Below are 57510 nucleotides of genomic sequence, written 5' to 3'. Positions count from 1 at the left end.
GCATGCCCTTGAACATCTTCTGGATGGATTCGAACATGTCGGCGCCGCCGCCGGTGAGCTGCTCGCTGACCATCTTGCCGACTTCGGCCTGGGTCTTGGCGGTGATCTCGGCGATTTCGCGGGCGCAGGCCAGCATCTTCTCGGTGGTGCTCTGGGCGTAGGCGGTACGCAGGTTCATGGCTTCAGCCGGATCCTTGACGGAGGACAGGGCCTTGGCGTTGGCGACGCCCTCTTCGAACAGGGACTTGGCGGTGCCGACCTGCAGTTCCATGATGCGCTGGGAGTTCTCGATGGAGAGCTGGGCCAGGCGCATGGCGGCTTCGAGGTTCTTTTTCTGGATTTCGTTGAGTTGCTGTTCGTGTTTGGTTGCCATATGGATATTCCTCCGCTCTTGGATCTTCGAAATTTGTATGGGGATGAGGTCGATCAGCGTCTCATCGAGATCTCACCCGAAAAAGATAGCATACCGACCCGTTAGATGATTGATCTAAGATCAAAAAAATGAAATTCCCGCTCGCATTGTTGCGCTGCAGCAACACTTGGCCGACCCCGTGCCGGCGGAGCCCGGTCAAGGGGCGTTGTTCTGTTTCTTGAGGCGGTAATTGAGCTGGGGGCGGGTGATGCGCAGCAGCCGCGCCGCGCCCGACAGGTTGCCGCCGGATTCCCGAACGGCATGCTGGATGAGGGCCTCCTCGAGGGCGTCCAGGCCGACCCCGGATTCGATCACCCGGTTGCACAGCTTCCCGAGGGCGACCTCCGCATCGGCGAGGCCACCGGCGGCATCCAGGATGTGCTCCGGCGGGGTGTCTTCTTCGTCGTGGGGTTCGACGAAGAGGTGCTCGACTTCGATCCAGTCGTTCTGGGGGGTGAGGATGATCCCCCGCTCGATGATGTTCTCGAGCTCGCGGATGTTGCCCGGCCAGGAGTACGACTTGAGGGCGCGCATGGCCTTGTCGGTGATGCCGGCGACGCGCTTGTCGTGCAGGGCGCTGAAGCGCTGCAGCATGGCCTCGACCATCGGCGGGATGTCGGTGAGGCGGTCGCGCAGCGGCGGGATGGTGACCGGGTACACGTTGAGCCGGTAGAACAGGTCGCTGCGGAAGCGCCCGGCCTTCACGGCGGCCTGCAGGTCGACGTTGGTGGCGGCGACCAGGCGCACGCTGACCTTGCGGACCCGCTCGTCGCCGAGGCGTTCGATCTCGCCCTCCTGGAGCACGCGCAGCAGCTTGGCCTGGGCGGAGAGGGGGAGTTCGCCGACTTCGTCGAGGAAGAGGGTGCCGCCGTCGGCGCGCTCGAACTTGCCCATCCGCGAGGCGTGGGCGCCCGTGAAGGCACCTTTCTCGACACCGAAGAGTTCCGATTCGATGAGCTCGTCGGGCAGCGCCGCGCAGTTGACGGCGATGAAGGGATTGGCCGCACGCCGGCTCATGTCGTGGAGGGTGCGGGCGAAGCGTTCCTTGCCGACGCCGGTCTCGCCCAGCAGCAGCACGGTGACCTGGGTGCAGGCGGCCTTGGTGATCAGCGAGTAGGCGCGGCGGAAACCCGTCGACGAGCCGATCAGGTTCTGGGGCTGCTGGTTGCCTTCGAGGGAGGCGCGCAGGGCGTCAACCTGTCCGCGCAGTTCGAGCATGTGATTCAGGATGGAGTCCGCTTCATAGTAGGAGGCCAGTTCGTTGGCGTCGGGCCATTCTTCGACGGGCTTGCCGACGATGCGGCACTGATCGCAGCCCGTGGCGGCGCAGTCGACCTCCTTGAACAGGATGAAGCGTCCCATGAAGGCCGAGGTGTAACCCGATGCGTAGCCGATCTGCATCCAGCACACCGGGTCGCGGGTCTGGCCGTATTCCCGGACGTGGACCTCCGCCTCGTAGGAGTTGTCCCACAGGAACTCGCCCTCGAAGTGTCCGGTTTCAAGGTCCATCTCGACCCGGACCGGCGTGACGATCACGCTGCCCTCAAGCATGTGCAGCTGGGGGCCGGCGAAGAAGGTTTCCTTCTCGCTGCGGCCGCAGCGGATCTTCTTGGCGAGCTCCGCGTCCCGGGCGCCCGAGGCGTAACCCATCCGGGTGAGAATCCGGCGGGCCTGGTCGATGCCCACGGAGTCGATGAGTTCCTTGCGCAGGGCCGACAGCGCCGCGGTGTGCATCAGCAGCATCCGGTTCTCGTCGAGCCAGATCTGCCCCTTGTCGGCACAAAATCGAACCAGGCGGCGCAGATCGCTATCCGGCGGGTAACGGGTCGTGCTCAAGTTTTCTCTCCTCCGGTCTTCTCCGCTGCTCGATGGACGTTGTTTGTACCGGCTGGGACGGCCGGGGCAGCGGTAGATTGACCTTATACCACGCACGCCGAACTGCTTCGAGGGCTTGGTGCATAGCTCTGGTTTATAGGTAAATAAGTTTGCATTATTGATTAATTTACGATAATAATACAAAATCTCGAGAAAACAGTGAAGATCTATCCTTGTCGCACTTTCATCCCCATGAAACGCGGCAGGCCGAGGGGGAGAAAATGGCTGAAAAATTTCTGGTTCATATCGAAAACAGCGCTGAAGAATATCTGTGCGCGGCCGATCAGGACTTGCTGCGCGGCATGGAGGCCCTCGGCCGGCGGGGCATTCCGGTCGGTTGCCGTGGCGGCGGCTGTGGCGTCTGCAAGGTGCAGATCACGGCGGGCGAGTACGAGGCGCGCAAGATGAGCCGCTCCTACGTGAGCGCCGAGGAGATCGCAGACGGCATCGTGCTGGCCTGCCGGGTTTACCCCCGCAGCGACATTCGCCTGGAAGTCCAGGGCAAGATGATCAAGGCCTTCGGCGGCAGCGCCGCGCCGGGCCCGGAGAAGACACCCAAACCCTGAGCCGTTTCCCAAGCGCTTGGGTCAACCTGTTGTTTGCGACCAGGAGCATCAAATCCGGTAGATCCCTCCCTCCTGCCGGGCTCCCTGGTTTTTTCAGGCCGTCACCTTCGTGACGGCCTTTTTTTTGTGCTTCGTCCGGCGGTGCTCCGCCGCCGGGGCGCCCCTCCCTCATGCGTCGTGGACCGGGGCATCGGGTAGACACCCGCGTGATCGTGTGCATCCGGCGGCCGGGGGAGCGGCACCCGCGCCGCTGGCTTGCCGGGGCGGTCTGTCATTTCTGGGTATGAAAAATGCTTGAAAAGGTCTGGGCAGACTGCGCCCGCTGGCGGCGATTCCGGCGGCTGGGTCGGCGGTGCCCGCGGCAGGCCTTGTCGGCACGCGCTTCCGGCGGAAAAGGGGTCGATTTTTAGAACAAAATTCTGTTTATGGGGGTATTAATCAGAACATCAAGTTGCGGTGCAGCAATTCATCAATTGGTTGAGATGGGCTCAGGGTTTTTGCTCGAGGGGATTTTTTGTTTGTTTGAATAATGATTCAAATCAATTGTTTAAAAAATCTGGCACGTGACTTGATATGGGATTGGTGCTGTTCCCATACCAAACAGAGGAAGTAATGAGCGAGCCGACAGAGCAACCGGTAGACATGAATCGCAAGTATGTCCGACTCGTCGAGAGACGGCCGGACGGGTTGGTGGAGTTCGAGTTCTCCATTTCCGATCCGCAGATCTTCGTCGAGATGCTGCTGCCTGAAGCGGCCTACGAAGACTTCTGCCGGATGAACCGGGTGATCCTCCTCGAGGGTTCCCGCCCGGACGATGGGGATGGTGGCGATTTCAACTGGACTCTGCACGAAGCGACCCACCAGCGCTTCCGCTGACAACACCGGCGAAAGCCCGGATCCGAGACTAAAAAGAGAGGAGAAGTACATGCAAATCGACCTGCAGACGATTGCCATCAAGCCGCTGCGACACACCTTCGACAACGTCGCCCGCCGCATCGGCGCCGACAAGCCCGCCACGCGCTACCAGGAAGGCACCCTGGACATGCAGCAGGAGGCGAACTACCACTACCGCCCGACCTGGGATCCGGATCACCTGATCTACGACCGCGACCGCACCATCATCAAGATGGCCGACTGGTACGCCTTCAAGGATCCGCGCCAGTTCTACTACGGCGCCTACACCATGGCCCGCGCCAAGCAGCAGGACACCGCAGAAGCCAACTTCGATTTCGTCGAGAGCCGCGGCCTGGCCGACAACCTGCCTGACGAGGTCCGTGAAACCGTCCTGAAGCTGCTGGTGCCGCTGCGTCACGTGGCCTGGGGCTCCAACATGAACAACGCCGCCGTCTGCGCCTACGGCTACGGCACGGGTTTCTCCCAGCCGCACATCTACCAGGCCATGGACCAGCTGGGCATCGCCCAGTACATCACCCGCGTGGGCCTGCTGCTGGGCAGCGTCGATGTGCTCGACGAAGCCAAGAAGTCCTGGATGGAAGACGACACCTGGCAAGGCCTGCGCCGCTTCGTCGAGGACAGCATGGTCCTCAAGGATCCGTTCGAGCTGTTCGTCGTCCAGAACGTCGTGCTCGACGGTCTGCTCTACCCGCTGGTGTACGAAACCATCGTCGATGACGTGCTCTCCGCGAAGGGCGGCACGCCCGTGGCGATGCTGACCCAGTTCATGACCGACTGGTTCGCCGAAACCAGGAAGTGGGCCGACGCGACCGTCAAGATCGCGGCCGCCGAGTCTGCCGAGAACAAGGAGATCCTCACCAAGTGGCTCGGCGCCTGGCGCGACCGTGCTGCCGCCGCGCTGCTGCCGGTGGCCCGCATCGCCCTGGGTGATCGTAGCGACGAGCTGGTCGGCGAAGTCGTCCAGCAATTCAACGCCCGCATGGCCAAGGCCGGCGTGCCCCTCTGAGGAATCATTGATGTCCACCGTATTCATCGCCCTGCAGACCAACGAAGACACCCGTCAGGTCATCGAAGCCATCCTCCAGGACAACCCCAGCGCCGTCGTCGACGAGCAGCCGGCCATGGTGAAGATCAACGCGGAAGACCGCCTGGTCGTGCGTCGTGAAACGATCGAGGAGCTGATCGGTCGACCCTACGACCTGCAGGAAATGCAGGTTCACATGATCACCATGTCGGGCAACCTCGATCAGACCGACGACGAGATGACCCTTTTCTGGAACGCCTGAGAGCCCCCAAGGAGACTGAAAAATGGATATGCAAGTAGCCAAGAAAAAGCTCGGCCTTAAAGAGCGCTACGCGGTGATGACCCGCGGCCTCGACTGGACCCCGTCCTACCAGAAGATGGAAGACATCTACCCGTACATCGCCTACGAGGGGATCAAGATCCATGACTGGGACAAGTGGGAAGACCCGTTCCGCCTGACCATGGACGCCTACTGGAAGTACCAGGCCGAGAAGGAGCGCAAGCTGTACTCCGTGCTCGACGCCTACATCCAGAGCAACGGCCACCTCAACGTCACCGACGCCCGCTACCTGAACACCGTCAAGCTGTTCATCAGCGGCATCAGCCCGCTCGAGTACGTGGCGCACCGCGGCTTCGCCCACGCCGGCCGCCAGTTCCCCGGCCCCGGCCCGCGCGTGGCCTGCCTGATGCAGTCCCTCGACGAGATCCGTCACGCCCAGACCCAGGTGCACGCCGTCTCGAACTACAACAAGTACTACAACGGCATGCATGACTTCCATCATGCCCATGACCGCGTGTGGTTCCTGTCGGTGCCGAAGAGCTTCTTCGACGACGCCATCACCGCCGGCCCGTTCGAGTTCATGGTCTCGATCGGCTTCTCGTTCGAGTACGTGCTGACCAACCTGCTGTTCGTGCCCTTCGTCTCGGGCGCGGCCTACAACGGCGACATGGGCACCATGACCTTCGGCTTCTCGGCCCAGTCCGACGAAGCCCGTCACATGACCCTGGGCCTCGAAGTCATCAAGTTCATCCTGCAGCAGGATCCGGCCAACGTGCCCATCGTGCAGCGCTGGATCGACAAGTGGACCTGGCGCGGCTACCGCGTGCTGACCCTCGTCGCCATGATGATGGACTACATGCTGCCCAAGCGCACCATGAGCTGGAAGGAAGCCTGGGAGGTTTACTTCGAGCAGAACGGCGGTGCGCTGTTCAAGGATCTGGCCCGCTACGGCATCAAGATGCCCGACTGCGCCGCCCAGATCGCCCTCGAGAAGGATCACCTGTCCCACCAGGCGTGGAGCACCTTCTACAACTACGCCGCGGCCACCAACTTCCACACCTGGATGCCGGACGAGGACGAAATGGCCTGGCTGTCGGCGAAGTACCCGAACAGCTTCGACAAGCACTACCGTCCGCGTTACGAGTTCTGGCGCGAGCAGGCCGCCAAGGGCAACCGCTTCTACAACAAGACGCTGCCCATGCTGTGCCAGACCTGCCAGATCCCGCTGGTGTTCACCGAGCCGGGCGACCCGACCAAGATCTGCTACCGCGAAGTCGACTACAAGGCCGAGAAGTACCACTTCTGCTCTGATCACTGCAAGAAGATCTTCGAAGACGAGCCCGAGAAGTACATCCAGGCCTGGCTGCCGGTGCACCAGATCTACCAGGGCAACTGCTTCCCCGAAGGCACCGACCCGACCGTCGAGGGCTTCGACCCGCTGGCCGCCGTGCTGAAGTACTACAACCTCGAGCACGGTCGCGACAACCTCGACTTCGACGTCTCGGAAGACAAGAAGAACTTCGAAGCCTGGCGCGGTCAGGCCACCAAGAACGTGTAATGCATCAGGCGTCGCGGGCCGTCCGGCGGTCCGCGGCGCCCTACACAAGACAGGAGACACACTATGGCTGTAGCTGCCGTCAAGGAATATCAATTCGCCCCCGCTGATTCCATGGACAAGTTCCATGGCAACCAGCTGCTCTACATCGGCTGGGAAGACCACCTGCTGTTCTGCGCGCCGTTTGCGTTCCCGTTCCCGCCGGGCATGCGTTTCGGCGACATCATCGCCGGCGTGCTGCCGGGCGTCTTCGGCTATCACCCGGACTTCGCCCAGATCGACTGGTCGAAGGCCGAGTGGTTCAAGTCCAGCCAGCCCTGGCAGCCGGACTTCGACAAGTCCCTCGCCGAGAACGGCCTGAAGCACAAGGACGTGATCCGCTTCCGCACGCCGGGCCTGACCGGCATCAAGGGTTCCTGCAGCTGAACCCGATGCAATCGGGCGGCCCGCTGCGGCGGGTTGCCCGGTGTCGAGCCAGTAGTTCGCCAGATCGAGAACGGATAACAAAGCATGACTTACGAACTGACCATTGAACCGATCGGCCAGACGATCGAAGTCGAGGACGACCAGACGATTCTCGACGCCGCCCTGCGGGCCGGCATCTGGCTGCCCCACGCCTGCTGCCACGGCCTGTGCGCCACCTGCAAGGTCATCGTGACCGACGGTGAAGTGGATCACGGCGAGGCCTCCAGCTTCGCGCTGATGGACTTCGAGCGCGACGAGGGCAAGACTCTGGCCTGCTGCGCCCGTCTGCAGAGCGACGTGACCATCGAGGCCGAGATCGACGAGGATCCGGACGCCGAGTCCATTCCCGTGCGGGATTTCCCGGGCACCGTGTCGCGCATCGAGACGCTCACCCCGACCATCAAGGGCATCTTCGTCGAACTCGACGAGCCCATTCATTTCCAGGCGGGCCAGTATGTGAACGTGGACATCCCGTCCCTGGGCATCAGCCGCGCCTTCTCCCTCGCCAACGTGCCGTCCACCGGCCGTGAGATCGAGCTCAACATCCGTATCGTCCCGGGCGGGGTAGGGACCACCTATCTCCACGAGAAGCTGGCGGTGGGCGATCGCATCAAGATCTCGGGCCCCTATGGCCGCTTCTTTGTGCGCAAGTCGGCAAACACCCCGTCGATCTTCATGGCGGGCGGCTCGGGCCTGTCGAGCCCGCGTTCGATGATCCTCGACCTGCTCGAGGAAGGCAGCACCCTGCCGATCACCCTGGTCTATGGCCAGCGCAGCCGTGAAGAGCTCTACTACCACGACGAGTTCCTCGCCCTGGCCGAGAAGTACCCGAACTTCACCTACGTCCCGGCGCTGTCGGACGAACCGGCGGATTCCGACTGGACGGGCTTCCGCGGCTACGTGCATGACGCGGCCAAGGCCCACTTCGACAACGATTTCCGCGATCACAAGGCCTATCTGTGCGGCCCCCCGATGATGATCGACGCCTGCATCACCACGCTGATGCAGGGCCGCCTGTTCGAGAACGACATCTACACCGAGAAGTTCTTCTCGGCTGCAGACGCCCAGCAGGTTCGCAGCCCCCTGTTCAAGCGGGTTTGACGGCCACGCCCGCCCTCACCGGGCGGGCGCCGTCATAAGCTTGATCATTGTCAAAAAATATCGAGATTTCAAAGTTTTTTCGGGAATAAATCGATATTCTTTTCGACGCGGTTTTAGTTCCACGATCACAACCCTGCCTCGAGCCGGACAAACCGGACGGGCAAACTTGGAGGAGATTCTCATGGCAATGACTGGTGTTCTGCGTCCCGGCCACATTTCGCTGCGCGTCCTGGATCTGGAAGAAGGTATCAATTTCTACAAGAACACCCTGGGTCTGGTCGAAACCGGCCGTGACAACCAGGGCCGCGTCTATTTCAAGTCCTGGGACGAGCGCGACCACAACAGCGTCCTGATCCGTGAAGCCGACCAGGCGGGTGTCGATTTCTTCGCCTTCAAGGTTGCCGACAAGGCCACCCTGGAGAAGCTGGACGGCGACCTGAAGGCCTTCGGCCTCACCACCGAGCGCATTCCGGCGGGCGAGATGCTCGAAACCGGCGAGCGCGTCCGCTTCCAGATTCCGTCCGGCCACTTCATCGAGCTGTACGCCGAGAAGACCGACGTCGGCAACGGCCAGTCCTACCAGAACCCGGATCCGTGGATCCCGGCCGCCGAGCACGGCATCGCCCCGAGCCGCATGGATCACTGCCTGCTCTACGGCCCGGACATCGAGAAGGTCCAGGAGATCTTCGAGAAGGTGCTCGGCTTCTTCCTCGTCGAGCACGTGCTGATGGAAGACGGCAAGACCGACCTGGCGATCTGGCTGTCCTGCTCCACCAAGGCCCACGACATCGCCTTCGTGCGCCACGGTGAGCCGGGCAAGCTGCACCACGTCGCGTTCAAGCTCGACAGCTGGGAGCGTGTGCTGCGCGCCGCCGACATCATGTCGATGAACAAGATCTCCATCGACATCGGCCCCACCCGCCACGGCATCACCCGCGGCACCACGATCTACGCCTTCGATCCGTCGGGCAACCGCTTCGAGACCTTCTGCGGCGGTTACGATACCTACCCCGACTACAAGGCCATCACCTGGACCTGGGATCAGGTCGGCCCGGGCATCTTCTACCACGACCGCAAGCTCAACGAGCGCTTCCTGACCGTCGTGTCCTGATGGTTCGCGGGTAGTCCAGAAACAACAACGGAACGGCTTGCCGTTCCGTTGTTGCATCGACGCCGGCAACGTGTCGTGCAGATTGCCGGCGGATGAGGCGGGGAGGGGTCAGGAAAAAGCTTCGGGCGGCAGCTGTCGCACGGCTTCGAGGGTGCGCAGGATGTGCTCGGAGAGGATTCGCGTGGCCTCATGCACGTCGCGGGCCAGCACGGCATCGACAATGGCCTGATGCTCGGCGTGAACGTCGCGGCTGATCGGCTGGCGGAACAGCGACAGGCGCCGGTAGCGCTCCGACTGGAGGTACAGGATGTTCTGGAAGTGCCGGCACCAGCGCGACGGCGATGCGGAGATCAGCACCTCGTGGAAGGCCTGGTTGCGCAGTTCCCACTCTTCCCGGTTGCCTTCGGCGCCTTCCTCGAGCTTGGTCTCGGCGCGGGACAGCATGTGGAACGCCGCGACCACGTTGGCTTCCCAGGCGTCGTCGCCGCACTCGATGGACTGCTGCAGGGCCGCGGTTTCGAGAAGGACGCGGGTTCGGGTGATATCCTCGAAGTCGTCCAGAGAGATCGGCGCGACACGAAAGCCGCGCTGCCCCTGGGCCACGACGAGGGCGTCGGTGACGAGCAGTTGCAGGGCCTCCCGCAGGGTGCCGGCGCCCACGGCGTAGTGGTCCTTGAGGTGTTCGACGCGAAGCTTCTCCCCGGGCGGGTGAATCCCCTCGATGATGTCGCGGCGAAGCCGTCGGTAGGCCGCTTCGGCCAGGGTCTTGGGTTCATCCGGCGAGCTGCCGGCAATGTCGGGAAGAGCTGCTATGTCGTTCATCGTACTGTTTCGGATCGCTACGTCCGCCGATCGGGCGTGTGAGCAGGTCGAAATTCTAGCCGAAGTGTCCTATTGACGTCGCTAAATAAAAATCTCGAGAAAATATATTGACGTCGATAAAAGAACGCAATATTGTTAAGCCAGTCTGAAGTCTTATATAACTCTTGCGGAAACCCAACATGAGCCAGAAGCCTGTTTTGTCCGTTGCTGTCCCCCAGTCCGTCGTGTCGGCCGAGGCCGTCAGCGTGGCCCTCGAGGCGGCCGTTGTGAAGGCCGCCGAGCTCGGCGTCAAGATCAACGTGGCGGTGGCTGACAGCGGCGGCAACCTGTCCGGCTTCCTGCGCATGCCCGGCGCCTTCGTGCAGTCCATCGACATCGCCATCGACAAGGCCTACACCGCCGCGGGCTTCGGTTTCCCGACCAAGGACTGGATGAAGCTGATCGGCCACGATGACGGCATGAAGTTCGGTTTCTCGGCCCGCCCGCGCCTGGTGGTGTTCGGCGGCGGCCTGCCGCTGCGCGTCAATGGCGAGCTGATCGGCGGCATCGGCGTGTCCGGCGCTTCCGAGGAGCAGGATGAAATCTGTGCCCGCGCCGCGCTCGACGCGATCGGCGCCGAGTAAACTGTCGGCTCTCGAATCCACGCAAGTACGTCCATGGATCTTCAACTCGCCGGCAAGCGTGCCCTCGTCACCGGTTCCACCGCCGGCATCGGCTTCGCCATCGCACGCAGCCTCGCCGCCGAAGGGGCCGAAGTCGTCATCAACGGCCGTGGCCGCGCCGGAGTGGCTGCGGCCCTCGAACGCTTCCAGGAGGCCGCCCCGGGCGCAAAGGTGCGCGGCATCGCCGCCGACCTCGGCACCGCCACCGGCTGCGAGCAGCTGGTCGAGGCCTGCCCGGACGTGGACATCCTCGTGAACAACATGGGGATCTTCGATCCGAAGCCCTTCGAGGAGATCCCCGACGAAGAGTGGTTCCACTTCTTCGAGACCAACGTGATGAGCGGCGTCCGCCTGACCCGCCACTACCTCCCGGCCATGAAGCAGCGCAACTGGGGCCGCGTGGTGTTCATCTCCAGCGAGTCGGGCATCTGCCCGCCGGCCGAGATGGTGCACTACGGCATGAGCAAGTCCGCCCAGTTGTCCGTGGCCCGGGGTATCGCCGAAACCTGCGTGGGTTCCGGCGTCACCGTCAATTCCGTATTGCCCGGCCCGACCCGTACCGAAGGTGTCGCGACGTTCTTTGCCCGCCTGGCCGAAGAACAGGGCCTGTCCGTGGAGGAGGCCGAAAGGGCCTTCTTTGCGGATGCCCGGCCGACCTCGATCATCAAGCGCCTCATCGACCCCGCCGAGGTCGCCGCCATGGTCACCTATGTCTGCAGTCCGCTCGCCTCGGCCACCCACGGCGCAGCCCTCCGGGTCGAAGGCGGTGTGGTCCGCAGCATGGTTTAACCCCAGCGATTCATTAGGAAAAACGCATAACATGAGCCAAAAAATCAAGTGTGCCCTGATCGGTCCCGGCAACATCGGCACCGACCTGCTGGCCAAGCTCCAGCGCAGCCCGGTTCTCGAGCCGGTGTGGATGGTCGGTATCGACCCTGAGTCCGACGGCCTCAAGCGCGCCCGCGAGATGGGCCTCAAGACCACCGCCGAAGGCGTCGACGGTCTGCTGCCCCACGTCCTGGCCGACGGCGTCCAGATCGCCTTCGACGCCACCAGCGCCTACGTTCACGCCGAGAACAGCCGCAAGCTCAACGAGCTGGGCGTGCTGATGATCGACCTCACCCCCGCCGCCATCGGCCCGTTCTGCGTGCCGCCGGTCAACCTGCTCGAGCACGTGGGCAAGGGCGAGATGAACGTCAACATGGTCACCTGTGGTGGCCAGGCCACCATCCCGATGGTTGCCGCCGTGTCCCGCGTCCAGAAGGTCAAGTACGGCGAGATCGTGGCGACCGTGTCGTCCAAGTCTGCCGGCCCCGGCACCCGCAAGAACATCGACGAATTCACCCGCACCACCGCCGGCGCGGTCGAGAAGGTCGGCGGCGCCGAAAAGGGCAAGGCCATCATCATCATCAACCCGGCCGAGCCCCCGCTGATCATGCGCGACACCGTGCACTGCCTCGTCGAGGGCGAACCCGACCAGGCCAAGATCACCGAATCCATCCACGCGATGATCAAGGAAGTCCAGAAGTACGTGCCGGGCTACCGCCTGGTCAACGGCCCGGTCTTCGACGGCAACCGTGTTTCCGTCTTCCTGGAAGTCGAAGGCCTGGGCGACTACCTGCCCAAGTACGCCGGCAACCTGGACATCATGACCGCCGCCGGCGCCCGTACCGCCGAGATGTTTGCCGAAGAGATGCTCGCCGGCCGCCTGACCCTGAAACCCACTGCTGCTGCTTAAGGAACCGGACATGGAACTCAAAGGCAAGAAAATCACTGTCCACGACATGACCCTGCGCGACGGGATGCACCCCAAGCGCCACCTCATGTCCCTCGAGCAGATGAAGCAGATCGCCACCGGCCTCGACGATGCCGGCGTGCCGCTGATCGAAGTCACCCACGGCGACGGCCTGGGCGGCAGTTCGGTGAACTACGGCTTCCCGGCCCACACCGACGAGGAATACCTGTCCACCGTCATCCCGCTGATGAAGCAGGCCAAGGTGTCCGCGCTGCTGCTGCCCGGCATCGGCACCGTCGACCACCTCAAGATGGCCCGCGACCTGGGCGTCAACACCATCCGCGTGGCCACCCACTGCACCGAGGCCGATGTGTCCGAACAGCACATCACGATGGCCCGCAAGATGGACATGGACACCGTCGGCTTCCTGATGATGAGCCACATGAACAGCCCCGAAGGGCTGGTCAAGCAGGCCAAGCTGATGGAAGGCTACGGCGCCAACTGCATCTACGTCACCGACTCCGCCGGCCACCTGCTGCCCGACGGCGTCAAGGCCCGCCTGTCGGCCGTGCGTGACGCCCTCAAGCCCGAGACCGAGCTCGGCTTCCACGGCCACCACAACCTGGCCATGGGCGTCGCCAACAGCATCGCCGCGATCGAAGTGGGCGCCACCCGCATCGACGCCGCCGCTGCAGGCCTGGGCGCCGGTGCCGGCAACACCCCGATGGAGGTGCTGATCGCGGTGTGTTCGCTGATGGGCATCGAGACCGGCGTGGATGTGGCCAAGATCACCGACGTGGCCGAAGACCTGGTCGTCCCGATGATGGACTTCCCGATCCGCATCGACCGCGACGCGCTCACCCTCGGTTACGCCGGCGTGTATGGCTCCTTCCTGCTGTTCGCCAAGCGCGCCTCCGCCAAGTACGGCGTGCCGGCCCGTGACATCCTCGTCGAGCTCGGCCGTCGCGGCATGGTCGGCGGCCAGGAAGACATGATCGAAGACACGGCCATCACGATGGCCAAGGCCCGCGGCCTGATGGCCTAAAGCCCCCGGCGGGGCGCCGTGTGGTGCCCCGCCTGTTTTGAACACAAGCTTGACGACAAGGGAGGGCGACATGCCGTTTGCGCAGGTTCACATCACCGAAGGCCACACCGCCGAGCAGAAGCGGGTGCTCATCGAGAAGATCACCCAGGCCGTGCACGATTCCGTCGGCGCGCCGAAGCCGAACATCCGCGTGTGGCTCCGGGAACTGCCGAAGACCGACTACGGCATCGGCGGCACCCAGGTCGAGGCCCTCGACGACGCCAACGCGCCGTTTGCCCAGATGTTCATGATGGAAGGCCGCACCGAAGAGCAGAAGGCCGCCGTCATCGATCTGGTGAGCCAGGCCTTTGTCGACGCCCTCGGCGCCGCCCTCGAGAAGACCCGGGTGTGGATCACCGAAGTGCCCAAGACCAACTGGGGCATCGGCGGCAAGACGGCCAAGAGCATCGGCCGCTGAGTTTTTTGCACGGCTTGCTCCTTGCTGGCGGGCCGTGCCGGTTGTACCGCAGTAGAAGAACACCAATTTCATCTTTTTGTTGGAGGGGACTTTCATGAAGAAATCAGCCATTGCACTGCTCGTCGGCGGCCTGTTCCTGGCCGCGGGCGTCGCCCAGGCCAAGGAAGGCGGCGACCAGTCCGCGCCGGGCGCCGAGAACTGGATGGCGGGCGCGCTGCCGCCGGCCGGCTTCTACTTCAAGAACTACGTGGGCCACTATGGCGGCAAGCTGCAGGACGGCAAGGGCAACGAAGCCAAGCCCGGCGGTGTTGGCGCCCGTGCCGACGTCACCTTCGACGTGCTGCGCTTCATCTACGTCACCAACATCAAGGTCCTTGGCGGCGACTACGCCGTGCAGGCCTTCCTGCCGGTGGTCAACCAGAGCCTGAACATCTCCCCGCTGGGCGGCCGTGCCAACAAGTTCGGCATCGGCGACATGTTCTTCACCCCGGTGGCGATCGGCTGGCACCACAGCCCCGAGCTGCACACCATCGCCGCCCTCGACGTCTTCCTGCCGACCGGCGCCTATGACGCCAAGGACCCGCGCACCAGCATCGGCGCCAACTACGTCTCCTACGAGGCCGTGTATGCCGTCACCTGGCTGCCCAAGGGGAACTGGGAAGTCACCAGCAAGTTCATGTACAACATGAAGCAGAAGAACGGCGACACCAACGTCAAGTCGGGTGACGAGTTCCACATGGACTACCTGGTCGGCAAGAAGTTTGGCGACTGGGGCGTCGGCCTCGCCGGCTACTACCTCAAGCAGATGACCGACGACAAGCTGAACGGCGCCAAGAACCCGACCAGTGGCCGCGGCCAGGTCTTCGCCATCGGCCCGAGCGTCAAGTACTCCACCAAGACCGGCACCACCTTCATGGCCCAGTGGCAGCGCGAGATGGCGGTGGAAAACCGCTTCCAGGGCGACAAGCTGTGGTTCAACATGGTGATGCCCCTGTAATTCTCCTTCGACGGCCCTGCCACGGCGGGGCCTGACGATGTGAGTCAAGCCAGTCAGCCGCGCTGACTGGCTTTTTGCTTTTATCCAGGTTCGACGAAAGAAGCCTCGATGACCCGCCCGCGCTCCCGCCTGCCCGCATCCCTGCGGGCGCTCGCCCACCGCAACTTCCGCTTCTACTTTGCCGGGCAGGCGGTCTCCATCCTCGGCTCGTGGATCCAGCAGGTGTCCCTGTCGTGGCTGGTCTATCGGCTCACCGGCTCGTCGGCGCTGCTGGGGGTGACGGCCTTCTGCGCGCTCATCCCGCAGCTGGTGGTCGGGCCGCTGGCCGGCGCGTGGATCGACCGCCAGGACAAGAAGAAGTGGCTGATCGGCGTGCAGGCGCTCCTCGCGCTCCAGGCCTTTGCACTGGCGGCCCTCACCTGGACGGACCTCATCGGCACCGGACTGATCATCGGCATGTCCCTCGTCCTCGGCGTGCTCAACAGCTTCGACACGCCCTTGCGCCAGTCGCTGATCAACAGCTTCGTCGGCCGCCCCGAGGATCTGCCCAACGCCCTGGCCCTCAACGCGATGCTCTTCAACGCCAGCCGCTTCATCGGACCGCCGCTGGCGGGCCTGCTGCTGGGGCTGACCTCCGAGGCCCTGTGCTTCGCCATCAACGGCTGCTCCTTCCTGGCCCTGGTGATCGGCCTGCTGCGCATCGAGAGCCGCCCGCCCGAGCGGGCCACCGGCTCGATGGGCCAGGTGTTCCGCGAGGGCGTGGCCTATGTGTGGCACACCTGGCCCGTGCGCACCCTGATCCTGACCCTCGCCACGGTCAACCTCACCGCTTCGGCCTACGCGGTGCTGCTGCCGGTGTTCGCGCGGGATGTGTTCGGTGGCGACGCGGGCACCCTCGGGGTGATCTGGGGCGCCGCCGGCTGCGGCGCCTTCCTCGGCACGGTGTTCCTCGCCCACCAGCGCGGCCACGGCTCCCTCGGGCGGGCGGTGTTCATCGGCAGCGCGGTGAGCGCGGTGTCGGTGATGGTGTTCTCGAAGGCGGGCTGGATGCCCCTGGCGCTGGTGGCGATGGCCGGCGTGGGCTTCGGGATCTCGGTGGTGAATGTGGCGATCAACATGCTGCTGCAGAGCATGGCGCCGGAGGCCCTGCGCGGCCGGGTGGTGTCGTTCTTCTCGTCCACCCGCTTCGGTTTCGACGCGCTGGGCGGCCTCGTCGCCGGCCTGGTGGCCGCGCCCCTCGGCGCGGGCACGACCCTGTTGCTGGAGGGTCTGGTGCTGCTGGTCTTCGTGGGTTTTCTGGTGACGCGGCGGCACCGCCTGAAGGCCGAGCTCGCCACCACCACGGCCTGACGCCGTCACGATAGCCTGATATCGAATCACACAGCCTCTTGGTTCGATATTTCCCTATCGTGGACGTCTGTTGCCGCCCCTCGAGACCTTGACGCACCGGCGTGGGACGATATCGGCGCCACTTGGGCTTGGTACGCCCCGCCTTGACGCGTTAACGATAGGTAAACATCGAACTACGCCGCCCCGCGATGTGATGTTTTCCTATCGTGGGCATCCAAAGTGGCGGCGATGAAGATCAACGCGGCGCCGATGGTGATCCACGCGGCTCCGACATCGACCACCGTCGCTCCGATAGCAAGGCCAGCCGCCCCGACAGCGATGCACGAGGCGCCGATATCGATCACCACCGGCCTGGTGAAGCCACTCGCAGCGTCGTGATCGAGGCAAGGGGCGGCGACAGTGTCGCCAGCGGTGGCGACGGCGCGCAATGGCAGCCCGTGAGAGCGTCAGGCGCCCCTGTGGCGGTCGGGCGATGGCGTTTCATTCGGCGTCGCCGATGGTGAGGGTGATCTCGCCGACTCCTTCGATCCGGCCGGTGATCCGGTCGCCCGGGACGACGGCGCCCACACCCTCCGGGGTGCCGGTGAACAGCAGGTCGCCGGGCCGCAGGTGGTAGTAGCGGGAGAGGTCGGCGATCAGCTCGGGGATGCTCCAGATCATCTGGCCGAGGTCGGCGCCCTGGCGGGGGGCGCCATTCACCTGCAGCCCGATGGCGCCTTGCCCCAGCACCCGGCCGTTGGGCACGATGGCCGACAGCACTGCCGCGTTCTCGAAGTTCTTGGCCAGGTCCCACGGCCGGCCCGCTGCGCGGGCGACCAGCTGCAGGTCGCGGCGGGTCATGTCGAGACCGCAGGCGTAGCCGAAGATCATCCCGCCGGCGTCGGCCTCGGTGACCCGGAAACCCCCGGCGCCGAGCGCCACCACCAGCTCCATCTCGTGCTGGAAATCGCGGGTGCCGGGCGGGTAGGGCAGGGTGGCGCCGGATTCCACGGCCGAGGCCGCGTCCTTGATGAAGTAGAAGGGCTGCATGGTGGTCTTGTCCACCGGGGCGCCCATCTCGATGGCGTGGGCGTGGTAGTTGCGGCCGACGCAGAAGATGCGGCCCACCGGAAAGCGGCTCTCGCTGCCCTGGATCGGCAGCGAGAAGGGGGCGGGCGGGTTGAACAGATAGCGGGTCATCGTGGGGTCCTCATGGTCGCGGGTCGGGGCGGGGGAGCGTTCTTCGCAGCATACAACGCAGCCGCGCTGCGGGCTGTCATCAAGGGACGGCAATATTCAGCCGGGCCGCGCTGCCGATCCACACTGTCGTCAAGCGCCCTCAGGCCGTATACTCTGCCCCTTGCGAATTATGGAGCCCCCCATGCGTTACGGAGATTTTGATACCGATTCCCTGATGTACATCACCAACCGCCCGGATCTCGTCTTCGAGCGCGGCGAGGGGGCGTGGCTGTACGACCACCAGGGCAAGCGCTACCTGGATTTCATCCAGGGCTGGGCCGTCAACTGCCTCGGCCACTGCCCGCCGGAGATCCGCGATGCGCTGGTCAAGCAGGCGAGCACGCTGCTCAACCCGAGCCCGGCCTTCTACAACGGCCCGATGGTCGAGCTGGCCGGCCTGCTCACCGCCAACTCGGTGTTCGACCGGGTGTTCTTCGCCAACACCGGCGCCGAGGCCAACGAAGGCGCCATCAAGCTCGCCCGCAAGTGGGGCAAGCTCAACAAGGGCGGCGCCTACGAGATCATCACCTTCGACCACTCCTTCCACGGTCGCACCCTGGCCACCATGTCGGCCTCCGGCAAGCCGGGCTGGGACACGCTCTACGCGCCCCAGGTGCCGGGCTTCCCGAAGGCCCACCTCAACGACATCGCGTCGGTCGAGGCGCTGATCACCGACAAGACCGTCGCCGTGATGCTGGAGCCGGTGCAGGGCGAGGGCGGCGTGATCCCCGCCGATCCGGGTTTCATGCAGGCCCTGCGCAAGCTCACCCGCGAGCGCAACGTGCTCTTGATCGTCGACGAGGTGCAGGCCGGCATGGGCCGTACCGGCACCCTCTTCGCCTACGAGCACTCCGCGGTCGAGCCCGACATCATGACCCTCGGCAAGGGCATTGGCGGCGGCGTGCCGCTGGCGGCGCTGCTGGCCCGCGAGGCGGTCTGCTGCTTCCAGGCCGGTGACCAGGGCGGCACCTACAACGGCAACCCGCTGATGACTGCGGTCGGCGTGGCGGTGATCAAGACCCTCACCGCGCCGGGCTTCCTCGAGGGCGTGCGCGCCCGCGGCGAATACCTCAAGCAACGCCTGCTCGAGCTGAGCGCCCGCCATGGCCTGCGCGGCGAGCGGGGTTCCGGCCTGCTGCGCGCGCTGATCCTCGACGACGAGCGCGGCCCGGCCCTCGTGCAGGCGGCCCTCACCATGGAGCCCCACGGCCTGCTGCTCAACGCGCCGCGGCCCAACCTGCTGCGCTTCATGCCGGCGCTCAACGTGACCGAGGCCGAGATCGACCTGATGATCGAGGCGCTCGATATGCTGCTGAAGAAATAAGCCCGGGGCAAGCCGGGCAGGGGGCGGGGGCTCGCGCTGGCGGGTCGCCCGCCCTTTTTCATGGCGCCCGCGGGGTCCCTGGCTGGCCCGATGGCCACCCGCCGGCGCCTTTCGTCCGCACGGGCGGGCCAAACGGCGCTACCCTTGGCAAGCCAGCCGGCGGGGGGATCCGCGGCGACGGGCGGGGGCTGGGCGATGTGTGCCGCCGCTGGCGGCGGGACGATGCCTTTCCGAGACGCAGCGCGGCGCTGCGGGGTCACGACAAACGGAGTACTGCCACCCATGAACACACTTCCTGCCACCTCCGGCGGGCCCGACGCCTCCGCCCCCCCGGCGCAGCCAGGCCGGCGGCGGCTCTTCCTGCCCATCCTCACCCTCACGCTGCTGGTGCTGGGCCTGCTGTGGGCGGCGGTGCTGCTCAAGGCGCAGGCCGAGGAGGAGGTGGTGATCCAGTCGATCTACACCGAAAACCTCAACCTTGCCCGGGCCTTCGAGGAGCACAGCGTCCGCACCATCAAGAGCGTGGACCAGACCGTCCTGTTCCTCAAGCACCAGTACGAAAAGTATGGCGACAAGGTGGACATCGCCGAGTATGTGCGCGAAGGAATGATCATCAGCGGTCTCTTCAACCAGCTGGGGGTTATCGACGAGAACGGCATCTACATTCTCAGCAACCTGCCCAACCACAAGCGCATGGATCTGTCCGACCGGGAACATTTCCGGGTGCACCGGGAGAAGGACACCGGCCAGCTCTTCGTGAGCAAGCCGGTGCTCGGGCGGGCTTCCGGCAAGTGGTCGATCCAGATGACCCGGCGCATCAACAAGCCCGACGGGAGCTTTGGCGGCGTGGTCGTGATCTCCGTCGATCCCTATTATTTTTCGGATTTCTACCGGGGCGTCGATCTCGGCCACGGCGGGGTGGTGTCGCTGATCGGCTCCGACGGGATCGTGCGGGCGCGCCGCTCCGGTGACGATGTCTCGGTGGGCCAGGACCTCTCCTCGAGCCCGCTGATGAGGCAGATGGTCAAGGCGCCCAGCGGGAGCTACCGGGCGGTGAGCGTGGCCGACGGCGTCACCCGTTTCTACAGCTACCGGACCCTCAAGGAGTATCCCCTCACGGTGGCCGTCGGGGTCGACGAGCGGGAGGCGCTGGCGTCCTTCGACGCCCGGCGTCGGGGCTACCTGATCTACGTGCTGGGGGTCAGCCTGGTGGTGGTGTTCTTCGGCGCCTACACGATCCACCTGCTGCAGCGCCAGTACCGCATCTCCCAGGCGCTGCGCGAGAGCCAGTGGCGGGCGGAGTCGGCCAACCGCATGAAGTCGGACTTCCTGGCCTCCATGTCCCACGAGCTGCGCACGCCCCTCAACGGCATCATGGGCTACGCCGAGCTGCTGCGGGAGAGCAGCGAGGGGGAAAACCGCGAGTTTGCCGAGGTCATCCACGAGAGCAGCCTGCACCTGCTGGAGCTGGTCAACTCGATCCTCGACCTGGCGCGCATCGAGTCCGGCACGATGGAGCTGAAGCCGGCCCGCGAGGCCCTCCGCCCGCTGTTCGAGCGCATCGTCCGCACCTACTACCCGCCGGCGGCCAGCAAGGGGGTGAGCCTCGCGCTGAGCTTCGGCGACGGCCTGCCCGAGACCCTGGTCTGCGATGCGACCCGGGTCGCCCAAGTCTTCAACAACCTGCTGAGCAATGCCATCAAATTCACCGACGCCGGGGAGATCGAGCTCCGCGTCACCCGCCGGGGCGGGCAGCTGGAGCTCGCCGTGCGCGACACCGGCTGTGGCATTCCGGCCGACATGCTGCCGGTGGTCTTCGAGCGTTTCCGCCAGGTGGACAGCTTCCTGACCCGCCGTCACCAGGGCACCGGCCTGGGGCTGGCGCTGGTCAAGGAGCTGGCGGAGCTGATGGGCGGCAGCGTGAGGGCGAGTTCGGAGGTGGGCAAGGGCAGCGAGTTCGTCGTGACCCTGCCGATCGACGGCCCGCAGGGCTGAGGCCTGGCGCCGGACGGCCTGGGAGGCCATGCCGGGCGCCGGCGGGCGGGTTTCAGGCGCCGCGCTGCTGGCGCATGAACTCGCCCATCCGGTCTGCCGGCAGCGGGCGTGAGAAGTGGTAGCCCTGGCCGATGTGGCAGCCGAGTTCCTGCAGGATCACGTCCTGCACCTCCGACTCGACCCCCTCGGCCACCGTCTGCAGCGACAGGTCGCGGGCGATGCTGAGGATGGCGCGGATCAGCTTGATGTCCGCCTCGTTGCGGTGGAGCTCCATCACGAAGGAGCGGTCGATCTTGAGCACGTTGAAGCGGAAGTTGCGCAGGTAGGAGAGGCTCGCGTAACCCGTGCCGAAGTCGTCCAGCGACAGCTTGACGCCCAGCGCGACGAGGCCCTCGAGGGTCGTGCTGATGCGTTCGTCCTTGTCGAGGAGCACGCTCTCGGTGACCTCTATCTCCAGCCGGCTGGGGGCGATGCCGGTCTGCTCCAGGGTGTGCCGCACCTTGTCCACGAAGCCCGGCTGGCGCAGCTGCGGCACGGCCACATTCACCGCCATGTGGATCGGCGGGATGCCCTCGGCGTCCCAGCGGGCGAGCTGGCCGCAGGCCTGCTCCAGCACCCACTGGCCGATCGGCACGATCAGGCCGGTCTCCTCGGCTATCGGGATGAAGCGGTCGGGCATCACCATCGGCTCCTCCGCCGGCTGCCAGCGCAGCAGCGCCTCGCAGCCCACGATGTGCCGGGTGCTCAGGTCGATCTGGGGCTGGAAGTGCAGCTGCAGCTCGTCGCGGGCAAGGGCGTGGCGCAGGCCGTTCTCGATGTGCAGCCGCTCGGTGGCCCACAGGTTGAACTCGGGGGCGAAGAACTGGAAGGTGTTCCGGCCCTGGTGCTTGGCGTGGTACATCGCCGCCTCGGCGTGCTTCAGCAGGGTCTCCGGGTCGCCCGCGTTGTCCGGGTACAGGGCGATGCCGATGCTGGGGGTGATCAGCATCTCGTGCTCGCCGATCTCGAAGGGCGCGGCCAGCGCATCCAGGATCTTGCGGGCGACGGGCAGGGCCTGGGCGGTGTGTTCCAGCCCGGTGAGCACCACCACGAACTCGTCGCCCCCCAGGCGGCTCACCGTGTCGCTCTGGCGCACCAGCTTGAGCAGGCGGGCGGCGACGCCCTGCAGCAGCTGGTCGCCCACCGTATGACCGAGGGAGTCGTTGATGTTCTTGAAGCGGTCGAGGTCGAGCACCAGGGTGGCGACGAGGCGGTTCTCCCGCTCGGCCCGGGCCATCACCTGGGCCAGCCGGTCGCTCAGCAGGCTGCGGTTGGGCAGTCCGGTGAGGGGATCGAACTCGGCGAGCTGGCGGATGCGGTCTTCGGCCTCCTTGCGCTCGGTGAGGTCGAGGAAGGTGCCCACGTAGTGCAGCACCTCGCCGCCGGGCGAGTAGACCGTGGTGATCTGCAGCAGCTCGGGGAAGATGCTGCCGTCGCGCCGCCGGTTCCAGATCTCGCCGCTCCAGCTGCCGTTCTCGTGGATGGTCTCCCACATGCTGCGGTAGAACTCGGCGTCGTGCCGGCCGGAGGAGAGCATCTCGGGGCAGCGGCCGATCACCTCGTCGGCCCGGTAGCCGCTGATCTCGGTGAACGCCGGGTTGACCGCCAGGATGCGCCGCTCGGCGTCGGTGATGAGGATGCCTTCCTTGCTGCTCTGGAAGACGTGGCCGGCCAGGTGAAGTTCGCCGGTGGTCTGTTCGAGGGCCTGGGCGTGGGCTTCCAGGCTCCGCTTGTAGCCTTGCAGCAAGCCGCTCATCCAGCGCGAGAAGAGGGCCGAGGCCAGGATCGCCACAGCGATTGCCAGCGCCGCCACCAGCCCCGCATAGGGCAGCCGGGACGACAGGGACGACCAGGCGGTGGTCCGCTCGATGTCGATGGCTGCCTGGATCTCGCGGTTGGACAGGCTCGCGACGAGCACGATGTTCCACGGCGCGAAGCGTCGGATCATCGCGCTGCGGGTGTCCACCCCCTCGCTGCCCGGGCGGCGCAGGGTATATTCCATGAGGCCGCCGCCCTGGCCGGCGAGCTCGATCATGCGGCGGCGGATGGCCTGCTCTTCGGCCGAGCCGACCTGGCGGTAGTCACGCCCTTCGTTGTGGGGGGCGAGGGGCTCCAGCAGGATCCGGCCGTCGAGGCTCATCACCGAGAAGTGGCCGGTGTCGCCGGACTTCCAGGCGCGCAGCCGCTCGAGGCCCTCCCGCAGCCGGGCGGCGTGCCACTGCTCCAGATAGTCGCCCGTCCCGATCATCCACCCGTAGGGCTTGAAGATCTGCACGAAGGCGAGCTTCTCGGACATCTCCCGGGGGTTGTCCGGCGAATACCAGCGGTACCGCGAGAAGCCACCATCTGCGCTGCCCAGCGCCGCTTCGAGCAGCCCGCGGGTGATGTAGTGGCCCGTGTCGTCCCGGTTGTCCCACAGGGAGGTGTTCTCCAGCGCGGGGTTGATCGGCAGCAGGATGCTCACCCCCTGCTGGTCCTGGGCGAAGAAATAGCCGCGGCCATCGAAGAAGCGCTGCGGCCGCAGGGTGTCGAGGATCAGGCGCTTGACCGCCGCCTCCGGGTGCAGCTTGCTCTCGTGCGTGTGGATGGCCCGGGCGGTCTGCATGGCCATCGCGATCTTCTCGCGCAGGGCCTGGCGCAGCACGCTCTCGGTGCGAACCTCCAGGAAGTCCAGGTAGCCGACGGCCGCATCCATCTCGGTTTCGAGGCGGTCGTGGAGGTGGTCCCGCTGATTCTGCTCGAAGCGCCGGGTGATCTCGCGATGTTCGGTGATGCCGATCCACAGGAAGCTCGCCGCCAGCGTCAGGGCCAGCGTGACCACGACAACCAGCGTGCCCAGCAGGTGATAGCGCTTCAGGTTGTCGTTGGTGAGCTTGAGTTTCATCGGGATCGGGGGTTTCGGAGAACGGCCGGCCCCTCCGCAGCGGATGCCGGTTTTCTCTGTCAGGACGGCCTTTTAACGGCAGCGAGGGCCGGGAATGAAGCCTGAAATCCCTCGAGATGGGGAAAAGTGTGGGGTAATTCACGGGTATGACGCCTTCTCCGCCGAGGGGCGGGGCGCCGGTGATGACGGGTGGGACGGCGGGCGCCGCTCCGGTTGCCGCCCGGCCCGCAGGAGGGGCCGGGCGTTCGCGGCGCGGCGCTCAGCTCCCGCGCAGGCCGTTGGCCTGGGGGCCGGCGGGGGCGGGCTTGCCCTTGCGGGCGCGCTTGCCGAGCCACTGTTCCCAGTCGCGGGGGGCAATCGAGGTTTCGACGGGCTTGCCGCCGCGGGTGTTGCAGAGCAGGGTCAGGCTGGTGTGGGCCACGCAGACGGCGGCGAGGGTCTCGCCCTCGTCAAGGCCCATCAGCACATTGCCGCGACCGCCGCCGGAGAGCTCCTTCATCTGGTCGAGGGTGAAGATCAGCAGCTTGCCACCCGACGACAGCGTTGCCACGTGCAGCCCCTCGGCGCCGTCGAAGAGCAGCGGCGGGAGCAGCCGCGCGCCCTCATCCACGCTCATGAACTGCTTGCCGGCCCGCTTGGTGGCGGTCATGTCGCCCAGGCGGCAGAGGAAGCCGTAGCCGTCGCTGGTGGCGAGCAGCACCCGGCGCTCGGCCTTGCCGGCGAGCACCTGCACGATCTTCGCGCCGCTCGGCAGCTCGACCAGCGAGGCCAGCGGCGAGCCGTTGCCGCGGCCGTCGGGCAGCGTGGACACCGCCACCGTGAGGGCGCGGCCGCCGTCGGTGAGGGCCACCAGCGCATCCACGCTGCGGCACTCGAAGGCCGCGGCAAGGCGGTCGCCGTCCTTGAAGGCCAGGTTGGCGAGGTCGACGCCGTGGCCGCTGCGGCAGCGCACCCAGCCCTTCTCGGAGACGATCACGGTGACGGGCTCGTCGAGCACGGTCTGGGTGACGCCGGCGCGGGCGGCCTCTTCCACCAGGGTGCGGCGTTCGTCGCCGTACCTGGCGGCGTCGGCGCGGATCTCCTTGATGACCAGCTTCTTGAGCTTGCCCTCGTCGCCCAGCAGGGCCTCGAGCTCGGACTTCTCGGTGCGCAGCTCGGCGAGCTCCCGCTCGATCTTGATGCCTTCGAGGCGCGCCAGCTGGCGCAGGCGGATCTCGAGGATGTCCTCGGCCTGGCGGTCGGAGAGGTCGAAGCGGGCGATCAGCGCCGCCTTGGGATCGTCCGACTCGCGGATGATGCGGATCACCTCGTCGATGTTGAGGAAGACGATGTGCCGGCCTTCGAGGATGTGGATGCGGTCGTTCACCTGGCCCAGCCGGTGCACGCTGCGCCGCCGCACGGTGCCGATGCGGAAGCGGCCCCATTCGTGGAGGATGTCGGCGAGGTTCTTCTGGCCCGGGCGGCCGTCGAGGCCGATCATCACCAGGTTGATCGACGCGGAGGTCTCGAGGCTGGTGTGGGACAGCAGCAGGTTGGCGAACTCGGCGATGTCCTGGTTGCGGCTCTTGGGCTCGAACACCAGGCGCACCGGCGCGTCCTTGCCCGACTCGTCGCGCACCCGGTCGAGGGCGGCCAGCATCAGGGCCTTGAGCTGGGCCTGGTCGGCGTCGATGGATTTCTTGCCGGTCTTGGGCTGTGGGTTGGTGAGGGTCTCGATCTCGAAAAGCACCTTCTGGGCCGAGACGCCCGGCGGCAGCTCGGTGACCACCAGCTGCCACTGGCCGCGGGCGAGATCCTCGATCACCCAGCGGGCGCGCAGCTTGAGGCTGCCGCGGCCGGTTTCATAGGCCTGGCGGATGTCGGCGGCGGGTGAGATGAGCTGGCCGCCGCCCGGGTAGTCGGGGCCGGCGATGTGCTGCATCAGGTCGGCGACGCCGGCAGCCGGGTGCTCGATGGCGTGGATCGCGGCGGTGGCGACTTCGCGCAGGTTGTGGGACGGGACCTCGGTGGCCATGCCCACCGCGATGCCCGAGGCGCCGTTGAGCAGCACGAAGGGCAGGCGCGCCGGCAGCAGCTGGGGCTCTTCAAAGGCGCCGTCGTAGTTGGGGCGGAAATCCACGGTGCCCCGGTCGATCTCGGACAGCAGCAGCTCGGCGATGGGGGTGAGGCGGCACTCGGTGTAGCGCATCGCGGCGGCCGAGTCGCCGTCCCGGGAGCCGAAGTTGCCCTGGCCGTCCACCAGCGGGTAGCGCAGCGAGAAGTCCTGGGCCACCCGCACCATCGCGTCGTAGACGCTGCTGTCGCCGTGGGGGTGGTACTTGCCGATCACGTCGCCGACCACCCGGGCCGACTTGACGTGCTTGGAGCCCGGGGACAGGCGCATCTCGTTCATCGCGAAGAGGATGCGGCGCTGCACGGGTTTCATGCCGTCCTCGACCTGGGGCAGGGCGCGGGACTTGACCACGCTCATCGCGTAGGCGAGGTAGGCCCGCTCGGCATACTGGTCGAGGGGCAGGGCGTCGTCGCTGGCGACGAGGGGGGCCGCTGGCGGGGCGGGCGGCGTGGCGCCGCCGGCGGCCTCCGGCGGGAGGGATTCGAAGAGATCCGGGGTTTCGTTCATGGCTGCGGGCGGCGCGGGGCCGCCGGGGTTGCGGGCACGCTCTGGGGCGCGCCGGGGGTGTGCGAAAAAACAGGGCGCAAAAATACCACAAGCGGGGCGTCGCGCGGGGTGGCGGGGCCGCCCGGGCAGGGTTGGGGCCGCGCCGGGAGGTGGAATGCGGGCGGTGAGCGGCCAGTCAGCCCGAGAAGAGGCCCTTCCCGCCGCCCGGGGGCGTGGCGCAGGCCCGGCCGGCGGGCCGGGAGGCGTCAGGCCGTGCGGGAGAAGCGGGCCTCGTCGCGGTGGAAGCGCTCCACCAGCCAGTCGCCGACGACCCGCACGCGGGGCACGTCACGCAGCTCGCGGGGCAGCACCAGCCAGATCTCGCGGGTCAGCACGGCCTCGCTGCCGGACAGGCAGCGCAGCCCCGGGTGGCGGCTGCCCACCAGGCACGGCAGGATGCCGAGCCCGAGCCCGTCGGCCACCGCGTTGGCCAGCGCGTCGATGTTGTTGCAGCGGAAGCTCACGTTCTGCTGGCCGACGTGCTCGGAGAGCCAGCACATCTCCGGCACCCGGTCGAGGGCGCGCTCGTACCCCACCCATGGGGCGCTCTGCCAGGAGGTGTGCAGCAGCGGTTTTTCCGGGCCATACACGCCGTAGGCGAGCCGGCCCAGGCTGCGCATCACGAGGTCGCCGTCGGCCGGGCGGGCCAGCCGCACGGCGATGTCGGCTTCCCGCCGGCCCAAGTCGAGGGACCGGCTGCTGGCGATGATCTCGATGGCCAGCTCGGGATAGCGGCTGCGCAGGTCGGCCAGCTGGCGGGCGAGGTAATGGGATGCGAGGGTGTCCACCGCGGTGATCCGGACCACGCCCTTCACCTGGGTCTGGCGGTCGCTCACCAGATGGCACAGGGCGGCGATCTCGGCCTCCATGCGCTGGCCGCGGGTCAGCAACTCCTCCCCCATCGGGGTCGGCGTCAGCTGGCCCTTGAGGCGCTCGAACAGCGGCGTGCCCAGGCAGGCTTCGAGGGCGCGCAGGCGGCGGGCCACCGTGGTCTGGTCGACGCCGAGCTGGCGCGCCGCGCCGGCCACCGAGCCGCAGCGGGCGATCACGACGGCGTAGCGCACGTCGTCCCAGCCGGGTGAGGCTGCAGAATTGCAGGAGGGTGATGCAGGGATATCCATATCGCAGGAGCAAGGCCAGCGTCTATGCTGGAGGCGCGTTCAATGCTTCCTCCAACCTCACAGGCGCCTGAATCATGCCCAATCCGATCACCCTTCGCAATCTCGGCGGCCGCTCCGCCGCTCCCGCCGCCCTCACGGCGTCCACGCTCGTCCTGATCGACTGCCAGAACACCTACCGGGAGGGCGTGATGGCCCTCAGCGGCGTCGAGGCGGCCCTCGACGAGATCGCCGCGCTGCTCGCCCGCGCCCGCCGGCTGGGCGTTCCGGTCATCCACATCCAGCACGACGCCGGTCCGGGCTCGCCCTACGATGTGAGCGCTCCGATCGGCGCCATCGCCGACAAGGTCGCCCCGGCGGCCGGCGAGCCGGTGGTCCTCAAGCACTTTCCCAACTCCTTCATCGGCACCGACCTGGAGGCGCGCCTCAAGGCCACCGGGCGGCAGAACGTGGTGTTCGTCGGTTTCATGACCCACATGTGCGTCAATTCGACCACCCGCGGGGCCTTCAACCTCGGCTTTGCGCCGACCGTCGTGGCCAGCGCGACGGCCACCCGCGACCTGCCCGACCCCCACGGCAACGTCGTTCCGGCGGCCACCCTGCAGGCCGCCAGCCTGGCGGCCCTGGGCGACCTGTTTGCGGTCGTCGTTCCCGACGTGGCGGCGCTGCCCGACGCCTGACGGCGCCGGCCCCCGGGGGCCGGGCGTCAGCGGCAGGCCAGCCGGAAGCCGGCGCGGATGGCGTCTTCGTCCAGCCGCCGGCCGATGATCACGATGGTGGTCTCGCGGGCCTCGCCATCGGCCCAGTCGCGGCCGTAGTCGAAGCCGGTGATGCGGTGCACCCCCTGGAAGACCAGCCGCCGGGCCTCCCCGCGCACGGCGAGGATGCCCTTGTAGCGCAGCATGTCGTTGCCGTTCTTCAGCAGCAGCTCCTCGACGAAGCTGCCCATCAGGCCCACGTCCACTTCGCCCGGGTGGTGCAGCACCAGCGAGGTGATGTCGTCGTCGTGGCGGACGAAGCTGCGGAACTCCCCGCCGCCCCGGGAGAGGCCGCTGGGGCTTGGCTGTGTCAGGAAGCCCGGGCTCTGCTCGATCACGTCGGACAGCACGAAGGCGTCGAGGGCGAACAGGGCGGCCAGCCCGGCCGGGTCGCTCGGCACCGGGGCGATCGGTACGCGCAGGTTGATGCGGGCGAGGCGGGCCTCCAGCGCGGCCAGGGCCTCGGGGGCGACGCCGTCGGTCTTGGTCAGCAGCACCCGGTCGGCAAAGCCGATCTGCGCCGCGGCGACGCGGTTTTCGTTGAGCTGGCGGTCGGCGTGGAGGGCGTCCACGACGGCCAGGATGCCGTCCAGCTCGTAGCGCTCGCGCACGCCTTCATCCACGAAGAAGGCCTGGGCCACCGGCGCCGGGTCGGCGAGGCCGGTGGTCTCGACGACCAGCTGGTCGAAGTCCAGCTCGCCCCGGTCACGCCGGTCGGCGAGGTCGGCGAGGGCGTTGGAGAGTTCGCCGCGCACGCTGCAGCAGATGCAGCCGTTGGCGAGCTCGACCACCTCGACGGCGGGCGAGCCGGCGATCAGGCCGCCGTCGATGCCGACGGCACCGAACTCGTTTTCGAGCACCGCGACGCGCCGGGCCGGCCGGGTGGCCAGGTAGCGGTTGAGGAGGGTCGTCTTGCCGGCGCCCAGGAAGCCGGTGAGGAGCGTGGCCCGGATGGGCGGGCGGGGCAGGGCGAGGGGGTTGGCGAGGGGCTGGGTCATGGCAGGTGTTGAATGAAAAACCGGCCGGGAGTCTGCCACAGGGGCGGCCTCCCGGCCGGTGGGTGTTGCGGGGGCCTCAGCAGCAGCGCCCGGGGCGACCGTCGCCGCCGCCGTAGCGGGCCTCCTGGCGCTCCCGGAAGAAGGCTTCGTAGCTCATCACCTCCTTGTCCGGGTGGTTGAGGCGCATGTGCTGCACGTAGGCGTCGTAGTCGGGCATGCCCACCATCAGGCGGGCCGCCTGGCCGAGATATTTGCCCACGCGGGCGAGGTCGGAGAACACCTGGCGGGCCTCAGCGGCTGGCCGGCATCGGCTCGAAGGGGGTCTCGAGCGTGGTCGGCTTGTTGTTGGACAGCGCGCGCCGGCAGGCCGGGATGGCGTAGGCCAGGATGCTCAGCACCAGCAGCATGAACAGCGCCGCGAGGGCCGCGTCCACATAGTTGTTGGTGATGATCTGGTGCATCTGGTCCAGCGACTTGGCCGGGGCCAGCAGCTCGCCCTTGTCGAGGGCGGTCTGGTACTTGTTGGCGTTGGCGAGGAAGCCGATCTTCGGGTTGTCGTGGAAGACCTTCTGCCAGCCGGCGGTGAGGGTGCACAGCAGCAGCCAGGCGGTGGGCACCACCGTGACCCAGGCGAAGCGCTCGCGCTTCATCTTGAACAGCACCACGGTGGCGAGGGTCAGCGCGACGCCGGCCAGCATCTGGTTGGCGATGCCGAACAGCGGCCACAGGGTGTTGATGCCGCCCAGCGGGTCGACCACGCCCTGGTACAGGAAGTAGCCCCAGGCCGCCACGCACAGGCCGGTGGCCACCAGGCTGGCGAAGATGGAGTCCATCTTGCGCATCGAGGGCACGAAGGTGCCGAGCAGGTCCTGCAGCATGAAGCGCCCGGCGCGGGTGCCGGCATCGACGGCGGTGAGGATGAAGAGGGCCTCGAAGAGGATCGCGAAGTGGTACCAGAAGGCCATCATCGCCTTGCCGCCGAGGGCGCTGGAGAGGATGTGGGCCATCCCGACGGCCAGGGTCGGGGCGCCGCCGGCGCGGGAGATGATGCTCTTCTCGCCCACGTCCTGGGCGGTCTGCAGCAGCATCTCGGGCGTCACCACGAAGCCCCACTGGGAGATCGCCAGGGCGGCGCTCTCGGCGGTCTTGCCGATCACTGCGGCCGGGCTGTTCATCGCGAAGTAGACGCCCGGCTCGATCACCGAGGCGGCCACCAGGGCCATCATCGCCACGAAGGACTCCATCAGCATGCCGCCGTAGCCGATCAGGCGGGCGTTCTTCTCGTTGTCGAGGAGCTTCGGCGTGGTGCCGGAGGAGATCAGCGCATGGAAGCCGGAGACGGCGCCGCAGGCGATGGTGATGAACAGGAAGGGGAACAGGCTGCCGGACCACACCGGGCCGGTGCCGTCGACGAACTTGGTGAGGGCGGGCATCTGCAGGGTCGGGGCGACGATGGCGATGCCGATGGCCAGGCCGACGATGGTGCCGATCTTGAGGAAGGTGGACAGGTAGTCCCGCGGCGCCAGCAGCAGCCACACCGGCAGCACCGAAGCGATGAAGCCGTAGCCGATCAGGAGCCAGGTGAGCTGCTTGCCGTCGAAGGTGAACAGCGGGCCCCAGGTCTCGCTGGCGGCGATGTCGCCGCCGTAGATGATGGAGGCCATCAGCAGCACGAAGCCGATGATCGACATCTCGCCGATGCGGCCCGGGCGGATGTAGCGGCTATACACACCCATCAGCAGCGCGATGGGGATGGTGGCCGCCACGGTGAACATGCCCCACGGCGATTCGGCCAGGGCCTTCACGACGATCAGCGCCAGCACCGCGAGGATGATGACCATGATCATGAAGGTGCCGAACAGCGCGATCACCCCGGGGATGGGGCCGAGCTCCGATTTGATGAGGTCGCCCAGGGAGCGACCGTCGCGCCGGGTCGAGATGAACAGCACGATGAAATCCTGCACCGCGCCGGCAAACACCACCCCGGCGAGGATCCACAGCATCCCCGGCAGGTAGCCCATCTGGGCTGCGAGCACCGGGCCCACCAGCGGGCCGGCGCCGGCGATGGCGGCGAAGTGGTGGCCGAACAGCACGTATTTGTTGGTGGGGACGTAGTCGAGCCCGTCGTTGTGGCGATGGGCCGGGGTCATCCGGGTGGGGTCGAGCTCCATCACCTTGTCGGCGATGAAGAGGCTGTAGTAGCGGTAGGCGATGAGGTAGACGCAGACGGCCGCGACGACCAGCCACAGGGCGTTGATGCTTTCACCACGGTTGAGGGCGACGACGCCGAGGGCGCCGGCCCCCAGGATGGCGACCGCCGCCCAGCCCAGATGGCGCTGGATGGAGTTCATGATTTCCTCGCTTCTTGTTGGGGATGTGCAGGAGGCAGTCCGGCCTGCGAGAGGGATGCGGCAGCGGTTCGGGGCGAGGGGAATCGCTTCGGCTGCTGTCCGCGATCGGCCGCAGGGTCGGACGTCGACCTGCTCGCAGCCCGGGACCGATGGAGAGACGGCTTACCGGGCCGCATGCCCATTCTTGCGCAAGGGCGGTGGAGATCAATCAGGGTTTTACACAGGTATCGCGTGGGTTTGCGCTGGATCAAACGTCGGCTTCGACGGAATCTCCCTTTTCTTCCATCCACGCCCGGCGGCCGGAGGCTTCGCCCTTGCCCATCAGCAGCGTGAACATCCGGAGGGTGTCCTCGAAGGCGTCGGCGCGCACGTGCACCGGCAGCACGCGGCGGGTGGCCGGGTCCATGGTGGTCTCGCGCAGCTGCTCGGGGTTCATCTCGCCGAGGCCCTTGAAGCGGCCGACCTCGATCTGCTCCGCCTTGACGCCCTCGTGGACCAGGCGGTCGCGCAAGGACGCCAGTTCCTGGTCGTCCAGCGCGTACAGGCGCCGTGGCGGGCGCTTCTTGCCGGAGGCGGGCACGTCGAGCCGGTACAGCGGCGGCTGGGCGACGTAGATGTGGCCATTTTCGATGAGCTTGGGGAAGTGGCGGAAGAACAGGGTGAGCAGCAGGGTCTGGATGTGGGAGCCGTCCACGTCGGCGTCCGACATGATGATGACCTTGCCGTAGCGCAGCTGGGAGAGGTCGGCATCACTGCCGGCCGGGTGCGGGTCGACGCCCAGCGCCACCGCGATGTCGTGGATCTCGGCGTTGGCGAAGAGGCGCTCGCGGTCGACTTCCCAGGCGTTCTGCACCTTGCCGCGCAGGGGCAGGATGGCCTGGGTGTCCTTGTCGCGGGCCATCTTGGCGCTGCCGCCGGCGGAGTCGCCCTCGACCAGGAAGAGTTCGTTCTCGGCGATGTCCTCCGACTCGCAGTCGGAGAGCTTGCCCGGCAGCACCGCCACCCCCGATGACTTGCGCTTCTCGACCTTCTGGGCGGCACGGGCGCGGGCCTGGGCGGCCTTGATGGCCAGCTCGGCGAGCTTCTTGCCGTAGTCCACGTGCTCGTTGAGCCACAGCTCGAAGGGGTCGCGCACCATCCGCGACACCAGCTGCACCGCGTCGCGGCTGTTGAGGCGCTCCTTGGTCTGGCCCTGGAAGCTGGGGTCGAGCACCCGCGCCGAAAGCAGGAAGGAGGCGCGCCCGAAGGCGTCGTCGGCGGTGAGCTTGACGCCCTTGGGCAGCAGCGCGTGGTGGTCGATGAAGTTCTTGATGGCGGTGAACACCCCGTCCCGCAGGCCGGCCTCGTGGGTGCCGCCAGCGGGGGTGGGGATGAGGTTTACATACGACTCGCGCACCGGCGCGCCTTCCAGCGTCCACGCCACCGCCCACGAGGCGCCCTCGCCGGCGGCGAAGTTGTCGTCGCCCTTGGCGGCGTATTTCTCGCCGGAGAACAGCGGGATCAGCGGCTCGTCGGGCAGGGCCTCGGAGAGGTAGCCGCGCATGCCGTGCTCGAAGTGCCACACGCGGGTGTCGCCGCCCTCGATGGCGAGGCTCACCTCGAGGCCGGGCATCAGCACGGCCTTGGAGCGCAGCAGGCGCTCGAGCTCGGCCCGCGGCAGTTCGGCGGCGTCGAAGTATCTGGCGTCGGGCCAGGCGCGCACGGTGGTACCGCTGGCCTTCTTGGGGGCGTCGCCGGTGCGGGCGAGGGGCTCGATCACCTCGCCGCCCGAGAACACCAGCCGGTGCCGCCCACCATCACGCACCACCTCGACCTCCAGGCGGTGCGACAGCGCGTTGGTCACCGACACGCCGACGCCGTGCAGGCCGCCGGAGAAGCGGTAGGCCGAGTCCTCGTCGGTCTTGTTGAACTTGCCGCCGGCGTGCAGGCGGGTGAACACCACCTCGACGGTGGACACGCCCTCGACCGGGTGGATCTCGACCGGGATGCCTCGGCCGTCGTCGGCCACGCTCACCGAGCCGTCGGCGTGCAGGGTGACGGCGATCTTGCGGCAGAAGCCGGCCATCGCCTCGTCGGCGGCGTTGTCGATGACTTCCTGGATGACGTGCAGCGGGTTCTCGGTGCGGGTGTACATGCCCGGCCGCTGCTTGACGGGCTCGAGGCCCTTCAGGACGGTGATGGAATCGGCGGTATAACTCTTCTGCATCTTTTTGCGCGGGGGCGAGCAGGAAGCTACTGCGCGGCCCGATCTCGCGATTCCGGTGCTCGCTGTACTCGCGTACAGCTCCGCTCCTCGTCGCGACCTCGGGCCGCTCGCCACGCTTCCTGCACGCCCCGAAAGTTGGGTGGGTGCTTGAGTGGGGGAATTTGGGGGCGGACTATACAGGCTGCGGGTGGCGGCGGGGAGGGCGGTGCTGGCTTTTCGGGGGGGCTCAGGACCAGGTGACGGTGGCGGCGAGGAGGTAGCCGGCGCCGTAGACGGTCTTGATGAGGCGGGCGTGCTGGGGGTTTTCCTCTAGGCGGCGGCGCAGGCGGGAGATGCGCAGGTCGATGCTGCGGTCGAGGGCGGCCACGTCGCGGCCGCCGAGCAGCTGTTCGCGGGTCAGAATGTGGTTGGGGTGGGCCAGCAGCACCGACAGCAGCTGGGCTTCGGCGGTGCTGAGGGTTTCTTCCTGGCCGGCCGGGCTGGTGAGGGTGTTGCTGCCGGGGGCGAAGCGCCAGCCGGCGAATTCGGCGACGCGCTTGGCCGGGTCGGCGGGCAGCTCCGGCTGGCCCGGATAGCGGCGCAGGATGCTGCGCACCCGGGCGATCAGCTCCCGCGGCTCGAAGGGCTTCACCACGTAGTCGTCGGCCCCCAGCTCCAGCCCCATCACCCGGTCGTGGGTGTCGCTGCGTCCGGTGACGATCAGGAGCCCGCAGCTGTGCTGGCCGCGCAGTTGCTGGAGCACGCTCATGCCGTCCATGTCGGGCAGGCCGAGGTCGAGGATCACCAGGTCGGGCGCCCGGTGGCGCAGGCCGTGGAAGAAGGCTTCGGCGCTGCGGAAGGCTTCGTTGCGGTAGCCGAATTTCTCGAGGGTGTCGCAGATCAGCCGGGCGATGGCCGGCTCGTCTTCGACGACGTAGATGAGTTCGGGGGCGCGGGTGGGCGGCATGGCGTGGGCGTGGGAGTCAGGCGCGCAGGGCGCTCAGGGCAGCCAGCAGCTTATCCCGCGAGAACGGCTTGGCCAACAGGGGCAGTTCATTCCCCGGCGCCGGCCCGCTGCCCGGATGGAAGCCGGACTCGGCGAAGCCGCTCATCAGCACCATCGGCAGCTCGGGGCGGAAGCGCCGCACGAAGCGGGCCAGGGCGCGCCCGTCCATCGCGCCGGGCATCACCACGTCGGAGATCACCAGCGCGATCGCCGGGATGTTCTCGACCATGTCGGCGGCCTCGGCACCGTTCTCGGCCTCGACCACCGCGCAGCCCAGCTCGGCGAGCTGCATCCGCACCACGCTGCGCACATCGGCGTCGTCCTCGGCGAGCAGCACCAGCTTGCCGGCCAGGTCGTGGGCGGCGATGTCCCGTCCGGCGGGCAGCGGCGTGGCGGTCTGTTCCTCGTCGATGCGCGGCAGCAGCAGCGCGACCGTGGTGCCCCGGGCCTGGCGGCTGCGGATGCGCACGCCGCCGCCCGACTGCTTGGTGAAGCCATACACCATCGACATGCCCAGGCCACTGCCCATGCCGAACTGCTTGGTGGTGAAGAAGGGCTCGAAGACCCGCGCCAGGGTGCTGCCGTCCATGCCCATGCCGTTGTCGCTGACGGCGATCTGGACGTAGTCGCCGGGGGGCACTTCGAGGTCGGCGGCGGCGTGGGGGCCGAGGTGTTCGAGGGACGATTCGATGCGCAGTTCGCCGCCGTTGGGCATCGCGTCGCGGGCGTTGAGGGCCAGGTTGAGCAGGGCGTTCTCGAGCTGGTGGGCGTCCACCATCGCCACCAGGCAGGGCTCGCGGCTGGCGGTGGAGACGGCGATGGTGCTGGGCAGCGAGCGGCGGATCAGCTTGGACATGCCGAGGATCAGTTCGTTGACCTCAACCGGTTCCGGCTCGAGGGGCTGGCGGCGGGCAAAGCCGAGCAGCCGGCGGATCAGCTCGGCGCCCCGGTTGGCGGCCTGCATGGCCGGCTCGACGAAGTTCTCGGTGAGGGGGTCGTCCGGGTGGTTCTCCTTGAGCGCCACCAGGTTGCCGATGACCACCGTCAGCATGTTGTTGAAGTCGTGGGCGAGGCCGCCGGTGAGCTGGCCGATGGCTTCCATCTTCTGGGCCTGGGCGAGGGCGGCCTGGGCGTGGCGCTGCTCGGTGACGTTCATCGAGTGCACGTAGCAGCCGAGCACGCTGCCGTCGGGCGCCACGTCCGGCACCAGGGTGCTGCGGGCGTAGGCGGGCTCGCCGTCGCGGCCGGTGAGCCGGTATTCGTAGCTGACCCGCTCGCCGGCGAGGGCGCGGGCGAGGTTGGGAGCGACCATCTCGAACAGCGTCTCGCCGATCACCTCGGGGACCCGGTGCCCCGGCAGGGTGTCGGTGGTCCAGCCGAACCATTCGGCGTAGCCCTTGTTGGCGTAGGTGTAGATGCCGTCCTTGTCTACATAGGCGATAGCCGCCGGGAGCGCGTCGGTGATCTCGCGCAGGCGCTGCTCGCTGCGCCGCAGGGCCTCGGTGCGGGAGGCGATGTGGGCTTCGAGCTCCGCCTGGTGGCGGCTGATCTGGGCCTCCGCGCGGCGTTGCTCGGTGATGTCGGTATACACCGCGATGAAGCCCCGGTTGGCCAGCGGGAAACCGCGGATCGACAGGGTGCGCCCGTTGGGGCGCACGCGTTCGGTGGTGTGGGGCTGGAAGCTCCGCGCCCGGGCGACCCGCTCCGCCACCTGCTGCGCCGGGTCGCCGGGGCCGTAGTCGCCGCGCGCGGCGTTGAAGCGGATGAAATCCTCGAAGGACACGCCGGGCCGGGCGAGGGATTCGGGAAAGTCGAGCAGGCGCAGGAAGGCGGCGTTCCACGCGACCATGCGGAGGTCGGCGTCGAACACGGTGATGCCCTGGTCGAGCAGGTCGAGCCCGGCGCCCAGCAGGTCGCGGTAGGGCTGCCCGTCGGCCGGGAGGAGGCCGTCTTGAGGCTGGCGTGTGGTGGGATGTCCGTGCATGGGCGCTCCGCGGATGCAGGTTTTTCGGCCGATTCTAGACCTTGTCCGGTGCGTCATCGGAGGCGGACACGATTCAGTACATTTGCACGAAAGTTCCGACAACTTTGTTTGCCAATCTCCCGCCTGAACCCCGGCATTCCGTCACGGAAGCCAGCAAGGGGCAGGCCCCAGAGCCACCGCTTCACCCCCGTGGTGGCGTCCAAAATTCAGGAGGAGAAAAGGTGTCGAACAACCCGTACGAGCACGGGCTGGACAAGTGTGCCGCCAACCATGTCCCGCTCTCGCCGCTGTCTTTCATTGCCCGTACCGCGCAGATCTACCCCAACCGCCTGGCGGTTGTCCATGGCGCCCGCCGTTTCACCTGGGCCGAGACCTACACCCGTTGCCGCCGCCTGGCGAGCGCGCTCGCCGCCCGCGGCATCAAGCGCGGCGACACGGTGGCGGTGATGCTGCCCAACGTGCCGGCCATGGTCGAAGCCCACTTCGGCGTACCGATGATCGGCGCCGTGCTCAACACCCTCAACACCCGCCTCGACCCGGAGGCGATCGCCTTCATGCTCGCCCACGGCGAGGCCAAGGTGCTGATTACCGACCCCGAGTTCGCCCCGACCATCGAAGCCGCCCTCGCGCTGCTCGACGGGCCGAAGCCGCTGGTCATCGACGCCCTCGACGCCGAATACCCCGGCACCACCCGCCTCGGCGAGATCGAATACGAGGAGTTCCTCGACAACGCCGACCCCGAGTTCGCCTGGCAGCTGCCGCCCGACGAGTGGGACGCGATCGCCCTCAACTACACCTCCGGCACCACCGGCAACCCGAAGGGCGTGGTCTTCCACCACCGTGGCGCCTACCTCAACTCGGCCTCCAACATCATCAGCTGGGGCATGCCGCAGCACGCCGTGTATCTGTGGACGCTGCCGCTGTTCCACTGCAACGGCTGGTGCTTCGCCTGGACCCTGGCCGCCAACGCCGGCGTCAACGTGTGCCTGCGCAAGGTGGACGTGGCGCTGATCTGCGAGCTGATCCGCAGCCACAAGGTCACCCACTTCTGCGCTGCGCCGATCGTGCACGGCATGCTGATCAACGCCCCGGAGGGCATGCGGGCGGGCATCGACCACAAGGTGTCGGCGCTGATTGCCGGCGCCGCGCCCCCGGCCGCCATCATCGAGGGCATGGAGCGCATCGGCTTCGACATCACCCACGTGTACGGCCTCACCGAAACCTACGGCCCGGCCGCGGTGTGTGCCAAGCACCCCGAATGGGACGCGCTGCCGATCGCCCAGCGCGCCGAGCGCAACGGACGCCAGGGGGTGCGCTACCACATGCAGGAAGCGATCACCGTGCTCGACCCGGAAACCATGGAGCCGGTGCCCGCCGACGGCGAGACCCTGGGCGAGATCATGTTCCGCGGCAACCTGGTGATGAAGGGCTATCTCAAGAACGAGAAGGCCACCCAGGAGGCTTTTGCCGGCGGCTGGTTCCACACCGGCGACCTGGCCGTGATGCACCCGGACGGCTACGTGAAGATCAAGGACCGCTCCAAGGACGTGATCATCTCCGGCGGCGAGAACATCTCCTCGCTGGAAGTCGAGGACGTCCTCTACCGCCACCCGGCCGTGCTGACCGCCGCCGTGGTCGCCAAGCCCGACGAGAAGTGGGGCGAAGTGCCCGCCGCCTACATCGAGGTCAAGGAAGACGCCAGGGTGACGGCCGACGACATCATCGCCCACTGCCGTGAGCACCTGGCCCGCTTCAAGGTGCCCAAGCACGTGGAGTTCTGCGTGCTGCCCAAGACTTCCACCGGAAAGATCCAGAAGTTCGTGCTGCGCCAGCAGGCCAAGTCGGCCTCGGCGATCGAGTAACAACCCTGAACGGAGACAAGAACCCATGAAGATCCTCGTGCCCGTCAAGCGCGTCGTCGACTACAACGTCAAGATCCGCGTCAAGGCCGACCAGAGCGGCGTCGAGCTGGCCAACGTAAAGATGGCCATGAACCCCTTCGACGAAATCGCGATGGAAGAGGCCGTGCGCCTGAAGGAAGCCGGCAAGGCCACCGAAGTCGTGGCGGTGTCGGCCGGCGTCGCCCAGTGCCAGGAAACCCTGCGCACCGCAATGGCGATCGGTGCCGACCGGGGCATCCTGGTCGAGACCGACGTCGAGCTGCAGCCGCTGGCGGTGGCCAAGCTGCTGAAGGCCATCGTCGACAAGGAGCAGCCCCAGCTGGTGATCCTCGGCAAGCAGGCCATCGACGACGACGCCAACCAGACCGGCCAGATGCTCGCCGCGCTGCTCGGCTGGCCCCAGGCCACCTTCGCCTCCAAGGTCGAAGTCGGCGGCGACGGCGTGCAGGTCACCCGCGAGATCGACGGCGGCCTTGAGACCCTGGCCCTGCCGCTGCCGGCGGTGATCACCACCGACCTGCGCCTCAACGAGCCGCGCTACGCCACCCTGCCCAACATCATGAAGGCCAAGAAGAAGCCCCTCGAGACGGTCAAGCCGGCCGAGCTGGGCGTCGACGTCGCCCCGCGCCTGACCACCCTCAAGGTGGTCGAGCCCGCCGCGCGCAGCGCCGGCATCAAGGTGGCCGACGTGGCCCAACTGATCGACAAGCTCAAGAACGAAGCCAAGGTGCTGTAAGCACCCGACGGATACGGAGACAAACCCATGCCCATCCTCGTCATCGCCGAACACGACAACGCCGGCCTGAAGGCCGCCACCCTCAACACCGTCAGCGCCGCCGCCAAGCTGGGTGCCGACATCGACGTGCTGGTCGCCGGCAGCGGCTGTGCCGCCGCGGCCGACGCCGCCGCCCGGCTCGCCGGCGTCGCCAGGGTGAAGGTGGCCGATGCCGCCGCCTACCTTGAGCAGGGCGCCGAGAACCTCGCCGCGCTGCTGGTCGACCTGGTCAAGACCGGCGGCTACAGCCACGTGCTGGCCCCCGCCACCACCTTCGGCAAGAACCTGCTGCCCCGCGTCTCCGCGCTGCTCGACGTGGCGCAGATCTCCGACATCGTCGCCATCGAGTCGGCTGACACCTTCGTGCGCCCGATCTACGCCGGCAACGCCCTGGCCACCGTCAAGTCGGCCGACCCGATCAAGCTCATCACCGTCCGCACCACCGCCTTCGACGCGGCGGGCGAGGGCGGCCCGGCCGCGGTCGAGGCCATCGCCGCCGGCCCCGAGCTCGGCCAGAGCAAGCTCGTCGGCCGTGAGCTCACCAAGTCGGCCCGTCCCGAACTGGGCGCCGCCAAGATCATCGTCTCGGGCGGCCGTGGCCTCGGCAGCGGCGACGCCTACCGGGCGGTGCTGGAGCCCCTCGCCGACAAGCTCGGCGCCGCGATGGGCGCCAGCCGCGCCGCAGTGGACGCCGGCTTCGTGCCCAACGACTACCAGGTCGGCCAGACCGGCAAGATCGTCGCTCCGCAGCTGTACGTCGCGGTGGGCATCTCCGGCGCCATCCAGCACCTGGCGGGCATGAAGGACTCCAAGGTGATCGTCGCGATCAACAAGGACCCGGAAGCGCCGATCTTCCAGGTGGCCGACTACGGCCTCGTGGCCGACCTGTTCGAGACCGTGCCGCAGCTGGTCGCCGCGCTCTGATCCCTAGGGGGCCGCGCGGCGGCCCCCGCACCCCCTCTACCGAATTCGCAAGGAAGAACCATGAGCACCTACATCGCCCCCGTGAAGGACATGCTGTTCAACATGAACGAGCTGGCCGGCCTGCAGGAGATCGCCGGTCTGCCCGGCAACGAGGACGTCTCGGCCGATCTGGTCGAGGCCATCCTCGACGAGGCCGGCAAGTTCGCCTCCGAAGTCGTCGACCCCCTCAACAAGGTGGGCGACAAGCAGGGCAACAAGTGGGACAACGGCGTCGTGACCACCGCCGACGGCTTCAAGGAAGCCTACGCCAGCTTCTGCGAGACCGGCTGGAACGGCATGCCGGCCTCCACCGAGTTCGGTGGCCAGGGCCTGCCGGTGACGGTGTCCACCGCCGTGCTCGAGATGTGGAAGTCCGCCAGCATCTCCTTCTCCCTGTGCCAGATGCTCACCCTGGGCGCGGTCGAGGCCATCGCCCACCACGGCTCCGACGCGCTGAAGGCCACCTTCCTGCCCAACATGGTGTCCGGCAAGTGGACCGGCACCATGAACCTCACCGAGCCCCAGGCCGGCTCCGACCTCGCCGCCATCCGCAGCAAGGCCGATCCCCGCGGCGATGGCACCTACGCCATCACCGGCACCAAGATCTTCATCACCTGGGGTGAGCACGACATGGCGGAGAACATCATCCACCTCGTGCTGGCCCGCCTGCCGGACGCGCCTCCGGGCGTGAAGGGCATCTCCCTGTTCATCGCGCCGAAGTTCCTGGTCAATGCCGACGGCAGCCTGGGCGAGCGCAACGACCTCGTCTGCGCCTCCATCGAGCACAAGATGGGCATCCACGGCAGCGCCACCGCCGTCATGTCCTTCGGCGACAAGGGCGGCGCCATCGGCTATCTGGTCGGCGAGCCGAACCGCGGCCTCGAGTACATGTTCACGATGATGAACCACGCCCGCCTCAACGTCGGCCTCGAAGGCGTCGGCGTCTCCGAGCGCAGCTACCAGCACGCGCTGGCCTATGCCCGTGAGCGTGTCCAGGGTCGCATCATCGGCGACAAGAGCGGCGAGAAGAAGCCCATCCTGCACCACCCGGACGTGCGCCGCATGCTGATGGACATGAAGTCCCGCACCGAAGCCGGCCGTGCTCTGGCCTACTACGTGGCCGGCTGCATGGACCGCGCCAAGAGCCACCCGGACGCCGACGTGCGCGCCGCCAACCAGCGCCGCCTCGAGCTGCTGACCCCGGTGGTGAAGGGCTGGTGCACCGAGAACGCCCAGGGCATCACCTGGAACGGCGTGCAGGTGCACGGCGGCATGGGCTTCATCGAGGAGACCGGCGCCGCCCAGTACATGCGCGACGCCCGCATCATCACCATCTACGAGGGCACCACCGCGATCCAGGCCAACGACCTCATCGGCCGCAAGACCGCCAAGGAAGGTGGCCAGAGCATGCGCCAGCTGCTCGCCGAGATCGCCGAGACCGGCGCCGCGCTGCGCGCCTCCGACGACGTCCGCCTGAAGGCGATCGCCGATGCCCTGGGCGATGGCATCGCCGCCCTCGACGAAGCCACCAACTGGCTGATCGGCAACTACGACGCCAACCCGCAGGCCGCGGCGGCCGGCTCGGTGCCCTTCCTGAAGCTCACCGGCATCGTCGTCGGTGCCTGGCTGATGGCCCGTTCCGCGGCGATCGCCGTCGAACGCCTGGATGCCGCCGACGGTGACTTCTACAAGGCCAAGCTGGCCACCGCCAGCTACTTCGTGCAGCACGTCGTCCCCGAGGCCAACAGCTACCGCGACGCCATCGTCGGTGGCGCCGAGTCGGTGCTGGCCCTCGAAGAGGCGCTGTTCTGAGCCACGCCTGATCGCCGGGCGCCAGCCCGGCGCCTTGCCACCGAACCCGCCGCAGGGGCATCCGTCCGGGCGGCGGGCCGCCACACACCGATAACACCAACAACACGGTCTTTCCATCCATCGGGTCAAGAGGAGGCTACATGTCCCAATCCAATATCCACGCGAAGATCCGGAGCAATCCGAAGTTTGCCGAGCTGGTCGGCAAGCGCACCCGCTTCGCGATCGCCCTTTCACTCATCGTGCTGGTGCCCTACTACAGCTACATGCTGCTGGTGTCGCTGCAGCCCCAGCTCTTCGCGGGCAAGATCAGCGAAGGCAGCGTGATCACCATCGGCTGGCCGATCGCCGCGCTGATCGTGGTCGTCGGCTGGCTGCTCACCGGTGTCTATGTGCATCGCGCCAACGGCGAGTTCGATCGCCTCACTGAAGAAGTGCTGAAGGAGGCCCGCAAATGAAGCGTTCCATCACCGCACTGGTCGCCGGCGCCCTGCTGGCGGCCTCGTTTGCCGCGCTGGCCGGCCCGGGCGCCATCGAAGGCGTCGAGAAGCAGCCGGTCAACGTGAGCGCCATCGCCATGTTCCTGGTCTTCGTCGTCGCCACCCTGGGCATCACCAAGTGGGCGGCCGGCAAGACCAAATCCACGGCCGACTTCTACACCGCCGGCGGCGGCATCACCGGCTTCCAGAACGGCCTCGCCATTGCCGGTGACTACATGTCGGCGGCGACCCTGCTCGGCCTCACCTCGATGGTGTATTTCAAGGGCTACGACGGTTTCATCTACGCCGTGTGCTTCTTCATCGGCTGGCCGATCATCCTGTTCCTGATCGCGGAGCGGCTGCGCAACCTCGGCAAATTCACCTTTGCCGACATCGCCTCCTACCGCCTCGACCAGAACCGCATCCGCACCTTCGCGGCGATCGGCTCCCTCACCGTGGTGTGCTTCTACCTCATCGTCCAGATGGTCGGCGCCGGCCAGCTGATCCAGCTGCTGTTCGGGCTGGAGTACAACACCGCGGTCACCGTGGTGGGCATCCTGATGATGGTGTACGTCACCTTCGGCGGCATGACCGCCACCACCTGGGTGCAGATCATCAAGGCCTGCCTGCTGCTGGGCGGCGGCATCTCGCTGATGCTGCTGACGCTCGCGCAGTTCGGCTGGTCCTTCGAGAACCTGTTCGTGAAGGCCATCGAGTCCCACAAGGCGGGCGAGAAGCTGATGATCCCCGGCTCGCTGATGGCCGACCCGATCTCCGCGCTGTCCCTGTCCCTCGGCCTGCTCTTCGGCACCGCCGGCCTGCCGCACATCATGATGCGCTTCTTCACCGTGCCCAACGCCAAGGAAGCCCGCAAGTCGGTGTTCTATGCCACCGGCTTCATCGGCCTGTTCTTCCTGGTGACGATGGTCCTGGGCGCCGCGGCGATCTCCATCGTCGGCACCAACCCGGCCTTCTTCGAAGGCGGCCAGGTGGGCGGCAAGCTGATCGGTGGCGGCAACATGCCGGTGATGCACCTGACCAAGGCGGTCGGCGGCGACATCTTCCTCGGCTTCCTGTCGGCGGTGGCCTTCGCCACCATCCTGGCGGTGGTGTCGGGCCTGGCCCTGGCCGGCGCCTCGGCGATCTCCCATGACCTCTACGCCCGCGTCATCAAGAAGGGCTCCGCGACCAGCGAACAGGAACTCAAGGTGACCCGCATGGCCTCGGTCGGCCTCGGCATCGCGGCGATCGTGCTGGGTATCGCCTTCAAGGACCAGAACGTGCTGTTCCTGGTGGCGCTGGCCTTCGGCGTGGCCTCGTCGGTCAACTTCCCGGTGCTCATCCTGTCGATGTACTGGAAGGGCCTGACCACCCGCGGTGCGCTGTGGGGCGGCATCGCCGGCCTGGTGTCGTCGGTGGGCCTGGTCATCCTGTCCCCGACCGTGTGGGTCAAGATCTTCGGCAACAAGGCGGCGATCTTCCCGTACGATCACCCGGCCATCGTGTCGATGTCCCTGGCCTTCTTCGTCACCTGGCTGCTGTCGGTCACCGACAAGAGCGAGCGTGCGGCGCGGGAAGCCGAGGCCTTCGAGGAGCAGTACATCCGGGCCCAGACCGGCCTCGGTGCAGCGGGCGCCCACGCCCACTGAGTCTCCGCTCCGCCTGGCGGTTGTCGCGTTGCCTGCGCCACAGCCGCCACGGCGTACCTTCCAGGGGCCTTCGGGCCCCTTTTTTCTGGGCACCCCGCGGGAGAGCCACCGCCCATGAACGCCAATCCGGACATTCCCTTTCGTGGCATCGTCGAGCAGTCGCTGGCGGGCATGTACGTCATCCAGGACGAAGTCTTCCAGTATGTGAACGCCACCTTCGCGGCGATGCTGGGCTACACCCCCGGCGAGATGACCGGCATGCACCTGCGCCACGCGGTGTACCCGGAGATGCAGGCCGAGACCATCGCCAACTTTCACCGCCGCATCAGCGGCGAGGTGCCGAGCATCCGCTACACCACCATCGGCTGGCATCGCAACCGCGAGCCGGTGTACCTGGAGGTGCATGGCTCCAGCGTGATCTATCGTGGCCGCCCGGCGGTGGTCGGGGTCGGTGTCAACATCACCGAGCAGCGGCGGCAGCAGAACGCGCTGCGGGAGTCCCGCGAGCAGCTGCGCGAGCTGGCGGCCTACATCAACACCGCCCGGGAGGAGCAGCGCGCCCGCATCGCCCGCGAGCTGCACGACGTGCTCGGCGGCATGCTCACCTCGATCAAGCTCGACATCCAGCGCATCAGCCGGCGCAGCGACGACGCGGAGATCCGGGCCATCGTCGGCGACCTGCTGCAGCTCACCCAGGATAGCATCGACACCGTGCGCACCCTCTCGGAAGACCTGCGCCCGGGCGGGCTGGACCACCTCGGCCTGCGCTCGGCGCTGGAGGCGGAGCTGCAGCGCTTCTCGGCGCGCACCGAGATCGCCTGCGAGCTCGTCGCCGAGGGTTTCGCGGCCCAGCTCTCGCCGGCGCGCGCCACCGCGGTGTATCGCATCTGCCAGGAGGCGCTGACCAACATCGCCCGCCACGCCGGCGCGACCTGCGTGGTGCTGCGGCTGGCCAGCGCCGATGGCCGGCTGGCGGTGGACATCGAGGATAACGGCCGCGGCCTCGCCAGCCTCACGCCCACCGGTAAGAGCATCGGCCTCTTAAGCATGGCGGAGCGGGCGCGGGAGTTCGGTGGCTGCCTGTCGGTGCAGCCGGGGGCGTCGGGCGGCGCCTGCCTGCGCCTTGATCTCCCGTTGGAGGAGGCCCCGTGATCGAGATCCTGATGGCGGACGACCACGCGATCTTCCGCAGCGGCATGCGCCGCCTGCTCTCCGACGAGCCCGACATGCGCATCGTCGCCGAGGCGGCCAACGGCCAGGAGGCGCTCGACTGCCTGCGTCGGCGCAGCTTCGGGGTGGTGCTGCTGGACGTCAACATGAGCGGCCGCAGCGGCCTCGACACCCTGCGCCGCATCCGGCTCGAATGGCCGGCCCAGGCGGTCATCCTGCTGTCAATGTACCCGGAAGCCCAGTACGCGCCGATCGCCCTGCAGCTCGGAGCGCGGGGTTACCTCTCGAAGGACCGCGACGCCGGCGAGCTGCTCGCCGCCATCCGCATCGCCGCCGGCGGCGGCTACTACCTGCCGCCGGGGATGGCCCAGGGCGTGCTCCTGCAGGCCGCGGCAGGCGAGGCCGCACCGGGCTGGAAGCGGCTCACCGAGCGGGAGTGGCATGTGCTGCGGCTGATCGTGAAGGGCGTGTCGCTGACCGGCATCGGCGAAGAACTCCGCCTCAGCGTGAAGACCGTCAGCACCTACCGCGGCCGCGTGCTCGCCAAGCTCGGCCTGCACAGCAACGCCGAGCTGGTGCGCTACTGCCTGGAGCACGGCCTGGCGGAGTAGGGCGGGCGCGGTATCGGAAATATCCGACAAGGCGGATGGAAATATCCGGCAGGAATCGATCGCCGGCCGGCATACGCTCCCGGTCTCAAGAACGATAACCGGAGACCCGCATGCCGCCCGATCCCGCCGGGGCCACGCCCTCGGCCTACGCCTATCCGCTGCTCGTCAAGCAGCTGCTGCACGCCGCCCGGGCCACCGCCGGCGGGCAGGAAATCGTCTATCGCGACCGCCGGCGCCACACCTATCGCGAGTTCTTCGAGCGCCTGCCGCGGCTGGCCAACGCGCTTGCCGGGCTCGGCGTCGGGCCGGGCAGCACGGTGGCGGTGATGGATTGGGACAGCCACCGCTACCTCGAAGCCTTCTTTGCCGTGCCGATGATGGGCGCCGTGCTGCAGACCGTGAATGTGCGCCTGTCGCCGGAGCAGATCCTGTACACCCTCAACCACGCCCGGGCCGACGTGCTGCTCGTCAACGCCGAGTTCGTGCCGCTGCTGGCGATCATCAAGGACCAGCTCGAGACGGTGAAGCGCTTCGTCCTGATCAGCGACGACGGCGCCACCCTGGGCAGCTTCGGCATCCCCTACGCCGGCGAATACGAAGCCCTGCTGGCCGCGGCGTCGCCGGACTACGACTTCCCTGATTTCGACGAGAACACCCGCGCCACCACCTTCTACACCACCGGCACCACCGGGCTGCCGAAGGGCGTGTACTTCAGCCACCGGCAGCTGGTGCTGCACACCCTGGCGGTGGCGACCGCCCTCGGCAGCGCAGCCGGGCAGGGGCGGGTGCACCGCGACGACGTGTACATGCCGATCACCCCGATGTTCCACGTGCACGCCTGGGGCATGCCCTACCTGGCGACCATGCTCGGCATGAAGCAGGTTTACCCCGGTCGTTACAGTCCGGACATGCTGCTCAAGCTGATCGCCAGCGAGGACGTGAGCTTCTCCCACTGCGTGCCGACCATCCTGCACATGCTGCTCACCGACAAGGCCGGCGCAAACGTGGACCTTTCGGGCTGCAAGATGATCATCGGCGGGGCGGCCTTCCCCAAGGGCCTCGCCGCCGCGGCGTTGGCGCGGGGGATGGACGTCTTCTCGGGCTACGGCATGTCCGAGACCTGCCCGATCCTCACCATCGCCCATGTCCGCGGCGCGCTGCCGGACGCCGACGCCGAAGCGGCCGAGCGCATCCGCACCGGCTATCCGATCCCGCTGGTGGACCTCCGCACCGTCGATGGCGACATGCTCGACGTGGACCACGACGGCAAGGCCACCGGCGAGATCGTGGTGCGCACCCCGTGGCTGACCCAGGGCTACCTGCACAACCCGCCTGCCTCGGAAGACCTGTGGGCCGGCGGCTACCTCCACACCGGCGATATCGGCACCCTCGACCCCCGGGGCATGCTGACCGTCACCGACCGCCTGAAGGACGTCATCAAGACGGGCGGCGAGTGGGTGTCGTCGCTGGCGCTGGAAAGCATCATCTCCCAGCACCCGGCGGTCAATGAGGTGGCGGTGATCGGTGTCAAGGACGACAAGTGGGGTGAGCGTCCGCTGGCGATGGTCGTCCTCAAGGCCGGCCAGGCGGTCACGGTCGAAGACATCAAGGGCCACGTCCAGGGCTTCGCCGACGCGGGCCACATCTCGAAGTTCGCGGTGCCCGATCGGGTGCTCTTCGTCGACAGCCTGGCCCGCACCAGCGTCGGCAAGCTCAACAAGAAGGCCATGCGCGAGCAGCTGGCCGGATGAAGCAGACTCAGGAGATTCCAAGCATGAAATGGGTTGTCAACAAGGCGGCCGTCCTCGGCGCCGGCGTGATGGGCGCGCAGATCGCCGCCCACCTCGCCAATGCCCGGGTGCCGGTGGTGCTGTTCGACCTGCCGGCCAAGGACGGCGACAAGAACGGCGTGGTGAAGAGGGCGCTCGATGGCCTCAAGCGCCTGCAGCCCTCGCCGCTGGTGAGCCGCGACACGCTGCAGTACATCGACGCCGCCAACTACGAGGAGCACCTGGCGCTGTTGTCCGGCTGCGACCTGATCATCGAGGCCATCGCCGAGCGGATGGACTGGAAGAACGAGCTCTACGCCCGCATCGCGCCCTTCGTGACGCCGGGCACGGTGCTGGCGTCCAACACCTCGGGCCTGTCGATCAACGGGCTGGCCGAGGCGCTGCCGGCGGCGCTGCGGCCCAGTTTTTGCGGCATCCATTTCTTCAACCCGCCGCGCTACATGCCCCTCGTCGAGATCATCCCCACTCGCGACTCGGCGCCGGCGATGCTCGACGGCCTCGAAACCTGGCTCACCACGCGGCTGGGCAAGGGCGTCGTGCGGGCCCTCGACACGCCCAACTTCGTCGCCAACCGGATCGGCGTGTTCTCGATCCTGGCGGTGATGCACCACGCCACCGCCTTCGGGCTGGGCTTCGACACCGTCGACGCCCTGACCGGCCCGAAGATCGGCCGCCCCCGCAGCGCCACCTACCGGACCGGCGACGTGGTCGGCCTGGACACCCTGGCCCACGTGGTGAACACCATGCGCGACGCCCTGGCGGACGACCCGTGGCACGCCTTCTTCACGCTGCCGGGGTGGCTCGATGGGTTGATCGCCCGCGGCGCGCTGGGCCAGAAGACCAAGGCCGGCATCTACCGCAAGCAGGGCAAGGCGATCGAGGTGTTCGACCCGGTCGCCGGCGACTACCGGGCCAGCGACGACAGCCTCTCCGCCGAGGTGGCGGCCATCCTGAAGATCGCCGACCCGGCCGCCCGCCTCAAGGCCTTGCGGCAATCCGGCGACGTGCAGGCGCAGTTTGTGTGGGCGATCTTCCGCGACCTCTTCCACTACTGTGCGGTGCAGCTGGAGCAGGTGGCCGACAACGCCCGCGACGTGGATTTTGCGCTGCGCTGGGGCTTCGGCTGGGCCCAGGGGCCCTTCGAGCTGTGGCAGGCGGCGGGCTGGGCCGACACGGCGCAGGCCATCGCCGCCGACATCGAGGCCGGCCGGGCGATGAGCCGGGCGCCGCTGCCGGCCTGGGTGACGGCGCCCGGGCGCGGCGGCGTGCATGGCGCCGCGGGCTCGTGGTCGGCGCGCCGGCAGGCGGATGTCCCGCGCTCGACGCTGCCGGTCTATGGGCGGCAGCTCTTCCCCGAGCTGCTCCTCGGCGAGGCTGGCGCGCGGCCGACGGAGAGCGGCGAGACTTTGTTCGAGAACGCCGGCGTGCGCCTGTGGCGGCTGCCGGCGGTGGATGCCGGCATCGGCATCGTGTCCTTCAAGTCGAAGATGCACGCCATTGGCGACGCGGTGGTGGATGGCCTGCTGGAAGCCCTGTCCCGCGCCGGGCGCGAGCTGGACGGCCTGGTGATCTGGCACGAGGCGCCGTTTGCGGTGGGGGCGGACCTCAAGCAGATCCACGACGCCTGCGTGGCCGGCGATGTCGAGCGCCTGGAGCGCACGGTGAGCCGCTTCCAGCAGACGGCGATGGCGATCAAGTTCTCGGCCGTGCCGGTGGTGGCCGCCGTGGAGGGCATGGCGCTGGGCGGCGGCTGCGAGTTCGCGATGCACGCCCGCAAGCGTGTGCTGGCGCTGGAGAGCCAGCTCGGCCTGGTGGAGGTGGGCGTCGGCCTGATCCCGTCGGGAGGCGGCTGCAAGGAGCTGGCCCTGGGCGCAGCGCGCTGGGCGGCCCGGTCGGCCACGCCCGGCGAGCTGCTCGGCAACCTGACGCCGGCCTTCATGGCCGTCGCCACCGGCAAGACCGGCAAGAGCGCCCACGAGGCGGTCGCGCTGGGCTACGCCTCGGCGGACGACACGATCCTGTTCAACCCCCGCGAGCTGCTCCATGTCGCCCTCAAGGAGGCCCGCCTGCTGGCGGATGCCGGCTATGTGCCGCCGGTGCCGGCGCGCGGGGTGCCGGTGGCCGGCCGGGCCGGCATCGCCGCCATGGAGATGACCCTGGTGAACATGCGCGAGGGCGGCATGATCTCGGCCCACGACTACCGCGTCTCCCGCGCCGTGGCGGTGGCCCTGTGCGGCGGCGAGGTGGAATACGGCAGCCTGGTGGATGAGGCCTGGCTGCTGACGGTGGAGCGCCGGGCGTTCATCGAGCTCCTCAAGACGCCGGAAACCCAGGCCCGCATCCAGCACATGCTCGAAACCGGCAAACCCCTGCGTAACTGAGACGGTGGACAACAAAATGGAAAGACAGATTCAGGACGCCTACATCGTCGCCGCGACCCGCACGCCGGTCGCCCGGCGCAAGGGCATGTTCCGCCATGTGCGGCCGGACGACCTGCTGGCCCATGTGCTGAAGCGCGTGATGGCCCAGGCGCCGGGGCTGGACCCGGCGCTGATCGGCGACGTGATCGTCGGTTGCGCGATGCCCGAGGCGGAGCAGGGCATGAACGTGGCGCGCATCGGCGTGCTGCTGGCCGGCCTGCCCAACACCGTGCCGGGCATCACGATCAACCGCTTCTGCTCGTCGGGGCTGCAGGCGGTGGCCGACGCGGCCAGCCAGATCCAGCTCGGCAACGCCGACGTGATGATCGCCGCCGGCACCGAGTCGATGACGGTGATGACCAACATGATGGGCAACAAGGTGGTGGTCAACCCGGCGGTGTTCGCCGCCGACGAGCAGCGCGGCATCGCCTTCGGCATGGGCCTGACCGCCGAGAAGGTCGCCCGGCAGTGGCAGATCGGCCGCGAGGCGCAGGACGCCTTTGCACTCGAATCCCACCGCAAGGCCTGCGCGGCGATTGCTGCCGGGCATTTTCAGGCGGAGATCTCGCCCCTTGCCTTCGACGAGCATCTGCCCGACCTGAAGAGTGGCGAGGTCAAGGTCCGTCAGCGCCTGGCCGAGCATGACGAGGGCGCCCGCGCCGACGTCAGCCTGGAGAGCCTGGGCCGGCTGAAGCCGGTCTTCGATGCCCGCGGCACGGTGACGGCGGGCAATGCTTCGCAGATGTCGGACGGCGCCGCGGCGGTGTTGCTGGTGTCCGAGAAAATCCTCAAGCAGTTCAACCTGACGCCGCTGGCCCGCTTTTGCAGCTATGCGGTGGCGGGGGTGCCGCCGGAGATCATGGGCATCGGGCCGGTGGCGGCGATCCCCAGGGCGCTGGCCCAGGCTGGCATCAGCCGCCAACAGCTCGACTGGATCGAGCTCAACGAGGCCTTCGCGGCCCAGGCGCTGGCGGTGATGCACGATCTCGAGCTCGATCCGGCGCGGGTCAACCCGCTCGGCGGCGCCATCGCCCTCGGCCATCCCCTCGGGGCGACAGGGGCGATCCGCACCGCCACGCTGGTGCATGGCCTCCAGCGCATGGGCGGCCGCTACGGGATGGTGAGCATGTGCATCGGCACCGGCATGGGCGCGGCCGGGGTTTTCGAGCGGCTTTGAGCGCCACCAGGGCTGGCCTCTGCCCAGCAAGCCCCCCGTGGGGGGCAAGGAAACTTGGGGCGGCCTTGCGTTTCCTTGAGCGGCGCGGCGGCGGGCGGCGGTGTCCGGCGCCCGCCGCGGGCCCGGGGCAGCGCTGGGCGGGGCTGGTAGAATCGGCAGCCTGATTTCACTCGTCGGGCCGCGGGCCCCTTGATCATGGATTTCCGTTCCAAGCTGGCTGCCGCGTGGCAGCGCAATGATTCCCTGTTGTGCGTCGGGCTGGACCCGGACGTGAAGCGTTTTCCGGCCCACCTCAAGGGCCGGCCGGACGCCGTGCTGGCCTTCTGCAAGGGCATCGTCGATGCCACCGCCGACCTGGCCTGTGCCTTCAAGCCGCAGATCGCCTACTTTGCCGCCGAGCGGGCCGAAGACCAGCTGCAGGACCTGATCGCCTACATCCAGCAGAATCACCCGACGGTGCCGGTGGTGCTCGACGCCAAGCGCGGCGACATCGGCGCCACCGCCCAGCAGTACGCCCGCGAGGCCTTCGAGCGCTATGGCGCCGATGCCCTCACGGTGAATCCCTACATGGGTTTCGACTCGGTCGAGCCCTACCTGGAGTTCTCCGACCGGGGCCTGATCGTGCTGTGCCGCACCTCCAACCCCGGCGGCTCCGACCTGCAGAACCTCACCGTCGAGGGGGGGCGCAAGCTCTACCAGCACGTGGCCGAGCTGGTTGCCGGCAAGTGGAACACCCACGGCCAGAACGCGCTGGTGGTGGGGGCGACCTTCCCCCAGGAGCTCGCCGACGTGCGTTCCATCGTGGGCGACCTGCCGCTGCTGGTGCCGGGCATCGGTGCCCAGGGCGGCGACGTGGAGGCCACCGTCAGGGCCGGCCGCACGGCGGCGGGCGCGGGGCTGATGATCTCGTCGTCGCGGGCGATCCTCTACGCCGGCTCCGGTGAGGATTTCGCCGACGCCGCCCGCAAGGTGGCGCTCGCCACCCGGGACGAGGTCAACCTCTACCGCGCCTGAACGTCAGGCGCCGCGGCGCCAGCTCAGGCAGCGGTTGTTGGCGGGCATCGCGAGGTCTTCGGCCAGCGTGAAGCCGATGCTCCGGGCGAGGGCGTCGACGGCCTCGAAGTCGCGGATGCCGCGTTTCGGGTCGTCGGCCTTGAGGCTGGCGTCGAAGGCGGCGTTGCTCTCGCTGGTGAAGCGGCCGCCGTAGTTGAAGGGGCCGTAAACCGTCAGGCGGGCGTCGTCCGTCAGCACGGCGGGCAGCGCTGCAAACAACGCCTCGACCTCCGTCCAGCCCATGATGTGCAGCGTATTGGCGCTGAAGATGGCGTCGAAACGCTCCGCCGGCCACGGGCCGCGGACATCCAGCTCGATGGGCGGCGGCGTGTTGGGCAGGCCGGCCTCGGCCAGCCACAGGCGGATGCCGGGCAGCCATTCGGGGCGGTCGCTGGTCTGCCAGACGAGATGGGGCAGGGCGGCGGCAAAATGCACGGCGTGCTGGCCGGTGCCCGAGCCGATCTCCAGCACACGCCGGCGGTCGGCAAGATGCGGGCGGAGCGCCGCCAGGATCGGATCCCGGTTGCGCTCGCAGGCGGGGGAGTAGGGCTTGTCGGGGTGGATGTTCATGGCTATCGGGCGTGGTGGTGCATGCGCAGCATTGGTGTTCAGATCGTGGCAGACGCGGGCTTTGCCAGGCTGAGGCCGACGCCCCGCCGCCAGCAGCAGGTCATCCCTGCCTCATGCTGCCCTCGGGAGCACCCCGGGGGCTTTTACGCGGACTTGCGTGCTCGGGAGATCTGCCGCGACAGGGCGATCAACGGCAGCAGGCCCACCGCGACGATCGCCAGCGCGGCGGTCGAGGCTTCGGTGAGCCGCTCGTCGGCGGCCAGGGTGTAGGCCTGGGTGGCCAGGGTGTCGAAATTGAAGGGCCGCATCACCAGGGTGGCGGGGAGTTCCTTCATCACATCCACGAACACCAGCAGCGCCGCGGTGAACAGGCTGCCGCGCAGGATCGGCACATGCACCCGGCGCAGGGTGGCGCCCTGGCCGAGGCCCAGGCTGCGGGCCGCGTCGTCCATGCTGGGAGTGATCTTGGACAGGCTGGCCTCGACCGTCTGGAGCGCCACCGCCAGGAAGCGCGCCAGATAGGCGTAGATCAGCGCCGCGATGCCGCCGGTGAGGAGCAGCCCCGGATTGGTGCCGAAGGCGCTCTCCCACTGGCCGGCAAGCCAGTTGTCGAGGCGGGTGACCGGGATCAGCACGCCCACGGCGATCACCGTGCCCGGCACCGCATAGCCGAGGCCTACCAGGCGGTTGAGCCCCTGGGCGACGAAAGTCTTCGACAGCCGCGCGCTGTAGGCGAGCAGCACCGCGAGGGCCACTGCGAGCAGGGCGGTGATCCCGGACAGTGTGAGACTGTTGCGCGCCAGCATCACAAAACGTTCGCCGAACTGGGCGTCGCCTTCGCCGACCGCCATCCGCAGCAGCAGCCCGGCCGGCAGCAAAAAACCCAGCAGCAGCGGGGTAAGGCAGGCCAGCAGCGCCGCCAGGCCGGCCAGCCCGTGCAGGCGCCCGGGTGGCGGGCGATGGCGGCTGGAGGTGTTGTGGTAGCGCGCCCGGCCGCGGGTGCTGCGTTCCAGGGCCACCAGCAGCAGCACGAAACCCAGCAGGATGGCCGCCAGTTGCGCCGAGGCGACCCGGTCACCCAGGGAGAACCAGGCCCGGTAGATTCCGGTCGTGAAGGTATTGACTGCGAAGTAGGCCACCGTGCCGTAGTCGGCGAGGGTTTCCATCAATGCCAGCGCGACGCCGGCGGCGATCGCCGGGCGGGCGAGGGGGAGTGACACTGTGAAGAAGGCCCGCCACGGGCCGGTGCCCAGGGTGCGGGCGGCTTCCAGCACGCCGCCGGCGCGTTCGAGAAAGGCGGTGCGGGCCAGCAGGTAAACATAAGGGTAGAGCACGAAGACGAACATCAGGATCGCCCCCGGCAGGGTGCGGATGTCCGGAAAACGGTAGTCGCCGTATTCCCAGCCGAAGAGCTCCCGCAGAGTGGTCTGGACCGGCCCGACGAATTGCAGGAAGTCGGTATACACATAGGCCATCACGTAGGCCGGCACGGCGAGGGGCAGGACCAGGGCCCACTCGAAGAAGCGCCGCCCGGGGAAATCGTGCATCGCGGTGAGCCAGGCCGTGGTCACGCCGACCACGGCCACTCCCAGCCCGACCCCCGCGCAGAGCGTCAGGGAGTTGGCAACGTATTCGGGCAGCACCGTGGAGGCCAGGTGCGACCAGGTTGTGCTGGTGCCGCCGAGCAGCAGATTGAAACCGACGCTGGCCACGGGGAGGCCGGTGAGCAGTGCGATCAGCAGGGCTGCAACAAGGAGCGGAGAGCGGGTGGGCTGCAGGATTCGGGAAGTCATGGCGTTCGGTGGTTGAATGCGAATTATAATTGATGGCATGTCCAAACTTGAACTCAAGGCCGTCGTTCAGCGCTACGGGCGCCAGACCATCGTGAATGGTGTCGATTTCCGTCTCGAACAGGGGAGCATCGCCTGCCTGCTGGGCCCGTCCGGCTGCGGCAAGACCACCTTGCTGCGCTGCATCGCCGGCTTCGAGGACATCTCGGGCGGCGAGATCCTGATCCACGACGCGGTCGTCAGCCGCGCGGGCTACCGGGTGCCGCCGGAAAAGCGGCAGGTGGGGATGGTGTTCCAGGATTACGCGCTTTTCCCGCACCTGACGGTGGAGCAGAACGTGGGCTTCGGCCTGGGCGGCATGCCGCCCGCCGAGCGGGGGGCACGGATCGAGGAGCTGCTTGTCACCGTGGGTCTCGCGGGGCAGGGGCGCAAGTTTCCCCACGAACTCTCCGGTGGCCAGCAGCAGCGTGTCGCGCTGGCTCGGGCGCTGGCGCCGCGGCCGGAGCTTGTGCTCCTCGACGAGCCGTTCTCCAACCTGGACGTGGATCTGCGGGAGCGCCTGTCGGTGGAGGTGCGCGAGATCCTCAAGAGTGAAGGCATGACCGCGGTGCTCGTCACCCACGATCAGCACGAGGCCTTCGCCATGGCCGACGAGATCGGGGTGATGTTCGAGGGCCGCATCCAGCAATGGGATACGCCTTATAACCTCTACCATCGTCCGATCAATCGTTTCGTGGCGGATTTCGTCGGCAAGGGGGTGTTCGTGCCCGGCACGGTGCTGGACGCCGGCCGGGTCGGCATCGAGCTGGGGGTGCTCGGCGCCGGAGTGCCGCCGGAGTGCTCACGGGGCTGCGCCGACTGCGGCCGGGGCTGCCGCGTCGACGTGCTCTTGCGCCCGGACGACGTGGTTCACGATGATGCCAGCCCGACCCGGGCCGAAGTCCTGCACAAGGCCTTTCGCGGAGCCGACATCATGTATACGTTGCGCCTGGCGAGCGGCACCGAGGTACTGTCGCTGGTCCCGTCCCACCACAATCACGCGATCGGCGAAAAGATCGGGGTCCGCCTTGAGGCTGACCACGTGATCTCCTTTCGCCATGCCGACTGAGCCGTCTCGCGCGGGTTGCCTCTAGAAAGGAGGTTCGCTCAGCAGCCGGAGCTGCGCCCCCGTTGCGGGATGGGGCAGCGAAAGCTCGCAGGCGTGCAACTGCAGGCGCTCTGCTCCATCGCGGCTCCGGTCGTCACCATAGAGTTCATCCCCCAGGATCGGATGGCCGATCGCCATCATGTGTACCCTCAGTTGGTGAGATCGCCCGGTATGGGGGCGGAGTTCGACGCGGCTACACTGGCGTGCAGCATCATGGCCGAGCAGTGCGTAGTGCGTCAGGGACGGTTTGCCGTGCTCGAAATCCACCTTCTGGCGCGGCCGGTTTGGCCAGTCGGTGATCAACGGCAGTGTGATGTCCCCCGTCTCGGGGGATAGTATTCCGGCCACCACGGCAACATAGCGTTTCTCCACTTGCCGTTGCTGGAAGGCAATGCTCAGCCGGCGCTCCATCTCGGGCCCCCGGGCCATGATCAACAGGCCCGAGGTGGCCATGTCCAGCCTATGAACAATCCTCGCCTCCGGAAACTCCCTTTGAACTCGAGATGCCAGGCAGTCTGCGTGGCCGGGCCCGCGGCCAGGTACCGATAGAAGCCCTGAGGGTTTGTCGACCACGACCACATGGTCATCCACATGGAGGATCGTCGGCATTCCTGCGGGAGGCTCATAGGAAAGATAGGGCAGCATGGTGTCGGCTGAGTGGGTGAAGGATGAATTCTCCCACGGGCTGGATGGCTCTCTCGATTACGATGTTGCGGCAGAAAGTTCTGCCAGAGCGGAAAGCGGGAATGGATCCGCCCCTGAAATTGGCCGGGCAATAGCTGTGCTGCGTTTCATATATGCAGGTGCTGGAGGCGCCGCGAAGACCGCCTAATTTTTGCCCCTATCGGGAAGCTTTTGAGGGCAGCTGAAAATAAATGAAATTAGTGCTTGGCAAACGGAGGGGACCTCTCTATAATGCAGGGCTTGTCGGGGCGTAGCGCAGCCTGGTAGCGCACTTGCATGGGGTGCAAGGGGTCGCGAGTTCGAATCCCGCCGCCCCGACCATTATTAGAAACAAAGCCGCTCTGATGGGCGGCTTTGTTTTAGTGAGAAGGTTGGTTTTGTAGTAAGGGGATGCTCGATTAGGGTGTCGCCGAGGTGGTTTCGAAAGATTGAAATTAATTTTCGAAACATGCTTGACAGGGTTTTTGATCTCTGTATAATGCGCACCTCTTCGCTGCTGATGCAGCGGTTCTTTAAAAAGATGAACAACCGATAGGTGTGGGTACTCGGTTTCGAGGGGTAGTGGCTTCGGTCGCTGCCACAAAGAAATTGAAGTATCTCGCAGAAATCGTCAGGTTTCTGGAGTTTTTGG

Annotated in this window: 48 protein-coding genes and 1 tRNA gene (1 of these 49 only partly in view); 32 read left to right on the top strand and 17 right to left on the bottom strand. The window is 67.4% G+C overall.

Annotation, left to right across the window (positions count from 1 at the left end; translation table 11 throughout):
• Both ACE3OU_RS12665 and ACE3OU_RS12660 read right to left on the bottom strand, forming a co-directional pair.
• Positions 1–373, bottom strand: the 5' portion of a protein-coding gene (locus ACE3OU_RS12665; protein ID WP_374241915.1) for a phasin family protein. 131 nt of this gene lie to the left of the window's left edge; the window shows 373 of its 504 coding nt (coding positions 1–373); it begins with the start codon at positions 371–373; its stop codon lies beyond the left edge, outside the window.
• A 195-nt stretch (positions 374–568) separates the two neighbouring features.
• Positions 569–2248, bottom strand: a complete 1680-nt coding sequence (locus ACE3OU_RS12660; protein ID WP_374241914.1) for a sigma 54-interacting transcriptional regulator — start codon at positions 2246–2248, stop codon at positions 569–571.
• Positions 2249–2508: 260 nt separating this feature from the next.
• Between ACE3OU_RS12660 and ACE3OU_RS12655 the strand changes: the two genes are divergently transcribed.
• The 8 genes from ACE3OU_RS12655 to ACE3OU_RS12620 all read left to right on the top strand — a co-directional run bounded on the left by ACE3OU_RS12655 (position 2509) and on the right by ACE3OU_RS12620 (position 9304).
• Entirely contained in the window at positions 2509–2853 is a 345-nt protein-coding gene (locus ACE3OU_RS12655) for a 2Fe-2S iron-sulfur cluster-binding protein (RefSeq protein WP_374241918.1), read from the top strand.
• A 612-nt stretch (positions 2854–3465) separates the two neighbouring features.
• Entirely contained in the window at positions 3466–3729 is a 264-nt protein-coding gene (locus tag ACE3OU_RS12650; protein WP_374241913.1) for a phenol hydroxylase subunit, read from the top strand.
• Between the two features lie 49 nt (positions 3730–3778).
• Complete coding sequence (locus ACE3OU_RS12645; protein WP_374241912.1) at positions 3779–4774, top strand: aromatic/alkene monooxygenase hydroxylase subunit beta; 996 nt, start codon at positions 3779–3781, stop codon at positions 4772–4774.
• Positions 4775–4784: 10 nt separating this feature from the next.
• Positions 4785–5054 carry an MmoB/DmpM family protein gene (locus ACE3OU_RS12640; protein WP_374241911.1) on the top strand — a complete coding sequence of 90 codons (270 nt, stop codon included), beginning with the start codon at positions 4785–4787 and terminating at the stop codon, positions 5052–5054.
• Positions 5055–5076: 22 nt separating this feature from the next.
• The gene (locus tag ACE3OU_RS12635; RefSeq protein ID WP_374241910.1) at positions 5077–6630 is read left to right on the top strand and encodes an aromatic/alkene/methane monooxygenase hydroxylase/oxygenase subunit alpha; all 1554 of its coding nucleotides are present in this window, start codon (positions 5077–5079) and stop codon (positions 6628–6630) included.
• Between the two features lie 63 nt (positions 6631–6693).
• The gene (locus tag ACE3OU_RS12630; RefSeq protein WP_374241909.1) at positions 6694–7053 is read left to right on the top strand and encodes a phenol hydroxylase subunit P4; all 360 of its coding nucleotides are present in this window, start codon (positions 6694–6696) and stop codon (positions 7051–7053) included.
• Positions 7054–7137: 84 nt separating this feature from the next.
• A complete protein-coding gene (locus ACE3OU_RS12625) occupies positions 7138–8193 on the top strand; it encodes an NADH:ubiquinone reductase (Na(+)-transporting) subunit F (RefSeq protein WP_374241908.1) in 1056 nt (351 codons plus the stop codon).
• A gap of 181 nt (positions 8194–8374) precedes the next feature.
• The gene (locus tag ACE3OU_RS12620) at positions 8375–9304 is read left to right on the top strand and encodes a catechol 2,3-dioxygenase (protein ID WP_374241907.1); all 930 of its coding nucleotides are present in this window, start codon (positions 8375–8377) and stop codon (positions 9302–9304) included.
• 108 nt (positions 9305–9412) lie between these two features.
• Here ACE3OU_RS12620 and ACE3OU_RS12615 read toward each other — a convergent pair whose 3' ends face one another.
• Positions 9413–10126 (bottom strand): FCD domain-containing protein, encoded by a 714-nt coding sequence (locus ACE3OU_RS12615; protein WP_374241906.1) that lies wholly within the window; start codon positions 10124–10126, stop codon positions 9413–9415.
• A gap of 197 nt (positions 10127–10323) precedes the next feature.
• Here ACE3OU_RS12615 and ACE3OU_RS12610 point away from each other — a divergent pair, with 197 nt between their 5' ends.
• From ACE3OU_RS12610 to ACE3OU_RS12580, 7 genes are all read left to right on the top strand, one after another.
• A complete protein-coding gene (locus ACE3OU_RS12610) occupies positions 10324–10749 on the top strand; it encodes a heme-binding protein (RefSeq protein ID WP_374241917.1) in 426 nt (141 codons plus the stop codon).
• Positions 10750–10782: 33 nt separating this feature from the next.
• Positions 10783–11577, top strand: coding sequence for an SDR family NAD(P)-dependent oxidoreductase (locus tag ACE3OU_RS12605; protein ID WP_374241905.1), 795 nt, complete (start codon positions 10783–10785; stop codon positions 11575–11577).
• A 31-nt stretch (positions 11578–11608) separates the two neighbouring features.
• Positions 11609–12526, top strand: coding sequence for an acetaldehyde dehydrogenase (acetylating) (locus tag ACE3OU_RS12600; protein ID WP_374241904.1), 918 nt, complete (start codon positions 11609–11611; stop codon positions 12524–12526).
• 10 nt (positions 12527–12536) lie between these two features.
• Entirely contained in the window at positions 12537–13568 is a 1032-nt protein-coding gene (gene dmpG, locus ACE3OU_RS12595) for a 4-hydroxy-2-oxovalerate aldolase (RefSeq protein ID WP_374241903.1), read from the top strand.
• A 37-nt stretch (positions 13569–13605) separates the two neighbouring features.
• Positions 13606–14025, top strand: a complete 420-nt coding sequence (locus ACE3OU_RS12590) for a 2-hydroxymuconate tautomerase (RefSeq protein ID WP_374241902.1) — start codon at positions 13606–13608, stop codon at positions 14023–14025.
• 94 nt (positions 14026–14119) lie between these two features.
• Positions 14120–15022: a transporter gene (locus ACE3OU_RS12585; RefSeq protein ID WP_374241901.1), complete on the top strand. Its 903-nt coding sequence runs from the start codon at positions 14120–14122 to the stop codon at positions 15020–15022.
• A 108-nt stretch (positions 15023–15130) separates the two neighbouring features.
• Positions 15131–16372: an MFS transporter gene (locus tag ACE3OU_RS12580; protein ID WP_374241900.1), complete on the top strand. Its 1242-nt coding sequence runs from the start codon at positions 15131–15133 to the stop codon at positions 16370–16372.
• A 173-nt stretch (positions 16373–16545) separates the two neighbouring features.
• On the opposite strand, the gene ACE3OU_RS12575 is transcribed toward ACE3OU_RS12580, so the two are convergent.
• Positions 16546–16800 (bottom strand): hypothetical protein, encoded by a 255-nt coding sequence (locus ACE3OU_RS12575; RefSeq protein WP_374241899.1) that lies wholly within the window; start codon positions 16798–16800, stop codon positions 16546–16548.
• 52 nt (positions 16801–16852) lie between these two features.
• Positions 16853–17551 (bottom strand): fumarylacetoacetate hydrolase family protein, encoded by a 699-nt coding sequence (locus ACE3OU_RS12570; protein ID WP_374241898.1) that lies wholly within the window; start codon positions 17549–17551, stop codon positions 16853–16855.
• A 181-nt stretch (positions 17552–17732) separates the two neighbouring features.
• Between ACE3OU_RS12570 and ACE3OU_RS12565 the strand changes: the two genes are divergently transcribed.
• Both ACE3OU_RS12565 and ACE3OU_RS12560 read left to right on the top strand, forming a co-directional pair.
• Entirely contained in the window at positions 17733–18914 is a 1182-nt protein-coding gene (locus tag ACE3OU_RS12565) for an acetylornithine transaminase (protein WP_374241897.1), read from the top strand.
• A 282-nt stretch (positions 18915–19196) separates the two neighbouring features.
• Complete coding sequence (locus ACE3OU_RS12560; protein ID WP_374241896.1) at positions 19197–20909, top strand: ATP-binding protein; 1713 nt, start codon at positions 19197–19199, stop codon at positions 20907–20909.
• A gap of 52 nt (positions 20910–20961) precedes the next feature.
• Here the strand turns inward: ACE3OU_RS12560 and ACE3OU_RS12555 are convergent, their stop codons facing one another.
• The 3 genes from ACE3OU_RS12555 to ACE3OU_RS12545 form a co-directional block, all read right to left on the bottom strand.
• On the bottom strand, positions 20962–23832 hold the full coding sequence (locus tag ACE3OU_RS12555) for an EAL domain-containing protein (protein WP_374241895.1): 2871 nt from the start codon (positions 23830–23832) through the stop codon (positions 20962–20964).
• A 259-nt stretch (positions 23833–24091) separates the two neighbouring features.
• Positions 24092–26452 carry a DNA topoisomerase IV subunit A gene (gene parC, locus ACE3OU_RS12550; RefSeq protein WP_374241894.1) on the bottom strand — a complete coding sequence of 787 codons (2361 nt, stop codon included), beginning with the start codon at positions 26450–26452 and terminating at the stop codon, positions 24092–24094.
• Positions 26453–26697: 245 nt separating this feature from the next.
• Positions 26698–27555 (bottom strand): LysR family transcriptional regulator, encoded by an 858-nt coding sequence (locus ACE3OU_RS12545; protein WP_374241893.1) that lies wholly within the window; start codon positions 27553–27555, stop codon positions 26698–26700.
• Between the two features lie 131 nt (positions 27556–27686).
• Between ACE3OU_RS12545 and ACE3OU_RS12540 the strand changes: the two genes are divergently transcribed.
• Positions 27687–28289, top strand: coding sequence for a cysteine hydrolase family protein (locus ACE3OU_RS12540; RefSeq protein WP_374241892.1), 603 nt, complete (start codon positions 27687–27689; stop codon positions 28287–28289).
• A gap of 26 nt (positions 28290–28315) precedes the next feature.
• Here the strand turns inward: ACE3OU_RS12540 and ACE3OU_RS12535 are convergent, their stop codons facing one another.
• From ACE3OU_RS12535 to ACE3OU_RS12510, 6 genes are all read right to left on the bottom strand, one after another.
• Positions 28316–29365 (bottom strand): GTP-binding protein, encoded by a 1050-nt coding sequence (locus ACE3OU_RS12535; RefSeq protein WP_374241891.1) that lies wholly within the window; start codon positions 29363–29365, stop codon positions 28316–28318.
• Between the two features lie 76 nt (positions 29366–29441).
• Positions 29442–29645 carry a YbdD/YjiX family protein gene (locus tag ACE3OU_RS12530; protein WP_299867999.1) on the bottom strand — a complete coding sequence of 68 codons (204 nt, stop codon included), beginning with the start codon at positions 29643–29645 and terminating at the stop codon, positions 29442–29444.
• 10 nt (positions 29646–29655) lie between these two features.
• Entirely contained in the window at positions 29656–31716 is a 2061-nt protein-coding gene (locus ACE3OU_RS12525; protein ID WP_374241890.1) for a carbon starvation CstA family protein, read from the bottom strand.
• 247 nt (positions 31717–31963) lie between these two features.
• Entirely contained in the window at positions 31964–33922 is a 1959-nt protein-coding gene (gene parE, locus ACE3OU_RS12520) for a DNA topoisomerase IV subunit B (protein ID WP_374241889.1), read from the bottom strand.
• Between the two features lie 226 nt (positions 33923–34148).
• Positions 34149–34868, bottom strand: a complete 720-nt coding sequence (locus ACE3OU_RS12515) for a response regulator transcription factor (RefSeq protein ID WP_374241888.1) — start codon at positions 34866–34868, stop codon at positions 34149–34151.
• Between the two features lie 16 nt (positions 34869–34884).
• Positions 34885–36891: a PAS-domain containing protein gene (locus tag ACE3OU_RS12510; protein ID WP_374241887.1), complete on the bottom strand. Its 2007-nt coding sequence runs from the start codon at positions 36889–36891 to the stop codon at positions 34885–34887.
• Positions 36892–37112: 221 nt separating this feature from the next.
• Between ACE3OU_RS12510 and ACE3OU_RS12505 the strand changes: the two genes are divergently transcribed.
• The 12 genes from ACE3OU_RS12505 (at position 37113) to pyrF (ending at position 52649) form a co-directional block, all read left to right on the top strand.
• Positions 37113–38753, top strand: a complete 1641-nt coding sequence (locus ACE3OU_RS12505) for an acyl-CoA synthetase (RefSeq protein ID WP_374241886.1) — start codon at positions 37113–37115, stop codon at positions 38751–38753.
• 25 nt (positions 38754–38778) lie between these two features.
• Positions 38779–39528: an electron transfer flavoprotein subunit beta/FixA family protein gene (locus ACE3OU_RS12500; protein WP_374241885.1), complete on the top strand. Its 750-nt coding sequence runs from the start codon at positions 38779–38781 to the stop codon at positions 39526–39528.
• 27 nt (positions 39529–39555) lie between these two features.
• Complete coding sequence (locus tag ACE3OU_RS12495) at positions 39556–40491, top strand: electron transfer flavoprotein subunit alpha/FixB family protein (protein ID WP_374241884.1); 936 nt, start codon at positions 39556–39558, stop codon at positions 40489–40491.
• A 60-nt stretch (positions 40492–40551) separates the two neighbouring features.
• Positions 40552–42342, top strand: coding sequence for an acyl-CoA dehydrogenase (locus tag ACE3OU_RS12490; protein ID WP_374241883.1), 1791 nt, complete (start codon positions 40552–40554; stop codon positions 42340–42342).
• Between the two features lie 140 nt (positions 42343–42482).
• Complete coding sequence (locus tag ACE3OU_RS12485; protein ID WP_374241882.1) at positions 42483–42797, top strand: DUF485 domain-containing protein; 315 nt, start codon at positions 42483–42485, stop codon at positions 42795–42797.
• Positions 42794–44467 (top strand): cation acetate symporter, encoded by a 1674-nt coding sequence (locus ACE3OU_RS12480; RefSeq protein ID WP_374241881.1) that lies wholly within the window; start codon positions 42794–42796, stop codon positions 44465–44467. Before ACE3OU_RS12485 ends, ACE3OU_RS12480 begins: the two co-directional genes overlap by 4 nt.
• Before the next feature lie 114 nt (positions 44468–44581).
• Positions 44582–45619, top strand: coding sequence for a PAS domain-containing sensor histidine kinase (locus tag ACE3OU_RS12475; protein WP_374241880.1), 1038 nt, complete (start codon positions 44582–44584; stop codon positions 45617–45619).
• Complete coding sequence (locus ACE3OU_RS12470; protein ID WP_374241879.1) at positions 45616–46248, top strand: response regulator; 633 nt, start codon at positions 45616–45618, stop codon at positions 46246–46248. Before ACE3OU_RS12475 ends, ACE3OU_RS12470 begins: the two co-directional genes overlap by 4 nt.
• 110 nt (positions 46249–46358) lie before the next feature.
• Positions 46359–47999 carry a fatty acid--CoA ligase gene (locus ACE3OU_RS12465; RefSeq protein ID WP_374241878.1) on the top strand — a complete coding sequence of 547 codons (1641 nt, stop codon included), beginning with the start codon at positions 46359–46361 and terminating at the stop codon, positions 47997–47999.
• A 23-nt stretch (positions 48000–48022) separates the two neighbouring features.
• Positions 48023–50419: a 3-hydroxyacyl-CoA dehydrogenase/enoyl-CoA hydratase family protein gene (locus tag ACE3OU_RS12460; protein WP_374241877.1), complete on the top strand. Its 2397-nt coding sequence runs from the start codon at positions 48023–48025 to the stop codon at positions 50417–50419.
• A gap of 16 nt (positions 50420–50435) precedes the next feature.
• On the top strand, positions 50436–51635 hold the full coding sequence (locus ACE3OU_RS12455; RefSeq protein WP_374241876.1) for an acetyl-CoA C-acyltransferase: 1200 nt from the start codon (positions 50436–50438) through the stop codon (positions 51633–51635).
• 195 nt (positions 51636–51830) lie between these two features.
• A complete protein-coding gene (pyrF, locus tag ACE3OU_RS12450) occupies positions 51831–52649 on the top strand; it encodes an orotidine-5'-phosphate decarboxylase (RefSeq protein WP_374241875.1) in 819 nt (272 codons plus the stop codon).
• A gap of 3 nt (positions 52650–52652) precedes the next feature.
• Here pyrF and ACE3OU_RS12445 read toward each other — a convergent pair whose 3' ends face one another.
• Complete coding sequence (locus tag ACE3OU_RS12445; RefSeq protein WP_374241874.1) at positions 52653–53258, bottom strand: DUF938 domain-containing protein; 606 nt, start codon at positions 53256–53258, stop codon at positions 52653–52655.
• A 143-nt stretch (positions 53259–53401) separates the two neighbouring features.
• A complete protein-coding gene (locus ACE3OU_RS12440) occupies positions 53402–55051 on the bottom strand; it encodes an ABC transporter permease (protein ID WP_374241873.1) in 1650 nt (549 codons plus the stop codon).
• 37 nt (positions 55052–55088) lie between these two features.
• Here ACE3OU_RS12440 and ACE3OU_RS12435 point away from each other — a divergent pair, with 37 nt between their 5' ends.
• The gene (locus ACE3OU_RS12435) at positions 55089–56156 is read left to right on the top strand and encodes an ABC transporter ATP-binding protein (protein ID WP_374241872.1); all 1068 of its coding nucleotides are present in this window, start codon (positions 55089–55091) and stop codon (positions 56154–56156) included.
• Positions 56157–56177: 21 nt separating this feature from the next.
• Here the strand turns inward: ACE3OU_RS12435 and ACE3OU_RS12430 are convergent, their stop codons facing one another.
• Complete coding sequence (locus ACE3OU_RS12430) at positions 56178–56840, bottom strand: RluA family pseudouridine synthase (protein WP_374241871.1); 663 nt, start codon at positions 56838–56840, stop codon at positions 56178–56180.
• A 283-nt stretch (positions 56841–57123) separates the two neighbouring features.
• Between ACE3OU_RS12430 and ACE3OU_RS12425 the strand changes: the two genes are divergently transcribed.
• A tRNA-Pro gene (locus ACE3OU_RS12425) sits at positions 57124–57200 on the top strand.
• Positions 57201–57510: the final 310 nt, after the last annotated feature.

Source organism: Zoogloea sp. (genome assembly GCF_041908905.1).
Taxonomy (GTDB): domain Bacteria; phylum Pseudomonadota; class Gammaproteobacteria; order Burkholderiales; family Rhodocyclaceae; genus Zoogloea.
Note: the sequence above shows the minus strand (reverse complement) of the source record. Positions and strands in the feature narration are given on the sequence as shown.

Bases quoted from the DNA above. Each gene is read 5' to 3' on its own strand.
- ACE3OU_RS12485 (WP_374241882.1), top strand. From the start codon at position 42,483: ATGTCCCAATCCAATATCCACGCGAAGATCCGGAGCAATCCGAAGTTT.
- ACE3OU_RS12600 (WP_374241904.1), top strand. From the start codon at position 11,609: ATGAGCCAAAAAATCAAGTGTGCCCTGATCGGTCCCGGCAACATCGGC.
- ACE3OU_RS12620 (WP_374241907.1), top strand. From the start codon at position 8,375: ATGGCAATGACTGGTGTTCTGCGTCCCGGCCACATTTCGCTGCGCGTC.
- ACE3OU_RS12475 (WP_374241880.1), top strand. From the start codon at position 44,582: ATGAACGCCAATCCGGACATTCCCTTTCGTGGCATCGTCGAGCAGTCG.
- ACE3OU_RS12640 (WP_374241911.1), top strand. From the start codon at position 4,785: ATGTCCACCGTATTCATCGCCCTGCAGACCAACGAAGACACCCGTCAG.
- parC (WP_374241894.1), bottom strand. From the start codon at position 26,452: ATGAACGAAACCCCGGATCTCTTCGAATCCCTCCCGCCGGAGGCCGCC.
- ACE3OU_RS12540 (WP_374241892.1), top strand. From the start codon at position 27,687: ATGCCCAATCCGATCACCCTTCGCAATCTCGGCGGCCGCTCCGCCGCT.
- ACE3OU_RS12630 (WP_374241909.1), top strand. From the start codon at position 6,694: ATGGCTGTAGCTGCCGTCAAGGAATATCAATTCGCCCCCGCTGATTCC.
- ACE3OU_RS12445 (WP_374241874.1), bottom strand. From the start codon at position 53,258: ATGAACATCCACCCCGACAAGCCCTACTCCCCCGCCTGCGAGCGCAAC.
- ACE3OU_RS12570 (WP_374241898.1), bottom strand. From the start codon at position 17,551: ATGACCCGCTATCTGTTCAACCCGCCCGCCCCCTTCTCGCTGCCGATC.
- ACE3OU_RS12515 (WP_374241888.1), bottom strand. From the start codon at position 34,868: ATGCCGCCCACCCGCGCCCCCGAACTCATCTACGTCGTCGAAGACGAG.
- ACE3OU_RS12440 (WP_374241873.1), bottom strand. From the start codon at position 55,051: ATGACTTCCCGAATCCTGCAGCCCACCCGCTCTCCGCTCCTTGTTGCA.
- ACE3OU_RS12655 (WP_374241918.1), top strand. From the start codon at position 2,509: ATGGCTGAAAAATTTCTGGTTCATATCGAAAACAGCGCTGAAGAATAT.
- ACE3OU_RS12500 (WP_374241885.1), top strand. From the start codon at position 38,779: ATGAAGATCCTCGTGCCCGTCAAGCGCGTCGTCGACTACAACGTCAAG.
- ACE3OU_RS12650 (WP_374241913.1), top strand. From the start codon at position 3,466: ATGAGCGAGCCGACAGAGCAACCGGTAGACATGAATCGCAAGTATGTC.
- ACE3OU_RS12460 (WP_374241877.1), top strand. From the start codon at position 48,023: ATGAAATGGGTTGTCAACAAGGCGGCCGTCCTCGGCGCCGGCGTGATG.
- ACE3OU_RS12525 (WP_374241890.1), bottom strand. From the start codon at position 31,716: ATGAACTCCATCCAGCGCCATCTGGGCTGGGCGGCGGTCGCCATCCTG.
- ACE3OU_RS12495 (WP_374241884.1), top strand. From the start codon at position 39,556: ATGCCCATCCTCGTCATCGCCGAACACGACAACGCCGGCCTGAAGGCC.
- ACE3OU_RS12435 (WP_374241872.1), top strand. From the start codon at position 55,089: ATGTCCAAACTTGAACTCAAGGCCGTCGTTCAGCGCTACGGGCGCCAG.
- ACE3OU_RS12615 (WP_374241906.1), bottom strand. From the start codon at position 10,126: ATGAACGACATAGCAGCTCTTCCCGACATTGCCGGCAGCTCGCCGGAT.
- ACE3OU_RS12565 (WP_374241897.1), top strand. From the start codon at position 17,733: ATGCGTTACGGAGATTTTGATACCGATTCCCTGATGTACATCACCAAC.
- ACE3OU_RS12490 (WP_374241883.1), top strand. From the start codon at position 40,552: ATGAGCACCTACATCGCCCCCGTGAAGGACATGCTGTTCAACATGAAC.
- ACE3OU_RS12465 (WP_374241878.1), top strand. From the start codon at position 46,359: ATGCCGCCCGATCCCGCCGGGGCCACGCCCTCGGCCTACGCCTATCCG.
- dmpG (WP_374241903.1), top strand. From the start codon at position 12,537: ATGGAACTCAAAGGCAAGAAAATCACTGTCCACGACATGACCCTGCGC.
- ACE3OU_RS12510 (WP_374241887.1), bottom strand. From the start codon at position 36,891: ATGCACGGACATCCCACCACACGCCAGCCTCAAGACGGCCTCCTCCCG.
- ACE3OU_RS12635 (WP_374241910.1), top strand. From the start codon at position 5,077: ATGGATATGCAAGTAGCCAAGAAAAAGCTCGGCCTTAAAGAGCGCTAC.
- ACE3OU_RS12555 (WP_374241895.1), bottom strand. From the start codon at position 23,832: ATGAAACTCAAGCTCACCAACGACAACCTGAAGCGCTATCACCTGCTG.
- ACE3OU_RS12535 (WP_374241891.1), bottom strand. From the start codon at position 29,365: ATGACCCAGCCCCTCGCCAACCCCCTCGCCCTGCCCCGCCCGCCCATC.
- ACE3OU_RS12605 (WP_374241905.1), top strand. From the start codon at position 10,783: ATGGATCTTCAACTCGCCGGCAAGCGTGCCCTCGTCACCGGTTCCACC.
- ACE3OU_RS12580 (WP_374241900.1), top strand. From the start codon at position 15,131: ATGACCCGCCCGCGCTCCCGCCTGCCCGCATCCCTGCGGGCGCTCGCC.
- ACE3OU_RS12480 (WP_374241881.1), top strand. From the start codon at position 42,794: ATGAAGCGTTCCATCACCGCACTGGTCGCCGGCGCCCTGCTGGCGGCC.
- ACE3OU_RS12645 (WP_374241912.1), top strand. From the start codon at position 3,779: ATGCAAATCGACCTGCAGACGATTGCCATCAAGCCGCTGCGACACACC.
- ACE3OU_RS12430 (WP_374241871.1), bottom strand. From the start codon at position 56,840: ATGCTGCCCTATCTTTCCTATGAGCCTCCCGCAGGAATGCCGACGATC.
- ACE3OU_RS12585 (WP_374241901.1), top strand. From the start codon at position 14,120: ATGAAGAAATCAGCCATTGCACTGCTCGTCGGCGGCCTGTTCCTGGCC.
- parE (WP_374241889.1), bottom strand. From the start codon at position 33,922: ATGCAGAAGAGTTATACCGCCGATTCCATCACCGTCCTGAAGGGCCTC.
- pyrF (WP_374241875.1), top strand. From the start codon at position 51,831: ATGGATTTCCGTTCCAAGCTGGCTGCCGCGTGGCAGCGCAATGATTCC.
- ACE3OU_RS12560 (WP_374241896.1), top strand. From the start codon at position 19,197: ATGAACACACTTCCTGCCACCTCCGGCGGGCCCGACGCCTCCGCCCCC.
- ACE3OU_RS12625 (WP_374241908.1), top strand. From the start codon at position 7,138: ATGACTTACGAACTGACCATTGAACCGATCGGCCAGACGATCGAAGTC.
- ACE3OU_RS12455 (WP_374241876.1), top strand. From the start codon at position 50,436: ATGGAAAGACAGATTCAGGACGCCTACATCGTCGCCGCGACCCGCACG.